The 45,410-nt window shown below is 70.6% G+C and carries 42 protein-coding genes; 20 read left to right on the top strand and 22 right to left on the bottom strand.

The features are described from left to right. Nucleotides 1-267: 267 nt before the first annotated feature. Entirely contained in the window at nt 268-870 is a 603-nt protein-coding gene (locus ACFYWY_RS36090; protein WP_389195048.1) for a TetR/AcrR family transcriptional regulator, read from the top strand. Nucleotides 871-1,005: 135 nt separating this feature from the next. On the opposite strand, the gene ACFYWY_RS36085 is transcribed toward ACFYWY_RS36090, so the two are convergent. Both ACFYWY_RS36085 and ACFYWY_RS36080 read right to left on the bottom strand, forming a co-directional pair. Further along, nucleotides 1,006-1,932, bottom strand: coding sequence for a DeoR/GlpR family DNA-binding transcription regulator (locus tag ACFYWY_RS36085; protein ID WP_389195061.1), 927 nt, complete (start codon nt 1,930-1,932; stop codon nt 1,006-1,008). 191 nt (nt 1,933-2,123) lie between these two features. Beyond that, nucleotides 2,124-3,572 (bottom strand): NAD(P)H-quinone dehydrogenase, encoded by a 1,449-nt coding sequence (locus ACFYWY_RS36080; RefSeq protein WP_389195045.1) that lies wholly within the window; start codon nt 3,570-3,572, stop codon nt 2,124-2,126. 153 nt (nt 3,573-3,725) lie between these two features. Here ACFYWY_RS36080 and ACFYWY_RS36075 point away from each other — a divergent pair, with 153 nt between their 5' ends. The 3 genes from ACFYWY_RS36075 (at nt 3,726) to ACFYWY_RS36065 (ending at nt 6,973) form a co-directional block, all read left to right on the top strand. Beyond that, nucleotides 3,726-4,163, top strand: a complete 438-nt coding sequence (locus ACFYWY_RS36075) for a gamma-glutamylcyclotransferase (protein ID WP_142214025.1) — start codon at nt 3,726-3,728, stop codon at nt 4,161-4,163. 101 nt (nt 4,164-4,264) lie between these two features. Continuing rightward, nucleotides 4,265-5,095, top strand: coding sequence for a purine-nucleoside phosphorylase (locus ACFYWY_RS36070; protein WP_389195041.1), 831 nt, complete (start codon nt 4,265-4,267; stop codon nt 5,093-5,095). Between the two features lie 183 nt (nt 5,096-5,278). Next, nucleotides 5,279-6,973, top strand: coding sequence for a phospho-sugar mutase (locus ACFYWY_RS36065; RefSeq protein WP_389195039.1), 1,695 nt, complete (start codon nt 5,279-5,281; stop codon nt 6,971-6,973). Between the two features lie 116 nt (nt 6,974-7,089). Here ACFYWY_RS36065 and ACFYWY_RS36060 read toward each other — a convergent pair whose 3' ends face one another. Further along, complete coding sequence (locus tag ACFYWY_RS36060; RefSeq protein ID WP_389195037.1) at nt 7,090-7,725, bottom strand: PH domain-containing protein; 636 nt, start codon at nt 7,723-7,725, stop codon at nt 7,090-7,092. Between the two features lie 137 nt (nt 7,726-7,862). On the opposite strand from ACFYWY_RS36060, the gene deoC reads away from it, so the two are divergent. From deoC to ACFYWY_RS36045, 3 genes are read left to right on the top strand one after another with little or no spacing between them, the layout of a single operon-like run. Next, nucleotides 7,863-8,807: a deoxyribose-phosphate aldolase gene (deoC, locus tag ACFYWY_RS36055; protein ID WP_389195059.1), complete on the top strand. Its 945-nt coding sequence runs from the start codon at nt 7,863-7,865 to the stop codon at nt 8,805-8,807. Between the two features lie 6 nt (nt 8,808-8,813). After that, complete coding sequence (locus tag ACFYWY_RS36050) at nt 8,814-10,259, top strand: aldehyde dehydrogenase family protein (protein WP_389195034.1); 1,446 nt, start codon at nt 8,814-8,816, stop codon at nt 10,257-10,259. Then, nucleotides 10,252-11,172, top strand: coding sequence for an aldehyde dehydrogenase family protein (locus tag ACFYWY_RS36045; protein WP_389195031.1), 921 nt, complete (start codon nt 10,252-10,254; stop codon nt 11,170-11,172). Before ACFYWY_RS36050 ends, ACFYWY_RS36045 begins: the two co-directional genes overlap by 8 nt. Nucleotides 11,173-11,251: 79 nt before the next feature. On the opposite strand, the gene ACFYWY_RS36040 is transcribed toward ACFYWY_RS36045, so the two are convergent. Continuing rightward, nucleotides 11,252-11,656 (bottom strand): hypothetical protein, encoded by a 405-nt coding sequence (locus tag ACFYWY_RS36040; RefSeq protein ID WP_389195028.1) that lies wholly within the window; start codon nt 11,654-11,656, stop codon nt 11,252-11,254. A 120-nt stretch (nt 11,657-11,776) separates the two neighbouring features. On the opposite strand from ACFYWY_RS36040, the gene ACFYWY_RS36035 reads away from it, so the two are divergent. Continuing rightward, nucleotides 11,777-12,418 carry a uridine kinase gene (locus ACFYWY_RS36035; protein WP_389195025.1) on the top strand — a complete coding sequence of 214 codons (642 nt, stop codon included), beginning with the start codon at nt 11,777-11,779 and terminating at the stop codon, nt 12,416-12,418. Between the two features lie 354 nt (nt 12,419-12,772). On the opposite strand, the gene ACFYWY_RS36030 is transcribed toward ACFYWY_RS36035, so the two are convergent. Next, nucleotides 12,773-13,522: a SigE family RNA polymerase sigma factor gene (locus tag ACFYWY_RS36030; protein WP_389195022.1), complete on the bottom strand. Its 750-nt coding sequence runs from the start codon at nt 13,520-13,522 to the stop codon at nt 12,773-12,775. Nucleotides 13,523-13,761: 239 nt separating this feature from the next. Between ACFYWY_RS36030 and afsQ1 the strand changes: the two genes are divergently transcribed. The 5 genes from afsQ1 to ACFYWY_RS36005 all read left to right on the top strand — a co-directional run bounded on the left by afsQ1 (nt 13,762) and on the right by ACFYWY_RS36005 (nt 17,665). Beyond that, nucleotides 13,762-14,439 (top strand): two-component system response regulator AfsQ1, encoded by a 678-nt coding sequence (gene afsQ1, locus ACFYWY_RS36025; RefSeq protein WP_175257369.1) that lies wholly within the window; start codon nt 13,762-13,764, stop codon nt 14,437-14,439. A gap of 43 nt (nt 14,440-14,482) precedes the next feature. Next, nucleotides 14,483-16,051, top strand: a complete 1,569-nt coding sequence (locus tag ACFYWY_RS36020; RefSeq protein ID WP_389195019.1) for an ATP-binding protein — start codon at nt 14,483-14,485, stop codon at nt 16,049-16,051. After that, nucleotides 16,048-16,689, top strand: coding sequence for a hypothetical protein (locus ACFYWY_RS36015; protein ID WP_389195016.1), 642 nt, complete (start codon nt 16,048-16,050; stop codon nt 16,687-16,689). Before ACFYWY_RS36020 ends, ACFYWY_RS36015 begins: the two co-directional genes overlap by 4 nt. A gap of 111 nt (nt 16,690-16,800) precedes the next feature. Further along, nucleotides 16,801-17,370, top strand: a complete 570-nt coding sequence (locus tag ACFYWY_RS36010) for a VanZ family protein (RefSeq protein WP_389195013.1) — start codon at nt 16,801-16,803, stop codon at nt 17,368-17,370. Nucleotides 17,371-17,464: 94 nt separating this feature from the next. Further along, on the top strand, nt 17,465-17,665 hold the full coding sequence (locus ACFYWY_RS36005) for a PspC domain-containing protein (protein WP_389195010.1): 201 nt from the start codon (nt 17,465-17,467) through the stop codon (nt 17,663-17,665). Nucleotides 17,666-17,931: 266 nt separating this feature from the next. On the opposite strand, the gene ACFYWY_RS36000 is transcribed toward ACFYWY_RS36005, so the two are convergent. Beyond that, the gene (locus ACFYWY_RS36000; protein WP_389195008.1) at nt 17,932-18,348 is read right to left on the bottom strand and encodes an ATP-binding protein; all 417 of its coding nucleotides are present in this window, start codon (nt 18,346-18,348) and stop codon (nt 17,932-17,934) included. Between the two features lie 125 nt (nt 18,349-18,473). Next, nucleotides 18,474-19,628, bottom strand: a complete 1,155-nt coding sequence (locus ACFYWY_RS35995) for an adenosine deaminase (protein WP_389195005.1) — start codon at nt 19,626-19,628, stop codon at nt 18,474-18,476. Between the two features lie 295 nt (nt 19,629-19,923). Between ACFYWY_RS35995 and ACFYWY_RS35990 the strand changes: the two genes are divergently transcribed. Next, nucleotides 19,924-20,604: an alpha/beta hydrolase gene (locus ACFYWY_RS35990; RefSeq protein ID WP_389195056.1), complete on the top strand. Its 681-nt coding sequence runs from the start codon at nt 19,924-19,926 to the stop codon at nt 20,602-20,604. A 35-nt stretch (nt 20,605-20,639) separates the two neighbouring features. Here ACFYWY_RS35990 and ACFYWY_RS35985 read toward each other — a convergent pair whose 3' ends face one another. Next, complete coding sequence (locus ACFYWY_RS35985) at nt 20,640-21,602, bottom strand: LysR family transcriptional regulator (RefSeq protein WP_389195002.1); 963 nt, start codon at nt 21,600-21,602, stop codon at nt 20,640-20,642. Nucleotides 21,603-21,664: 62 nt separating this feature from the next. Here ACFYWY_RS35985 and ACFYWY_RS35980 point away from each other — a divergent pair, with 62 nt between their 5' ends. The 3 genes from ACFYWY_RS35980 to ACFYWY_RS35970 all read left to right on the top strand — a co-directional run bounded on the left by ACFYWY_RS35980 (nt 21,665) and on the right by ACFYWY_RS35970 (nt 24,817). Beyond that, on the top strand, nt 21,665-22,933 hold the full coding sequence (locus ACFYWY_RS35980) for an MFS transporter (protein WP_389195000.1): 1,269 nt from the start codon (nt 21,665-21,667) through the stop codon (nt 22,931-22,933). A gap of 158 nt (nt 22,934-23,091) precedes the next feature. Further along, nucleotides 23,092-23,760, top strand: coding sequence for a L,D-transpeptidase family protein (locus ACFYWY_RS35975; RefSeq protein WP_389195053.1), 669 nt, complete (start codon nt 23,092-23,094; stop codon nt 23,758-23,760). 67 nt (nt 23,761-23,827) lie between these two features. Continuing rightward, nucleotides 23,828-24,817 (top strand): sigma-70 family RNA polymerase sigma factor, encoded by a 990-nt coding sequence (locus ACFYWY_RS35970; RefSeq protein WP_389194997.1) that lies wholly within the window; start codon nt 23,828-23,830, stop codon nt 24,815-24,817. Between the two features lie 14 nt (nt 24,818-24,831). On the opposite strand, the gene ACFYWY_RS35965 is transcribed toward ACFYWY_RS35970, so the two are convergent. The 12 genes from ACFYWY_RS35965 to ACFYWY_RS35910 all read right to left on the bottom strand — a co-directional run bounded on the left by ACFYWY_RS35965 (nt 24,832) and on the right by ACFYWY_RS35910 (nt 39,161). Next, nucleotides 24,832-25,224 carry an STAS domain-containing protein gene (locus ACFYWY_RS35965; RefSeq protein WP_389194994.1) on the bottom strand — a complete coding sequence of 131 codons (393 nt, stop codon included), beginning with the start codon at nt 25,222-25,224 and terminating at the stop codon, nt 24,832-24,834. Between the two features lie 154 nt (nt 25,225-25,378). Beyond that, the gene (locus ACFYWY_RS35960) at nt 25,379-26,656 is read right to left on the bottom strand and encodes a thymidine phosphorylase (RefSeq protein WP_389194992.1); all 1,278 of its coding nucleotides are present in this window, start codon (nt 26,654-26,656) and stop codon (nt 25,379-25,381) included. Nucleotides 26,657-26,760: 104 nt separating this feature from the next. Further along, the gene (locus tag ACFYWY_RS35955; RefSeq protein ID WP_389194989.1) at nt 26,761-27,162 is read right to left on the bottom strand and encodes a cytidine deaminase; all 402 of its coding nucleotides are present in this window, start codon (nt 27,160-27,162) and stop codon (nt 26,761-26,763) included. Further along, nucleotides 27,159-28,424, bottom strand: a complete 1,266-nt coding sequence (locus ACFYWY_RS35950) for an ABC transporter permease (RefSeq protein WP_389194986.1) — start codon at nt 28,422-28,424, stop codon at nt 27,159-27,161. The genes ACFYWY_RS35955 and ACFYWY_RS35950 overlap by 4 nt, the downstream gene beginning before the upstream one ends. Then, nucleotides 28,421-29,530, bottom strand: a complete 1,110-nt coding sequence (locus ACFYWY_RS35945; protein WP_389194983.1) for an ABC transporter permease — start codon at nt 29,528-29,530, stop codon at nt 28,421-28,423. The genes ACFYWY_RS35950 and ACFYWY_RS35945 overlap by 4 nt, the downstream gene beginning before the upstream one ends. Continuing rightward, nucleotides 29,527-31,119: an ABC transporter ATP-binding protein gene (locus ACFYWY_RS35940; RefSeq protein ID WP_389194980.1), complete on the bottom strand. Its 1,593-nt coding sequence runs from the start codon at nt 31,117-31,119 to the stop codon at nt 29,527-29,529. The genes ACFYWY_RS35945 and ACFYWY_RS35940 overlap by 4 nt, the downstream gene beginning before the upstream one ends. 178 nt (nt 31,120-31,297) lie before the next feature. After that, entirely contained in the window at nt 31,298-32,344 is a 1,047-nt protein-coding gene (locus tag ACFYWY_RS35935; protein ID WP_389194977.1) for a BMP family protein, read from the bottom strand. 548 nt (nt 32,345-32,892) lie between these two features. Next, entirely contained in the window at nt 32,893-34,116 is a 1,224-nt protein-coding gene (locus tag ACFYWY_RS35930) for an amidohydrolase (RefSeq protein WP_389195050.1), read from the bottom strand. A 180-nt stretch (nt 34,117-34,296) separates the two neighbouring features. Beyond that, nucleotides 34,297-35,379 (bottom strand): hypothetical protein, encoded by a 1,083-nt coding sequence (locus tag ACFYWY_RS35925; protein WP_389194974.1) that lies wholly within the window; start codon nt 35,377-35,379, stop codon nt 34,297-34,299. Nucleotides 35,380-35,484: 105 nt separating this feature from the next. Beyond that, entirely contained in the window at nt 35,485-36,408 is a 924-nt protein-coding gene (locus tag ACFYWY_RS35920; RefSeq protein ID WP_389194972.1) for an N-acetylneuraminate synthase family protein, read from the bottom strand. Between the two features lie 12 nt (nt 36,409-36,420). Beyond that, nucleotides 36,421-37,785: a cytidylyltransferase domain-containing protein gene (locus ACFYWY_RS35915; RefSeq protein WP_389194969.1), complete on the bottom strand. Its 1,365-nt coding sequence runs from the start codon at nt 37,783-37,785 to the stop codon at nt 36,421-36,423. A 50-nt stretch (nt 37,786-37,835) separates the two neighbouring features. After that, entirely contained in the window at nt 37,836-39,161 is a 1,326-nt protein-coding gene (locus ACFYWY_RS35910) for a DUF6716 putative glycosyltransferase (protein ID WP_389194966.1), read from the bottom strand. 187 nt (nt 39,162-39,348) lie between these two features. Here ACFYWY_RS35910 and ACFYWY_RS35905 point away from each other — a divergent pair, with 187 nt between their 5' ends. Then, nucleotides 39,349-40,338 carry a glycosyltransferase family 2 protein gene (locus tag ACFYWY_RS35905; RefSeq protein WP_389194963.1) on the top strand — a complete coding sequence of 330 codons (990 nt, stop codon included), beginning with the start codon at nt 39,349-39,351 and terminating at the stop codon, nt 40,336-40,338. Then, a complete protein-coding gene (locus ACFYWY_RS35900) occupies nt 40,338-41,705 on the top strand; it encodes an alpha-2,8-polysialyltransferase family protein (RefSeq protein ID WP_389194960.1) in 1,368 nt (455 codons plus the stop codon). The genes ACFYWY_RS35905 and ACFYWY_RS35900 overlap by 1 nt, the downstream gene beginning before the upstream one ends. Before the next feature lie 112 nt (nt 41,706-41,817). On the opposite strand, the gene leuE is transcribed toward ACFYWY_RS35900, so the two are convergent. Next, on the bottom strand, nt 41,818-42,471 hold the full coding sequence (gene leuE / locus ACFYWY_RS35895; RefSeq protein ID WP_389194958.1) for a leucine efflux protein LeuE: 654 nt from the start codon (nt 42,469-42,471) through the stop codon (nt 41,818-41,820). Between the two features lie 133 nt (nt 42,472-42,604). Beyond that, entirely contained in the window at nt 42,605-44,185 is a 1,581-nt protein-coding gene (locus ACFYWY_RS35890; protein ID WP_389194955.1) for a methylmalonyl-CoA mutase, read from the bottom strand. Between the two features lie 192 nt (nt 44,186-44,377). On the opposite strand from ACFYWY_RS35890, the gene ACFYWY_RS35885 reads away from it, so the two are divergent. Beyond that, nucleotides 44,378-45,262, top strand: a complete 885-nt coding sequence (locus ACFYWY_RS35885; RefSeq protein WP_389194952.1) for a peptidoglycan-binding protein — start codon at nt 44,378-44,380, stop codon at nt 45,260-45,262. The last annotated feature ends 148 nt before the right edge of the window (nt 45,263-45,410 follow it).

Genomic DNA, 45,410 nt, shown 5'->3' with positions numbered 1-45,410 from the left:
TCAACGCGCACCGCTCCGGCACCATCAAGGGCCTGTCGGCCGAGGTCGGCGCGTCCATCTCGTCCGGCGCGATGATCTGCGAGATCAAGGACTGACGTCCGGCCGTCCGGCTGTGTTCATACGTGTGGGGCCTGTCCGTTCGAGTGAGAACGGGCAGGCCCCACACGCGTGTCAGGGCGTGGGCCCTGAGCAGACCGGAGGCCGGACCCGCCGATTCCGGGGTGGCATGCTGGGACATCGGGGGGTGGACTCAGGGAGGACGGCGCGATGGCGGCGAGTACGGGGACTACGGCGGCGGGTTCGGCCCGGCCGATGCGCGCCGATGCGCGCCGCAACTACGAGCGACTGCTGACCGAAGCCCGTACCGTCTTCGCCGAGCACGGAACCGACGCAGCGCTCGAGGAGATCGCACGCCGCTCGGGCGTGGGCATCGGCACGCTGTACCGGCACTTCCCCAACCGCCACGCGATGATGAGCGCGGTCTTCCAGGACGCGCTGGCCTCACTGCTGCAGCGCTCCCGCGAGCTGGCCGGCGCGGAGCAGCCGTGCGTAGCCCTGGTGGAGTGGCTGCGCGCCATCATCACTCATGCGGGTGAGTACCGCGGCCTGGCGCGGGCGCTCATGTCGGCCTCGCACGACAAGAGTTCGGCACTGTCACAGTGCAGCGTGCCGATGCGCGAGGCGGGCGAACGGCTGCTGGTGCGGGCGCAGGAGAGCGGCGCCGTGCGGGCCGATGTGTCGATCGGGGACCTGATGCAGTTGACGAACGCGATCGCCCTGGCGGCGGAGCAGGACCCGGAAGACCCGGAGTTGGCGGACCGGCTGCTGATGCTGACGCTACGGGGGCTGAAGGAGGAGACGCGCGGCTGAGGGGTTCGGGGCCGGGGGGCGCCGCTGCCGGCGGGCCCTTCCCCATTTCGCCCCTTCCCACAACCGGGCCGGCCCCGGACCCCCTGGGTCGGCGACTTCGCGCCAAGGGCGGGCAGCAACCCGCGGGCGCGGGCCTCAGCGGCGGCGCAGGTCCGCCACCCTTGCCGCGCGTTCCGCGGGTGGCTGGTCCGGGGCCAGGGACCCCGCCGCAGTACGCAGAGGAGTGCCCCCACGGGTGCGGCGCTGGCCAGGGAGAGGGACGTCCCGGCGGGGCTGGCGCCCCGTCGGGACGCCGTCACCGCCCGCGGCTCCCGCGCCCGGTCCGGCCACCGTGATCTGGACCCCCTGGTCCGCCAGCGCCTGGAGCTCCGTCGCCGCGCGGTCGTCGTGCGTCGGCGGCTCGTCGGTGACCAGCCGCGTGATCACGTCCGTGGGCACCGTCTGGAACATCGTGTCGGTGCCCAGCTTGGTGTGGTCCGCCAGGACCACCACCTCCGCCGCGGCCTGGACCAGCGCCCGGTCGACGCTCGCCGAGAGCATGTTGGACGTGGACAGGCCGCGCTCCGCGGTCAGCCCGCTCCCGGAGAGGAAGGCACGGGACACCCGCAGCCCCTGCAGGGACTGCTCCGCGCCGCTGCCCACCAGCGCGTAGTTGGAGCCGCGCAACGTCCCCCCGGTCATGACGACCTCGACCCGGTTGGCGTGCGCCAGTGCCTGAGCCACCAGCAGGGAGTTGGTGACGACGGTCAGCCCGGGGACGCGCGCAAGCCGGCGGGCCAGCTCCTGCGTCGTCGTCCCCGCGCCGACCACGATGGCCTCGCCCTCTTCGACGAGGCCCGCGGCGAGATCGGCGATGGCGGTCTTCTCCGCGGTCGCGGACAAGGATTTCTGCGGAAAACCGGACTCACGGGTGAAACCGCCCGGCAGTACCGCACCGCCGTGCCGGCGGTCGAGGAGTCCTTCTGCCTCCAGCGCCCGCACGTCCCGCCGTACGGTCACTTCGGAGGTCTGGACGACGCGGGCGAGCTCACGGAGCGACACGGCCCCGTTGGCGCGCACCATTTCGAGGATCAGTTGGCGACGTTCTGCAGCGAACACGAAACTGACAGTAACCTGACCCACCGATAGTTTTCAGCAGTATGCGCCGAATAACAGAAGATGCGCCCACACCGGGCCGCCAAGTGGTATGGGCGGCACCGTAGTTGATCGCCGGACGCGCCGAGTGCCCGGGGTTCTTCGGGTTTACACCCGCATCACGCCTCGCCCGACATTTTCCGGGTGTGCAACTGCCGTGCCACCTCTGCGATCGACCCCGACAGAGACGGGTACACGGTGAAAGCGTTTGCGATCTGCTCCACCGTCAGATTGTTGTCGACCGCGATCGAGATGGGATGGATCAGTTCGCTGGCACGCGGCGAGACGACCACGCCGCCGACCACGATCCCGGTACCCGGCCGGCAGAAGATCTTGACGAAGCCGTCCCGGATGCCCTGCATCTTCGCGCGCGGATTGCGCAGCAGCGGCAGCTTGACCGAGCGCGCGTCGATGACGCCGGCGTCCACGTCCGACTGGCTGTAGCCGACCGTCGCGATCTCGGGGTCGGTGAAGACGTTCGACGAGACGGTCTTCAGGTTCAGCGGCTGCACCGCGTCGCCCAGGAAGTGGTACATCGCGATACGGCCCTGCATGGCCGCGACCGATGCGAGCGCGAAGACGCCGGTGACGTCACCGGCGGCGTACACGCCGGGGGCGCTCGTACGGGAGACCTTGTCGGTCCAGATGTGGCCCGAGTCCTTGACCTTGACCCCGGCCCCCTCCAGGCCCATGCCCGCGGAGTTCGGGATCGCGCCGACCGCCATCAGGCAGTGCGAGCCGGAGATGACCCGGCCGTCGGAGAGCGTGACCTCGACCCGGTCGCCGACGCGCTTGGCGGACTCGGCGCGGGAGCGGGCCATGACGTTCATGCCGCGGCGGCGGAAGACGTCCTCGAGGACGGCGGCGGCGTCCGGGTCCTCGCCGGGCAGCACGCGGTCACGGGACGAGACGAGGGTGACCCGGGAGCCGAGCGCCTGGTACGCGCCGGCGAACTCCGCACCCGTAACGCCGGAGCCGACCACGATGAGCTCCTCGGGGAGCTCGTCCAGGTCGTACACCTGCGTCCAGTTGAGAATCCGCTCTCCGTCGGGGAGGGCGTCCGGGATCTCGCGCGGGTGGCCGCCGGTCGCGATCAGCACGGCGTCGGCGGTCAGCGTCTCCTCGGTGCCGTCCGCGGCGCGCACGACCACCTTGCGGGAGCCGTCCATCGCCTGCTGGCCCTCCAGCCGAGCGCGGCCGCGCAGCACGCGCGCGCCGGCCCGGGTGACGGAGGCCGTGATGTCGTGGGACTGGGCGAGCGCGAGCCGCTTCACGCGTCGGTTGACCTTGCCGAGGTCGACGCCGACGATCCGGGCGGCCTGCTCCATCGGCGGGGTGTCGTCGGCGACGATGATGCCCAGTTCCTCGTGCGAGGAGTCGAAGGTCGTCATCACCTCGGCCGTGGCGATGAGGGTCTTGGAAGGTACGCAGTCGGTCAGCACCGACGCCCCGCCGAGGCCGTCGCAGTCGACGACGGTCACCTCCGCGCCGAGCTGGGCGCCCACCAGGGCCGCCTCGTATCCGCCGGGTCCGCCGCCGATGATCACGATCCGGGTCACTGGGGTCACGCCTCGCGCTCTCGTTACGTTCTGCCGGGTTCGGGGATGGCCCCGTGGGACGCAGTACGTCCTCCATTGTCCCGCACGGTACAAGTGCCATCGCCCCGGGTCCCTCGATCGGCGAACGGCATCCACCCGTGCCCCTCCCGTACCCTCGATCCCATGTCGCTCTACGCCGCGTACGCCGGCAACCTCGACGCGCGGCTGATGTCCCGCCGCGCCCCGCACTCCCCGCTGCGCGGCACCGGCTGGCTCAACGGCTGGCGGCTGACCTTCGGCGGCGAGCAGATGGGCTGGGAAGGGGCGCTGGCCACGATCGTGGAGGCGCCGCGCTCCCAGGTCTTCGTCGCGCTGTACGACATCGCCCCGATGGACGAGGACTCCATGGACCGCTGGGAGGGCGTCGGCCTGGACATCTACCGGCGGATGCGGGTCAGGGTGGACACGCTGGACGGCGAGGAGCCGGCCTGGGTGTATGTGCTGAACGGGTACGAGGGCGGGCTGCCGTCGGCGCGGTATCTGGGCGAGCTCGCGGATGCGGCGGATTCGGCGGGGGCGCCGCACGACTATGTGATGGAGCTGCGGAAGCGGCCTTGCTAGTGCGTTCGGCTGCCGTTTGTCGGAAACGACAAGACAACGATCCAAACACCGTGAGCTGCGTCATCTACGCGCGTAGGGAATGACCGGCTAGGCTCGTCCGCGTGAACGCATCTGTGAATCCGGACCTCAACGGCGTTACCGCCGACCCCCACGCCGCAGCCGATGCCGCAGCCGCGCGCCTGCGTGAGCTGACCGGCACCGAGACGCATGACGTAGCCCTGGTGATGGGCTCCGGCTGGGCCCCGGCCGTCGACGCGCTCGGTACGCCCGAGGCCGAGTTCCCGGTCACCGAGCTGCCCGGCTTCCCGCCGCCGGCGGTCGAGGGCCACGGCGGCACGATCCGCTCGTACCGCATCGGCGCGAAGCGGGCGCTGGTCTTCCTGGGCCGTACGCACTACTACGAGGGCCGCGGTGTCGCCGCGGTCGCGCACGGGGTGCGCACGGCGGTCGCCGCTGGCTGCAAGACCGTCGTCCTGACGAACGGCTGCGGCGGTCTGCGCGAGGGCATGCGCCCCGGGCAGCCGGTGCTGATCAGCGACCACATCAACCTGACAGCGACGTCGCCGATCGTCGGCGCGAACTTCGTGGACCTGACGGACCTGTACTCGCCGCGGTTGCGGGCGCTGTGCAAGGAGATCGACGCGTCGCTGGAAGAGGGCGTGTACGTGCAGTTCCCCGGCCCGCACTACGAGACGCCGGCCGAGATCAACATGGTCCGCGTGATGGGCGGCGACCTGGTGGGCATGTCCACGGTCCTCGAGGCGATCGCGGCGCGCGAGGCGGGCGCGGAGGTGCTGGGCATCTCCCTGGTCACGAACCTCGCGGCGGGCCTGTCGGGCGAGCCGCTGAACCACGAGGAAGTGCTGCAGGCGGGGCGGGACTCGGCGGCGCGGATGGGTGAGCTGCTGACGCGGGTGCTGGACCGCATCTGAGGGTGCGGGCTCGGCGGCCGGCCGGGGGGTTTCCCCCGCCCGCCCCTCCCCGCTGTACCGATTTGCGGCTCCGCCGCGTGGGGAGCTTCGCAGCCCGGTCAGGGCGAGCCCCGGGCACGCCGAGGCCCGTTATGGGTAACTCGCGGGGGCGGGAGTACCTCACCGCGAGGATGCCCGCCGAGAATGGGCGGGCGAAGAAAACACACGAGAGGCGGACCAACCGTGCAGCAGGACCTCATCGCGCGGGCCAGGACGTGGCTGGCAGAGGACCCGGACGCTGAGACCCGGGACGAGCTCGGGAAGCTCATCGAGGCACAGGATCTCGACGAGCTCGCCGCACGGTTCGCCGGGACGCTGCAGTTCGGGACGGCCGGGCTGCGCGGGGAGCTCGGGGCCGGACCCATGCGGATGAACCGGGCCGTCGTCATCCGCGCCGCCGCCGGGCTCGCCGCGTACCTGAAGGCGAAGGGGCAGGGCGACGGGCTCGTCGTCATCGGGTACGACGCCCGGTACAAGTCCGCCGACTTCGCGCGCGACACCGCCGCCGTCATGGTCGGCGCCGGCCTCCGCGCCGCAGTGCTGCCGCGCCCGCTGCCCACGCCCGTACTCGCCTTCGCCATAAGGAAGCTCGGCGCCGCCGCCGGCGTCGAGGTCACCGCCAGCCACAACCCCCCGCGCGACAACGGCTACAAGGTCTACCTCGGCGACGGCTCGCAGATCGTTCCGCCCGCCGACGCGGAGATCGCGGCCGAGATCGAGGCGATCCGCAGCCTGGGCGACGTACCGCGTGCCGAGGCCGGCTGGGACACCCTCGGCGAGGAGGTCCTGGAGGCCTATCTGGAGCGTACGGACGCCGTGCTGACCGCAGGCTCCCCCCGCACCGCCCGCGTCGTCTACACCGCCCTGCACGGCGTCGGCAAGGACGTGCTGACCGCCGCCTTCGCCCGCGCCGGTTTCCCCGCGCCCACCCTCGTACAGGAGCAGGCCGAGCCTGACCCGGCCTTCCCGACCGTCGCGTTCCCCAATCCGGAGGAGCCGGGGGCGATGGATCTCGCCTTCGAGACCGCCCGCCGGGTCCAGCCGGACATCGTCGTCGCCAATGACCCCGACGCGGACCGCTGCGCCGTCGCCGTCCCCGAAGGCGCGGACTGGAGGATGCTCCGCGGCGACGAGGTCGGCGCGCTCCTCGCCGAGCACCTCGTCCACAAGGGGGTGTCTTCGCAGGACAGGAACAGCGCCTTCGCCGAGTCCATCGTGTCCTCGTCCCTGCTCGGGCGGATCGCGGACGCGGCTGGGCTCCCGTACGAGGAGACGCTGACCGGCTTCAAATGGATCGCCCGCGTGGAGGGCCTGCGGTACGGCTACGAGGAGGCGCTCGGCTACTGCGTCGACCCCGACGGCGTACGCGACAAGGACGGCATCACCGCGGCCCTCCTCGTCACCGAGCTCGCCTCGGAGCTCAAGGAGCAGGACCGCACCCTCACCGATCTGCTCGACGACCTCGCCGTCGAGCACGGACTGCACGCCACCGACCAGCTGTCGGTGCGGGTCGAGGACCTGAGCATCATCGCGAACGCGATGCGCGCGCTGCGCGAGCAGCCGCCGGCCGTGCTCGCCGGGCTGCGGGTCGCCGTCGCCGAGGACCTGAACCGGGGCACGGACAAGCTGCCGCCCACGGACGGCCTGCGGTACTACCTCGACGGCGAGTTCAAGGCCCGGGTCATCGTCCGCCCGAGCGGCACCGAGCCGAAGCTCAAGTGCTACCTGGAGGTCGTCGTGCCGGTCGCGGACGCGAGCGAGCTGGCGTCGGCGCGGGAGCGGGCGACGGAGGTCCTGGAGGGGATCAAGCGGGACCTGGCGGCGGCAGCCGGTATCTGACCGCCGGTACGGGTGATTCTCGTACGGAGCCGAGGCAGCGACAGCCGCTCCTTCGGACCGGCCGGGAAATGGTGTTCCGTCGGCTTTCCGTCAGTTGATCGAACGTCAGAAGACCGTCAGCCGATCGCCAGCAGCACCGTGAGCAGTGCCGCCCCGGCCACCGCCGGCGCGAGGACCTCGTACGCCCAGCGGATCTGCGGCTCCCCCTGCGCACCCTGCATCGCGGCGTTGCGCTCGGCCAGTTCCCGCAGGTCCGCGACCGTCTGGTCCGCGGGAGCGAGCCGCGCCCTGGAGTCGGTGACATCCGCGCTCACCGACGTCCGCCCGTGCGGGTCGTCCTGCGCGTTCTGCATCTGGCGCCGCGCGGCCCGCTTGCGCTGCCGCAGCGAGACCGGGACCGCCCACAGCTGGTACTTCGTACCGTCCTGGGTGATCGCCTCGCTGGAGTACCCGGCCCGCACATCCGCGACCGACGCCCAGGGCAGCGTGATCGTCCGGAAGGGGTTCCTGATCCGCAGCCGGTCGTTGTTGGCGAAGACCGCCGGGCGCAGTGTGAAGGCCGCCACCAGCGGGACGGCCAGCAGCGCCGCGGCGAGTGCCAGCCACGGTGTGCGCCCCTCGCCCCGGATCAGCGCGTCCCCGCAGATCCATGCGATGAGCGCGAGCAGCAGCACTCCGCCCACCATCGCGGTGTGCGACCGGAAGGTCCGGTCGGCATAGGTGGGCTCGGCGGGCTGCTGGGGGCTCGTCATGGTTCCGATTCTGCCGTACGCCTCCGGCCGTGGTTCCCTGGCCTGGTGACACCCGGCGCCCACGTCCTCTCGGGCAACCTCCTTCCCTACCCCCCTGTACAGGTCGCTACGCGCGTAGATATGCTCCCCTTGTGACCATGCCCATCGCACCCGCATTCGCTGACGTGACCGCGTCCGACAGCACACTGCGCCGCTTTCTCCACGGTCTGCCCGGCGTCGACGCCGTCGGCCTGGAGGCCCGCGCCGCAGGGCTCGGTACGCGTTCGATCAAGACCACGGCCAAGGCGTACGCCATCGACCTGGCCATCTCGATGATCGACCTGACGACGCTCGAAGGCGCGGACACCCCGGGCAAGGTCCGGGCGCTCGCCGCCAAGGCCGTCCATCCCGACCCGACCGACCGCACCACCCCGGCGACCGCCGCTGTCTGCGTCTACCCCGACATGGCCGCCGTCGCCGCCGAGGCCCTGAAGGGGTCCGGGGTCAAGGTCGCCTCCGTCGCCACCGCCTTCCCGGCCGGCCGCGCCGCGCTCGACGTGAAGCTCGCGGACACCCGCGACGCCGTCGCCGCCGGGGCCGACGAGATCGACATGGTGATCGACCGGGGAGCCTTCCTCTCGGGTCGATACTTGAAGGTGTACGACGAGATCCGCGCCGTGAAGGAGGCCGCGGGCCCGGCCCGGCTGAAGGTCATCTTCGAGACCGGCGAGCTCTCCACGTACGACAACATCCGCCGCGCCTCCTGGCTCGGCATGCTGGCCGGCGCGGACTTCATCAAGACCTCGACCGGCAAGGTCGCGGTCAACGCCACCCCGGCCAACACGCTCCTGATGCTGGAGGCCGTACGCGACTTCCGCGCGCAGACCGGCGTCCAGATCGGCGTGAAGCCCGCGGGCGGCATCCGTACCACCAAGGACGCCATCAAGTTCCTCGTCCTGGTCAACGAGACCGTCGGCGAGGACTGGCTGGACAACCACTGGTTCCGCTTCGGCGCGTCGAGCCTGCTGAACGACCTGCTGATGCAGCGTCAGAAGCTGGCGACCGGCCGCTACTCCGGCCCCGACTACGTGACGGTGGACTGAAACCCCATGACCATGGCCAAGCAGACTTTTGAGTACGCACCCGCCCCCGAATTGCGGTCGATCGTCGACATCGCCCCGTCGTACGGCCTCTTCATCGACGGCGAGTTCACCGACGCCGCGGACGGCAGGGTCTTCAAGACGGTCTCCCCGTCCACCGAGGAAGTTCTCTCCGAGGTCGCCCAGGCCGGCGTCGAGGACGTGGACCGCGCCGTGAAGGCGGCCCGCAAGGCGTTCGAGAAGTGGTCGGCCCTGCCCGGCGCGGAGCGCGCCAAGTACCTGTTCCGCATCGCGCGGATCATCCAGGAGCGTTCGCGCGAGCTGGCCGTCCTGGAGACCCTCGACAACGGCAAGCCGATCAAGGAGACCCGCGACGCGGACCTCCCCCTCGTCGCCGCGCACTTCTTCTACTACGCGGGCTGGGCCGACAAGCTCGGCCACGCCGGGTACGGACCCGACCCGCGCCCGCTCGGCGTCGCCGGCCAGGTCATCCCGTGGAACTTCCCGCTGCTGATGCTCGCGTGGAAGATCGCCCCGGCGCTCGCCACCGGCAACACCGTGGTGCTGAAGCCGGCCGAGACGACTCCGCTCTCCGCCCTCTTCTTCGCGGACATCTGCCGCCAGGCGGGACTGCCGAAGGGCGTCGTCAACATCCTTCCGGGATACGGCGACACGGGTGCCGCGCTCGTCGAGCACCCCGACGTCAACAAGGTCGCCTTCACCGGCTCGACCGCCGTCGGCAAGGCCATCGCCCGCCAGATCGCGGGCACCGACAAGAAGGTCACCCTCGAACTCGGCGGCAAGGGCGCGAACATCGTCTTCGACGACGCCCCCATCGACCAGGCCGTCGAGGGCATCGTCACCGGCATCTTCTTCAATCAGGGCCAGGTCTGCTGCGCGGGCTCGCGCCTGCTGGTCCAGGAGTCGGTCCAGGACGAGCTGCTCGACTCGCTCAAGCGCCGTCTCTCCACGCTGCGCCTCGGCGACCCGCTGGACAAGAACACCGACATCGGCGCGATCAACTCCGCCGAGCAGCTCGCCCGTATCAAGGCGCTGACCGAGACGGGCGAGGCGGAGGGCGCAGAGCGCTGGTCGCCCGCGTGCGAGCTGCCGAGTTCGGGCTACTGGTTCGCGCCGACGCTGTTCACGAATGTCACCCAGGCGCACCGGATCGCGCGCGACGAGATCTTCGGCCCGGTGCTGTCGGTGCTGTCGTTCCGTACGCCGGACGAGGCGGTCGCCAAGGCCAACAACAGCCAGTACGGCCTGTCCGCCGGAATCTGGACGGAGAAGGGCTCCCGCATCCTCGCGGTCGCCGGCAAGCTCCGTGCGGGTGTGGTGTGGGCCAACACGTTCAACAAGTTCGACCCGACCTCGCCCTTCGGCGGCTACAAGGAGTCGGGCTTCGGCCGCGAGGGCGGCCGGCACGGTCTGGAGGCCTACCTCGATGTCTGATGTGACTCGTCTCAGCGTCTTCAAGACCTACAAGCTGTACGTAGGGGGCAAGTTCCCCCGCTCCGAGAGCGGCCGGGTGTACGAGGTGACGGCGAAAACATCAGCCACCGGCGCGGCGGGCAAGGGCAAGGGCAAGTGGCTGGCGAACGCCCCGCTGTCCTCGCGCAAGGACGCGCGTGACGCGGTCGTCGCGGCCCGCAAGGCGTTCGGCGGCTGGTCGGGTGCGACCGCGTACAACCGCGGCCAGATCCTCTACCGCATCGCGGAGATGCTGGAGGGCCGCCGCGAGCAGTTCACCGCCGAAGTCGCGGCCGCCGAGGGCCTGTCCAAGTCGAAGGCGGCCGCGGTCGTGGACGCGGCGATCGACCGCTGGGTCTGGTACGCGGGCTGGACGGACAAGATCGGCCAGGTCGTGGGCGGGGCGAACCCGGTGGCGGGCCCGTTCTTCAACCTCTCCACCCCCGAGCCGACGGGCGTGGTCACCGTCGTCGCGCCCCAGGAGTCGTCCTTCCTGGGCCTGGTCTCGGTGCTCGCCCCGGTGATCGCCACGGGCAATACGGCGATCGTCGTCGCGAGCGAGAAGTCCCCGCTCCCCGCCCTCTCCCTGGGCGAGGTGCTGGCCACTTCGGACCTGCCGGGCGGCGTGGTCAACGTCCTGTCGGGCAGGACCGCCGAGATCGCGACCCCGCTGGCCGCGCATCAGGACGTCAACGCGATCGACCTGACGGGCGCGGACGCCGATCTGGCCCGCGAACTCGAAATCGCGGCGGCGGACAACCTCAAGCGGGTTCTCCGTCCACAGCCTGTGGATTTCTCGGCCGACCCGGGCACGCACCGCCTGACGGCCTTCCTGGAGACGAAGACGGTCTGGCACCCGACCGGCTCGCTCGGCGCGTCCGGTTCGGCGTACTGACCGCCCGGGCTCTCCCGGCCCCATGACCGAGCCCCCTGCCGTCCCGTCCGGCGGCAGGGGGCTCTTCCGTGCGCGCGGCTCAGCCCGGGAGCAGCGCCGTCGCCTGCCCCACCAGCGGCAGGTCCTGCAGCGCGCCGCCCCTGGTCACCGGGTCCGTCACCATCGCGGTGCTCACCGGTTTGAAGTCGGCGATCTGCGTGCCCACGGCGTTGTCCAGCGGGTCGACGCCGCTGTTCGCCAGCGGGTCGAGCTGAAGGCTCTTGACCGGCGCCAGCGCGCCCGGCAGCGCGTGCTCGACGCCGGCCGGCACGAGGAGGTCGTCCGCCGACTGCCCGGACGCCAGGGGTGCGCCCAACGGCAGCACGGGGGCTGCCTGCGCCGCCGCACCGCCCGCGCCGATGGCCGCCGCACCCGCCGCGGCGACGGTCAGGCCGACGCGCAGCAGAGCGCGCCGCTGGTTGTTCGAAGCTGCATGACGAGCCATGGGATTCCTGCCTACGTGAGTAATCGCGTGAGTGCGCAGAGTAGTTGAGATGTCACTCCCGGCACCAACCGCTGACCCGGGGGGTCCCCTGCCCGGGTCAATGCCGCACACTTGTCTCCCGTGAGTTCCCAACCCATCCCGACCCGCGTCGTCTTGCTCGCGGGCCCCTCAGGCTCCGGAAAGTCGTCCCTCGCCGCCCGTACCGGCCTGCCGGTGCTGCGCCTCGACGACTTCTACAAAGAGGCCGGCGACCCGACGCTGCCGCTCGTCACGGGCAGTACGGACACCGACTGGGACTCCCCGGGGTCCTGGGACGCGGATGCGGCGGTGGCGGCGATCGCGGAGCTGTGCCGTGCGGGACGTACGACCGTCCCCGTGTACGACATCGCCACGAGCGCACGCGTCGGCACGGAGGCGTTCGCCATCGACCGCACGCCGCTGTTCGTGGCGGAGGGCATCTTCGCGGCGGACATCGTCGAGCGCTGCCAGGAACTGGACGTGCTGGCGGACGCACTGTGCCTGCGCGGCCGCCCGTCGACGACGTTCCGCCGCCGGCTGGCCCGGGACCTGCGCGAGGGCCGCAAGTCGGTCGGCTTTTTGCTCCGCCGCGGCTGGCGCCTGATGCGCGCGGAGCGCGGCATCGTGGCCCGCCAGACCAGCCTGGGAGCTCACCCCTGCGGCAAGGAGGAGGCCCTGGGCCGACTGGCGGCTGCGGCCGCCGGCCGCTGCCGCAGGTCGCCCGCGGCGCGGACGTTGGCGTAACGGAGTCGTTCCTACCCACCCGCCCTTGATGGTGGGGCACGAGGTACCCCCCACGCCCGCCGTGGCGGGCACCTGCGCGCCGTGCAACAGCGCGGCAGGCGGAGGTGAACGCCTGCAGGCACCGCAGGCAGCCATTGAGCAACCCCCACGCCGAGCGGCCGCCTCCGCGAAAGCGGCGCCGGTTCAGGCGCAAAACGCAGCGGGGCCGGACAAGACCCCCCGGCCTGTCCGGTCCCGCTTCTTTCTCCCCCGTGGGCCCCCGTGACCCCCGTGACCCCGTGATCCCCCGTGACCCCGTGGTCCCCCCGATCCCGCCGTCTCCCCCGAAACGGCGGCCCCGTTCCCCCGTTGCCCTCAGGCCACCAGCTCGCCGAAGGACTCTTCCTCGTCACGGCCGAAGCTGAGGACCTCGTCCTCACGCAGCCGGCGGAGCGACCGCCAGATGCTCGACTTCACCGTGCCGACACTGATGTCCAGGATCTCCGCGATCTCCGGGTCGGTGCGGCCCTCGTAGTAGCGAAGGACCAGCATCGTGCGCTGGAGCTCGGGAAGCCTGGCCAGCGCCTGCCAGAGCACCGCGCGCAGCTCCGTACCCCGCATCGCGTCGGTGTCGCTCGCCGTCTCCGGCAGCTCCTCCGTGGGGTACTCGTTGAGCTTGCGCCGGCGCCAGGCGCTGATGTGCAGGTTGGTCATCGTGCGGCGCAGATAGCCCCCGACCGCCGCCTTGTCGCTGATCCTGTCCCAGGCCCGGTACGTCGAGAACAGCGCGCTCTGGAGCAGATCCTCCGCCTCGAACCGGTCACCGGTCAGGTGGTACGCGGTCGCGTACAGGGAGGCGCGGCGTTCCTGCACGTAGGCGGTGAACGCCGCTTCGGCATTCACAGTCTCCGAAAGGCTCGTCCGCTCCCCCGTGGCCTCCCCGTACGCGGCCCCGCTTCCCCCCACGGTCGCGTCAACCACCGTCATGTACGACGGCTTGTGCTGACGCCCGGCGCCGCGAACGCACCCCCGCCCGTTCACCGCGCCGGACTTCTCCGTGCTCCTCACGACGTCGTGGAGACGCGTGACAACTGCGCTTGAGTTGGTGCTGTGCAGTGCGTTCATCTCGCGCCCCCCGTCGAGTGGAGTCAGCTTCCGTCCGTGTGCCAAGAAGCTTGCCCGGGCAGTTTCATGGCGTTGTCCTTCGACTGTCACAGACCTGTCACAGGGGCCCTCGGGGACCCTTCCGGGACCCCTTCCCCACTCGTCCCGAAGCGCTCGAAGCGCCTCCCACAAGGGGAGGAGTCGTGTGAGAGGGCCCCAACGGTCGAACTCCGGCGCCCCCATGGGCCAGAATGACCTCCGTGCCTTTCCTGTTGCTGATCGAGGACGACGACGCCATCCGCACGGCCCTCGAACTCTCGCTGTCACGCCAGGGCCACCGAGTGGCCACCGCGGCGACGGGCGAGGACGGCCTGAAACTGCTGCGCGAGCAGCGGCCTGACCTGATCGTGCTGGATGTGATGCTGCCCGGGATCGACGGTTTCGAGGTGTGCCGCCGGATCAGGCGCACCGACCAGCTGCCGATCATTCTGCTGACCGCGCGCAGCGACGACATCGATGTGGTCGTGGGGCTGGAGTCGGGCGCTGACGACTACGTCGTCAAGCCCGTGCAGGGCCGTGTGCTGGATGCCCGGATCCGCGCGGTGCTGCGGCGCGGCGAGCGGGAGTCCACCGACTCTGCGACCTTCGGCTCGCTGGTCATCGACCGCTCCGCCATGACGGTCACCAAGAACGGCGAGGACCTGCAGCTCACGCCGACCGAGCTGCGGCTGCTGCTGGAGCTGAGCCGCAGGCCCGGGCAGGCCCTGTCGCGGCAGCAGCTGCTGCGGCTGGTGTGGGAGCACGACTACCTCGGCGACTCGCGGCTGGTCGACGCGTGTGTGCAGCGGCTGCGGGCGAAGGTGGAGGACGTGCCGTCCTCACCGACCCTGATCCGTACGGTACGTGGCGTGGGCTACCGGTTGGACGTCCCGCAGTGAGACATGTGCACACGCTGACTGCCCACAGGAACGGAACCCCTCGGTGAGCGGTGCCGCAAAGCGCGCGATTCTCGCCGGACTTCGCTGGACGAGCCTGCGGCTGCGTCTCGTCGTCGTCTTCGCCCTGGTCGCGCTGACCGCCGCCGTGTCCGCGTCGGGCATCGCGTACTGGCTCAACCGCGAAGCCGTGCTGACCCGTACGCAGGACTCGGCGCTCGACGACTTCCGCCAGGAGATGCAGAACCGGGCCGCCGCGCTGCCGCTGCGGCCCTCGCAGAACGAGCTGCAGAAGACCGCCGAGCGGATGGCCGGCGGCAACTCCGGCTACAGCGTGCTGCTCATCGGCGAGCGGGCGCAGGGCAAGCCGGTCGTCGGCGCCTCGGACCCGGACAGTTTCACGCTCGGCGACGTGCCGGACAAGCTGCAGGAGGCGGTGAACGAGCGGCAGGGCGTCGGCGCGGGCAACTCCGTCCCGTACCACCTCTACTGGCAGCGCACCGAGCGCGGCGGCAAGCCCTACCTCGTCGGCGGCACGCGGATCGTCGGCGGCGGTCCGACCGGCTATCTGTTCAAGTCGCTGGACCAGGAGCGCCAGGACCTCAACTCGCTCGCCTGGTCGCTGGGGATCGCCACCACGCTCGCACTCGTCGGCTCCGCGCTGCTCGCGCAGGCCGCGGCAACCACCGTGCTCAAGCCCGTGCACCGCCTCGGCGAGGCGGCCCGCAGACTCGGCGAGGGCAAGCTCGACACCCGGCTGCGGGTCTCCGGCACGGACGAACTCGCCGAGCTGGCAAGGACGTTCAACAAGACGGCGGAGTCGCTGGAGAAGAAGGTCGCGGACATGAGCGCGCGGGAGGAGTCCAGCCGCCGCTTCGTCGCCGACATGTCGCACGAGCTGCGCACCCCGCTGACCGCGCTCACCGCCGTCACCGAGGTGCTGGAGGACGAGGCCGACAGCCTCGACCCGATGATCGCGCCCGCCGTGAACCTGGTGGTGAGCGAGACCCGGCGGCTCGGCGACCTCGTCGAGAACCTGATGGAGGTCACCCGCTTCGACGCGGGCACCGCCAGGCTCGTGGTGGACACGGTCGACGTCGCCGACCAGGTCACCGCCTGCATCGACGCACGCGCCTGGCTGGACGCGGTGGAGCTGGACGCCGAGCGCGGGATCATGGCTCGGCTCGATCCGCGCCGGCTCGACGTGATTCTGGCGAACCTGATCGGCAACGCGCTCAAGCACGGCGGTTCGCCGGTACGGGTGTCGGTACGACCGATCGACCACGAGCTGCTGATCGAGGTACGGGACCACGGCCCCGGCATCCCCGAGGACGTACTGCCACATGTCTTCGACCGGTTCTACAAGGCGAGCGCCTCTCGGCCGCGATCCGAGGGCAGCGGTCTGGGGCTGTCGATCGCGATGGAGAACGCGCACATCCACGGCGGCGACATCACCGCGGCCAACTCCGCGGACGGCGACGGCGCGGTGTTCGTACTGCGGCTTCCGCGCGACGCCTCGTCGCTGAAGGACAGCGACGAGGATACGGACCCGGATGCGGACTCGGACGGCGGCGACGAGCGCGGCCGTGGTCGGGGAGAGGGAGACGCGCAGTGACGCCTCATGGCCGTACCCGCACCGGCGCCCGTACCCGGTGGACGGCAGCCACTCTGGCCGCACTCACGACCGCCGTGGTGCTCGGCGGCTGCGGGATCAGGCCCACCCAGGTGCCGGTCGACGCGGGCCCCGCGCCCTCGCGGGTGCCCTGTGAGGTGACCGACGAGAACATCACCCCGCAGGCGCAGCCGCAGGGTGTCCCGGTCCGGGTCTACCTGGTCTGCGCATCGCAGCTGGAGTCAGTGGACCGTACGGCCCAGATCGCCGAGGGGAAGGCCGCCGACAGCCGCGTGCAGGTCGCGCAGGCGCTCCTCGACGAGCTCCAGGAGGAGCCGTCGTCGCCGGAGCACGAGGCGGGCTTCGCCACATACGTACGCGGGCCTCTGACGCTGAGCGGGCCCCGCAAGGGCGATCCCGCGGGCACGCTGCGGCTGAACCGTCAGCCGGAGGACCTTGCGACGGCGGCGCTCGCCCAGATCGTCTGCACCTTCGCGGAGAACAGGACGGCCGCCACGGGCGGCTCGGTGCTGCTGGGCGGGCCCGGGGAGTACGCGCCGCGGGCGTACCAGTGTTCCGCCGGGACCAAGGAGCGGCCCGACGAGACCGTGCCGACCCTCGGCCCGCTCCCCTCGTCGTAGGGCGCCCACGTACGCCTCGTCGTAGTCGTCGTACGCCTCCCGCTGGGCCGGTCGGGTTCCTCTTTGGAACCTCGCGGAACCGATTCGCGCGCAGCATGCGTCTTGGGGGGCGTGCAGCGTCAAGGTCCGGCCGGCAGTGCCGCCATCCGCTTCCGCGCGGCGGGGGTCATCCTCCTCCTCGCGCATCTGCTGCTCGTCGCATGGCTGACGCTGCGCCCGCTGGACGTGGTGTGGGTGACGGCCACGAATCTCGAGCCGTTCGCCGGGATAAGGGCGGATGTGGCGCTGGGTCCCGTTCAGGCCGCGCGCCGGATCGGCGAAGGACTGCTGCTGCTGGCCCCCCTCGGCATACTGCTGCCGATGGCGGGCGGCCGCCTCGCGGTCTCTCCCGTGGCCTCGCTGGCCCGCACTGTCGCGACCGGAGCCCTGCTGTCGCTCAGCATCGAGCTGCTGCAGACGGGGGTGCCCGGCCGGGTGCTCGACGTGGACTCGCTGCTGCTGAACACGGCCGGGGTGACCCTGGCCCATCTGGTGGTGGTGCCCGCGGGACGGGCCCGCCTCCGTCGCAGGCGGGAGCGCGCGGCCACGGGCTCCTCCCGGCAGAGCCGCGGGGCCCTGCTGCGGGATGAGGCGTCTCAGGGGGCGACCCCGACGATTCCCAGGGTCGGGATCGCACCGTAGAGCGACGCTTTGACCCCCTTCGCTCGGCCACCATGGAGTCATCGGGAGCACGACGAAGCTGCTCCCACGAACGGTTCTCGCGAAGGAGCCCACCATGGCCGCAATTGCCCGCCCCCGAGACGGACGCATGATCGGTGGAGTGTGCACGGCGCTGGCGCGGCGCTTCGGCACCTCCGCGACCACGATGCGTGTGATCTTCGTCGTCTCGTGTCTGCTGCCCGGGCCGCAGTTCCTGCTCTACCTGGCGCTGTGGATACTGCTGCCGTCGGAGAAGACCGCCGGCACCGCCTGGTAGTTCATCCCCGGCGGTCCCTCCCGTCACGAGCAGAGTGGGGGGGGGGGGGGGGGGGGGGGGGGGGGGGGGGGGGGGGGGGGGGGGGGGGGGGGGGGGCGCGGGGGGGGGCGGGGGGGGGGGCGGGGGGGGCGCGCCCCCCCCCCCCGGCCCCCCCCCCCCCCCCCCCCCCCGCCGGCCCCCCCCCCCCCCGCCGCGGGGGGCCCCCCCCCCCGGGGGGGGGGCCCCCCCCCACTTGTTCGGCGTACGTCAGGCGACGCCGGACGACGTCAGCCGAGGCCGGGCAGACCACCGGGCAGACCGCCCGCCAGTCCGCCAGGCAGGCCGCCCGCCAGTCCGCCGGGCAGACCACCGGTCGCGCCGCCGACCGGGAGGCCGCCGAGCAGGCTGGTGACCGGATCGGCCTGGTCGGTCGTCGGCAGCGCCTTGGCGGCGGCCCCCTGGACGGCGGCCGGCAGCGTGGTCGCGTTCCCGATGAGCGCCTGCTGACCGCCCGCCAGCGACTCGGGGGCGGCCGGGAGCGTCGTGACGGCGTCCTGGACCGGCAGGATGCTGGTGACCGTGTCCAGCGAGGCGGCGGAGTCGGGGAGCGCGGCCGGCGCGGCGGAGGCAGTGCCCGCGGCGGCAGCGGCGAAGGCGGCGCCGAGAGCGGCGACACCGAGAGTCTTGGCAGCAGACTGCTTCATCAGTGATGAGTCCTTGGGACGGGAGTATTGAGCGGCTCTGCAAGCTAGCCAGCCCCGCACAGCGGCCGCAAACACCACGAAGCGGCCGAGTGTTGACGATCCCGGCCGCTTCGGCACATCAAGAATCAGCTCTCACCGTGGGAAGAGTCGCTGGTCGTGGCGGTCTGCCGGAACAGCCATTCGGACTTCAATTCGGCGTATCCCGGCTTGATCACGTCGTTGATCATCGCCAGTCGTTCATCGAAAGGAATGAACGCCGACTTCATCGCATTGACGGTGAACCACTGCATGTCGTCGAGCGTGTATCCGAAAGTCTCGGTCAGCAGCTCGAATTCGCGGCTCATGCTGGTGCCGCTCATCAGCCGGTTGTCGGTGTTGACCGTGGCCCTGAAGTGCAGTCTGCGCAGCAGCCCGATGGGGTGTTCGGCGTACGAGGCGGCCGCACCGGTCTGCAGATTGGAGGTCGGGCAGAGCTCCAGCGGGATGCGCTTGTCCCGTACGTAGGCGGCGAGCCGCCCGAGCCTCACGGTGCCGTCGTCGGCGACCTCGATGTCGTCGATGATCCGCACCCCGTGCCCGAGGCGGTCCGCGCCGCACCACTGGAGCGCCTGCCAGATCGACGGCAGCCCGAAGGCCTCGCCCGCGTGAATCGTGAAGTGGTTGTTCTCCCTCTTCATGTACTCGAAGGCGTCGAGGTGGCGGGTGGGCGGGAAGCCCGCCTCGGCGCCGGCGATGTCGAAGCCGGCGACGCCGGAGTCGCGGTAGCGGTTGGCGAGTTCGGCGATCTCCAGGGCGCGGGCGGCGTGCCGCATCGCGGTCAGCAGGGCGCCGACGCGGATGCGGTGGCCGCTCGCGCGCGCCCGCCGCTCGCCCTCGCGGAAGCCCTCGTTGACGGCTTCGACGACCTCTTCGAGGGTGAGTCCCGCCTCCAGGTGCTGCTCGGGGGCGTACCGCACCTCGGCGTAGACGACGCCGTCCTCTGCGAGGTCCTCCGCGCACTCGGCGGCGACCCGGAAGAGCGCGTCACGCGTCTGCATGACGGCGCAGGTGTGCGCGAAGGTCTCCAGGTAGCGCTCCAGCGAGCCGGAGTCGGCCGCCTCGTGGAACCAGATGCCTAGCTTGTCGGGCTCGTGCTCGGGAAGGGAGTCATAGCCCGTTTCGCGGGCGATTTCGATGATCGTGCCCGGACGCAGCCCGCCGTCGAGGTGGTCGTGGAGGAGCACCTTCGGAGCGCGGCGGATCTGGTCCGCGGTGGGCGTGGTGAGGGTCTGGCTCGTCATCTGCGCACTCTAGCCCCTACGCGCGTAGAGAGCGCCCCCTCGCACCCCCTGTCGATACGTAACAGTGACCGTGCGGACGGGTGGAGTACACCTGCACTTCTGAGACTGTTCTGCCATGGCACACCACGCACTGTCGCTGAGGTGGGGGCGTCCGGCCGAGGCGGCCGGAGGAGCGGACACGCGCCGCGAGGCGACCGTGGCAAGGGGAGCGCGCGCGAGCCGGACACCGCCGCGCGCTCGTCTCGGCCGTGCGGTCGGCGGTCGCGCGCTGGGAGCGGACTCCGCCGTGGGCGGGGTGGTGCTACTGCTGCCGGACGGCGAACCGGAGTCGGCACGCAGGCCCTCACCGCTGTCGTACGCCGCGGCGCTGCCGCTCGGCCGCTCGCTGGCCAGGGCGGGCCGCGCCGACGGCCTGTTCGTGCACGCGGTCCACTACCGCTGCCGCGGCTGGAACGGCCCGGACGCTCATCTCGCGGCGGACGCGACCTGGGCGGTGGAGGAGGTCGTACGCCGCTACGGCGACGTCCCCGTCTGCCTGGCGGGCCATGGCATGGGGGGCCGCGCGGCACTCCACGCGGCGGGCCATCCGGCGGTCAACTCCATACTGGCGCTGGCGCCTTGGCTGCCGGAGGACGATGTGGCCGCCGCCCCGGAGCCGGTGAAGCAGCTGGCGGGACGCCACGTCCTGATCGTGCACGGCACGAACGACGCGCGTACGGACCCGGAACTGTCCTACCGGCTGGCGGAGCGGGCGAAGAGGACGAACCGCGACACCTGCCGCTTCGAGGTCCACTCGGACGGCCACGCACTGCGCGAGCACCAGGGCGAAGTCCAGGCCCTGGCTTCGGACTTCGTCCTCGGCGCACTGTTCGCGCGCGCCTACGCCCGCCCGGTGGCGGACGCGCTCGCCGCCCCGCCGCCGCTGGGCCTGCGGATGCCGCTGGCGGGAGGTTTCGGGCGGTCGCTGCGGCCGTAGCGGGGTGAGCCCGGCCGGGGTCGGTCCGGCCGGGGTCAGTCCGGCAGCAGGTGGCCCCGGCGTGACAGCAGGAAGCGTTTGAACTCCGCCACCGGGGCCGTGTCCGGATGGCCGCCCAGCCACGCGACACCGATTTCGCGGACCGCGCGCGGGGCCGTCACCGTCAGTTCGACCACGCCCGGACGCGCCACCGCCGGCGGTGGAAGCAGGGCCACGCCCAGGCCCGCTGCGACCAGGCCGCGCAGGGTTTCCGCCTCCTCGCCCTCGAAAGCCACGCGTGGCGTGAAGCCCGCCTGCGCACACAGGTCGTCGGTGATCCGCCGGAGTCCGTAGCCGGGTTCGAGGGTGACGAAGGTTTCGTCCGCCGCCTCCGCGAGGCGGATCCGCTTGCGGGAAGCGAGACGGTGGTCGTCCGGCACGACGAGGCGCAGCCGCTGCTCGTCCAGGCGGCGGGCGACCAGGTCGGGCGCGTCCGGGACCGGCGAGGTCAGACAGAGGTCGAGGTCGCCGGCGCGCAGGCGCTCGATCATCGCCTCGCCGTAGTTCTGGACGAGGGTGAAGCGAATACGCGGGTGGTCCGCCCGGAACGCGCGGATCAGCCCCGGCACGGTCTCCGAGCCCATGGTGTGCAGAAAGCCGAAGGCCACCTTCCCCGCCCCCGGATCCGCGTCCGCCCGTACCGACTCCGCCGCCCGCTCCACCTCCGCGAGCGCCCGCTCCACGGAGGTGAGGAAGGTCCGGCCGGCCGGGGTCAGCGACACCGTACGGCCCTTGCGGGCGAACAGCACCACCCCGAGATCCTCCTCGAGCCGCACGATCGCCCGCGACAGCGTCGACTGCGGGACGCCCATCTCCTGCGCCGCACGCGTCACATGCTCCTGGCGGGCCACCCCGGCGAAGTACGCCAGGCGCGGAGCGAGCATCAGCGCTGTGTCCTTTACGTATTCTTCGTAACTACTCGGTGACAGCCGCGGCTGTGAGCTGTATTGATGCGCCATGGGAACGATTATCGCCATTCCATGCATTGGACGCATGAAATACCAGGCCTTACGTTCGATGCATGCCTCCTGCAAGTACCAAGGCGCCCGCCACAGCCGCGGGCGCCGACTCCGACGACCGCCTCGCCCCCTCCTCCCCCGGCTACCGCCGCATGAGCTTCGCGCTCTTCGCCGCCGGCGTCGCCACCTTCGCCCTCCTCTACTCCACCCAGGCGCTGCTGCCCGCCGTCTCCGCCGACTTCGGCGTGAGCGCGAGCGCCGCCAGCTGGACGGTCTCCGCTGCGACGGGCGCGCTGGCCCTGTTCGTACTGCCGCTGAGCGCCCTCTCCGAGCGGTACGGGAGACGCACCGTGATGACCGCCTCGCTCGTGGTCGCCGTCGTGATCGGGCTGCTGGTGCCGTTCGCGCCGAGCCTTGAGTGGCTGGTGGCGCTGCGCGCCGTGCAGGGCGCGGCGCTCGCCGGGCTCCCGGCGTCGGCGATGGCGTTTCTCGCGGAGGAGGTGCGGCCCAAGGCCCTGGTCGCCGCGATCGGTCTGTTCGTGGCGGGTAACAGCATCGGCGGCATGAGCGGCCGGATCGTCACCGGCTGGGTGGCCCAGCTCTGGGGCTGGCGCGCGGCGCTCGCCGCGGTCGGCATCATGGCGGTGGTGTGCGCGCTGGTCTTCCGCGCGATGCTCCCCAAGGCCCGCCATTTCACGCCCGGTTCGCTGAACCCGCGCGCCCTGGCGAAGACCGTCCGCGGCCATCTCGCCGACCCGCTGCTGCTGCGGCTGTACGCGATCGGCGCACTGTTCATGACCGTCTTCGGCGCGGTCTACACGGTGATCGGCTACCGGCTGGTCGAGGCCCCCTTCAGCCTCCCCCAGGGCATCGTCGGCTCGATCTTCCTGGTCTACCTGGTCGGCACGGTCTCCTCCGCCGCGGCCGGCGGGCTCGTCGCCCGCCTCGGCCGCCGCGGCGCGCTGTACCTCGCGGTCACCACCACCGCGGCCGGTCTGCTGCTGTCGCTGGCCCAGTCGCTGCCCGCCGTCCTGCTCGGCCTGGTCCTGATCACCGCGGGCTTCTTCGCCGGCCATGCGGTCGCCTCGTCCTCGGTGAGCCATACGGCCAAGACGGGCCGCGCCCAGGCCTCCGCGCTCTATCAGTCGGCGTACTACCTCGGCAGCAGCGCGGGCGGCACGCTCGGCGCGGTCGCCTTCCACTCCGGCGGCTGGGCAGGCACGGTCGTGCTGGGCCTGCTCGCGGTCCTCGGCGTCGTATCGATCACGCTGTACGGGACGCGGGTCGCCAGGGCCGAGCACCGCCTGGTCCTGGCGTCGGCCCGCCACTGAGATTCCGTACCGAATCCGTGCAACTCCTGCTCCCCGGCGAGCGTCAAACACTGAGCGATCGCAATCGCGTAGTGCACAAAGGGGAGTTGGTGGCTGTGGCAGACACAGGCGGGACAAGAGGGACAAGAGGGACGCGCGGCATACGTGGGCGGGCGGGCATCGTGCTCGGACTGACCGGCCTGGTGGTCCCGCTGACCGTGGCACTGGGCAGCGGGACCGCGCACGCCGCGTCGTGCACGACGTCCACGGGGCCGTACCAGAAGCAGGTCGAGAAGTTCCTGGGACGCCCGGTGGACGGGAAGCAGTCGGCTGCCGACTGCAAGGCCATCCGCGCCTTCCAGGCCAAGCACGGGATAACCCCGACCATCGGCTACGCGGGGCCGGTGACGTGGCGCACCATGAGCACGATGCTCGCGCAGCGGGCGGCAGGAAAGACCCCGAACAAGGCGGGCAAGTGCCCGACCAACAAGGGCCGGATCGCGTGCGTCGACCTGACCCGCCAGCTGACCTGGATCCAGGACGGCAGGCATCTCAAATACGGCCCGGTGCCGGTGCGTACGGGCAAGAACGGCACCGAGACCCGGACCGGCGCGAAGAAGATCTACTGGCGCAGCATCAACCACTGGTCGACGCTCTACAACGTGCGGATGCCGTATTCGCAGTTCTTCGACCGCGGCCAGGCCTTCCACTCCACCACGAAGTCGATGTACAACCCGCCCGGCTCCGGCGGTTGCGTCAATATGCGCCCCACGGACGCGAAGGCATACTGGAATCTGCTGAAGAACGGCGACGACGTCTACGTCTACGGGCGCAAGCCCGGAACCTGATCCGCATTGTCAGTCCCCTCCTGTAGGTTCCGAACGGCTGGTGCCAAGGGCGACAGGGGTGGACCCGATGAGTGATCTGGCAGCGACGCAGGACCTGGAATCCAGACTGGAGCAGTACCGACGGGAGCTGACCGGCTACTGCTACCGCATGCTGGGCTCGGCCTTCGAGGCGGAGGACGCCGTCCAGGACACCATGGTGCGGGCCTGGCGGAACTTCGAGAAGTTCGAGGGGCGGTCGTCGCTGCGGTCATGGCTCTACCGCATCGCGACGAACGTCTGTCTGGACATGCTCCATGCCAGCAACCGCCGGGCCCGCCCGATGGACCTCACGGCCGCCACGCCGGTGGCCCAGGCACAGCTCACCTCCCGCCCGGAGATCACCTGGCTGGAGCCGGTGCCGGACGGGCGGGTGCTGCCGTCGTCCGCCGACCCGGCGGAGACGGCGGTGGAGCGGGAGACCATCCGGTTGGCGTTCGTCGCCGCGCTGCAGCATCTGCCGCCCAAGCAGCGTGCGGTCCTGATCCTGCGCGAGGTGCTGGCCTGGAAAGCGAGCGAGGTGGCCGAGCTGCTCGGCACCACGGTCGCCTCGGTCAACAGCGCGTTGCAGAGGGCGCGGGCGACGCTCGCCGAATCGGACCCGGCCTCGACCGATTCGGCCGACCCACTCGACGACGAGCAGCAAAAGCTCCTGGAGCGCTATGTCTCGGCCTTCGAGGGCTACGACATGAAGGCGCTGACCGCGTTGCTGCACGAGGACGCGACGATGTCGATGCCGCCGTACGACCTGTGGCTGCGCGGCCATGACGACATAGTGGGCTGGATGCTCGGCGTCGGCGAGGTCTGCCGCGGCTCGAAGCTGCTTCCGACCGTGGCGAACGGCTCGCCGGCCTTCGCCCACTACCACCCGGCCGAGGACGGCGACGGCTTCACGCCGTGGGCGCTCATCGTCCTGGAGATCAGGGACGGCATGATCGGCGGGATGGACTTCTTCCTGGACACCAAGCGCTGGTTCCCGCTGTTCGACCTGCCGACGCGGCTCGACAAGGACGGCGCGTAGGAGGAGGAGCGGGCCTACGGAGGAGGTTCGGGGCCTAAGCCGGCGCCGACGAGACCGACGAGCCCGACCAGGTCCAGCAGCGACAGCAGCTCATGCCCGGCGTTCCGCAGCCGGATCCGGCACCCCAGCCGCCGTGCGGTGAGCTGCAGCCGGGCGAGCGCGTCGACGGCGGCCAGATTGGGGTGGGTCAGCTCGCCGACGTCGCAGATCGCCTCGGTCGCGCGGGTCGCCGGGACAGCGCCGGTCGCGCGGGTCGCCGCGATATCGCCGGTCGCCGGGGCGGCGCCGGTCGCGTCCGCCGCGTCGGCGCCCCTGAGCTGCGCGCTCAACTCCTCGCACAGCCGCGGCACATCGGCCGGGGTCACCCTCCCGGCGATGCGCACGACGATCGGTTGTGCAGCGTCCACACGGAGCAGACTGCCCCTGCGGGCGGAACTCATCGCCGTACCCAGTCTGCGGCTCATGGCTCACGTCCCGTCCGGTCGCGGTGGCAGACATGTCCCTGCTCTGTGGACCGCGCGGCAGGCCGATTCTCATCGGCCCGCCCGTCGGGGAGCCGCGTCAGGCGATGCGCTCCAGCACGATCGGGTTCGGGGTGAACTCGGTGGCCGACGGGGCGATGTCGTACGCGCCCTCCAGGGACTCCAGGGCGTATTCGAACTTCTCCGGGGTGTCCGTGTGCAGGGTCAGCAGTCGCTGGCCCGCGGTCACCGGCTCGCCGGGCTTGGCATGGATCTCAATGCCGGCGCCCGCCTGGACCGGGTCCTCCTTGCGGGCACGGCCCGCGCCGAGCCGCCAGGCGGCGACGCCGACGCCATAGGCGTCGAGGCTGGTGAGGACACCCGACGAGGGTGCGGTAATCACGTGCTGCTCGCGGGCGACGGGGAGCTCGGCGTCCGGGTCTCCGCCCTGTGCCGCGATCATGCGACGCCAGACGTCCATGGCGGAGCCGTCGGCGAGTGCCTTCGCCGGGTCGGCGTCCTTGATACCGGCCGCGGCGAGCATCTCCTGGGCGAGAGCCACGGTGAGGTCGATGACGTCCTGGGGGCCGCCGCCGGCCAGCACCTCGACGGACTCGCGGACCTCGAGCGCGTTGCCGGCGGTGAGGCCGAGCGGGGTGGACATGTCGGTGAGCAGCGCGACGGTCTTCACACCGCTGTCGGTGCCCAACGCGACCATGGTGGAGGCCAGTTCGCGGGCGTCCTCGATGGTCTTCATGAACGCGCCGGTGCCGACCTTGACGTCCAGGACCAGCGAGCCGGTGCCCTCGGCGATCTTCTTGGACATGATCGACGAGGCGATGAGCGGGATCGCCTCGACGGTGCCGGTGACATCGCGCAGCGCGTACAGCTTCTTGTCCGCCGGGGCGAGTCCGTCGCCCGCCGCGCAGATCACGGCGCCGGTGGATTCCAGGACGTTCAGCATCTCCTCGTTGGACAGCAGCGCGCGCCAGCCGGGGATGGACTCCAGCTTGTCGAGGGTGCCGCCGGTGTGGCCGAGGCCGCGTCCGGACAGCTGCGGTACGGCGGCGCCGCACGCGGCCACCACGGGCGCGAGCGGCAGCGTGATCTTGTCGCCGACCCCGCCGGTGGAGTGCTTGTCGGCGGTGGGGCGGGACAGCGCGTCGAAATTCATGCGCTCACCGGAGGCGATCATCGCGGCAGTCCAGCGGGCGATCTCCGTACGGTTCATGCCGTTCAGCAGGATCGCCATCGCCAGCGACGACATCTGCTCGTCGGCGACCTCGCCGCGGGTGTACGCGTCGATGACCCAGTCGATCTGCTCGGGGCTCAGCTCGCCGCGGTCCCGCTTGGTGCGGATGACGGAGATGGCGTCCATGGGAGTCCTCCAGTGTGCGCTGTACGCGCGGTGTGCGCTCTACACGCCTCTACACGCATAGAGAGTAGGGAATGCGGCCTCCCGCCGGAGCGGGAGGCCGAGGGCTAGCGCAGATGCCCGGGCCCGAAGGCCTGCGGCAGCATCTCGGAGAGCGGGAGCACCCCTTCCGGGGTCTCCAGCAGCAGCTCGGGGCCGCCGAATTCGAACAGCAGCTGCCGGCACCTGCCGCACGGCACCAGGATCTCGCCCCGGCCGTCCACGCAGGTGAAGTGGGTCAGCCTGCCGCCGCCGGTGGCCTGCAGCGCGGAGACCAGACCGCACTCCGCGCACAGGCTCAGGCCGTAAGAGGCGTTCTCGACGTTGCAGCCTATGACCGTACGGCCGTCGTCCACGAGCGCGGCCACGCCGACCGGGTAGCCGGAGTAGGGGGCGTACGCATGCGACATGGCCTCGCGCGCCTGCTCGCGCAGAGCGTCCCAGTCGACTTCCGGGCCGGCGGTGCTCACTTGCCCTCGCCCTTGCGGTACGGCATCCCGTCGGCCTTGGGCATCCGCAGGCGTTGCGCGGACAGCGCCAGGACCAGCAGCGTGGTGACGTACGGCGCGGCGTCCACGAACTGGCTCGGCAGCGCGTCGGTCAGCGAGTACCAGGTGAACAGCAGGGCGGACACCGCCGCGGCGATCACGGCCTGCAGGTACTTCTTCCTGTACAGCTGCCAGACCACGACCACCACCAGCAGGATCGCCAGCAGAAGCAGCATCGCGTGGACGTTCTGGGAGCCGCCGCGCAGCTTGAGGCTGTCGGTGAAGCCGAAGAGTCCGGCGCCCAGCGCCATGCCGCCCGGCATCCAGTTACCGAAGATCATCGCGGCGAGACCGATGTAGCCGCGGCCGCCGGTCTGGCCCTCCTGGTAGATGCCGGTGGACACGATGGCGAGGAAGGCGCCGCCGAGACCGGCCAGACCGCCGGAGACGATGACGGCGATGTACTTGTACTTGTAGACGTTGACGCCGAGGGTCTCGGCGGCCACCGGGTTCTCACCACAGGAGCGCAGCCGCAGACCGAAGGACGTACGCCACAGCACCCACCAGGTGCCCGGGATCAGCAGGACCGCCAGGACGGTCAGCAGCGACAGGTTGGTCACCAGACCACCGAGGACACCGGCCAGGTCGGAGATGAAGAACCAGTGCCTGGCCTGGAGGTCCGCCAGCCAGTCCGAGAGTCCGGGGACGGTGATGTCGGTGATCTGCTCGATGCGCGGGGACTGCTTGGAGGAGCCGCCCTCGGCCTCGGCGAAGGTGAAGTTCGACAGATAGCGGGTGACGCCCACGGCCAGGATGTTGATGGCCACACCGGAGACGATGTGGTTGACGTTGAACGTCACCGTGATGATCGCGTGCAGCAGGCCGCCGAGCGCGCCGCCGACGATGCCCATCAAGACACCGGTCCACGGACCCCACTGGTAGCCCGCCCAGGCGCCGAACCAGGTACCGAGGATCATCATGCCCTCGAGGCCGATGTTGACCACGCCGGCCCGCTCCGCCCACAGACCGCCGAGTCCCGCGAGACCGATCGGCACAGCCAGCTGGAGCGCCCCGGCGACCTGGCCGACGGAGGTGAGGTCGTTCGCGCCGCTGATCACGCGGACCAGCGAGAACAGCGCGAGGCCGGCCGCGATGATCAGCAGGATGACCGGCAGGGACAGCTTGCGGCGTCCGCCGCCCTTCTTGGGCGCGGTGCTCGCCATCGAGACGGTGCTCGTACTCATGCTGCCGCGACCTCCTTGTTCTTGCGGGCCTGGGCGGCAAGCTCCTCGCCGACCTTCTGCTGCTGACGGCGGAGCCCGTACTGGCGGACGAGTTCGTAGGACACGACGACCGAGATCACGATCAGGCCCTGCATGATCGTGGCGATCTCCTTCTCGTAGCCGTGCTGGTCCAGCGAGGCCGACGTCTTCTCCAGGAAGGAGATGAGCAGTGCGGCGAAGAAGATGCCGACCGGGTTGTTGCGGCCGAGCAGGGCGATGGTGATGCCGGTGAAGCCGACACCGACCGGGAAGCTCAGGCTGTACGTGTGGGTCTGGCCCAGCAGCAGCGGCAGACCGGACAGACCCGCGACCGCGCCGGAGATCAGCATGGCGGTCAGGACCATCTTCTTGGCGTCGACGCCGCTCGCCTGGGCGGCGGACTCACTGGCGCCGGTGGCGCGCAGGTCGAAGCCGAAGCGGGTGCGGTTGAGCACGAACCAGTAGACGATGCCGAGCGCGAAGGCGACGAAGGTGAAGCCGTAGATGACTCCGCCCTCGACGTCCACGCCCGGGAACCAGCCGGACTCGGAGATCTCACCCGTCGTCAGGTCGTTGGAACCCTCCGGCTGCACACCGAGGTTGGCCGGCAGGATCATCCATGCGATCAGGCTGGTGGCGATCGCATTGAGCATGATCGTGGAGACGACCTCGCTGACCCCGCGGGTGGTCTTCAGGATGCCCGCGATTCCGGCCCAGAAGGCGCCGACGAACATGGCGACGAGCACGATCAGCAGGATGTGGAGCGGTCCAGGCAGCTCCACGGATGCGCCGACGACCGCCGCGAGCATCGCCGCGAGGCGGTACTGGCCGTCCACGCCGATGTTGAACAGGTTCATCCGGAAGCCGATGGCGACGGCCAGTGCGGCGAGGTAGTACGTACCCGCCTGGTTGAGGATGAGTACCTGAACGTCGGTGTACTCGGCGTTCTCCCACATCAGCTGGTACGGCTCGACCGGATTGCGGTCCGAGACGAGCAGCACCACCGAGGTGAGCGCGAAGGCCACGACCAGGGCGAGCGCCGGGCCGGCGAGACCCAGGATCAGCCGGTCCTTGTCGAACTTCTTCATCGGCTCTCACCGTTCTCGTCGTGCTCGAGGTGCCCGGTGGCTGCGCCGGTCATGGCCGAACCCAGCTCCTCCGGGGTGATCGCGGCGGGGTCGGCGTCCGCGACCAGCCGGCCCCGGTACATCACCCGCAGGGTGTCGGAGAGCCCGATGAGCTCGTCCAGGTCGGCGGAGATCAGCAGCACGGCGAGACCCTCGCGGCGCGCCTCACGGATCTGGTCCCAGATCGCCGCCTGCGCGCCGACGTCCACACCACGGGTGGGGTGGGCGGCGATCAGCAGCTTCGGCGTGTGGCTCATCTCGCGGCCGACGATCAGCTTCTGCTGGTTGCCGCCGGACAGGGATGCCGCGGTGACCTCGATACCGGGGGTGCGGACGTCGTACTCACGGACGATCCGCTCGGTGTCGGCGCGGGCCCCCTTGAGGTCGAGCAGGCCCCTCTTGCTGTTGGGGCGCTCGGTCACATGGCCGAGGATGCGGTTCTCCCAGAGCGGGGACTCCAGCAGCAGACCGTGCCGGTGGCGGTCCTCGGGGATGTAGCCGATGCCGTCCTCGCGGCGCTTGCGGGTCGGCGCGTGCGAGATGTCGGCGTCGTCGAGGGTGATCACACCGCCGTCGGGGTCGCGCATGCCCATCAGGGCCTCGATGAGCTCGGTCTGGCCGTTGCCCTCGACACCGGCGATGCCCATGACCTCACCCTTGTGAATGGTGAAGTTGATCCCGGCGAGCACTTCGCGGATGACGCCGTCGGGGTCGGTCACGGTCAGCCGGAGGTCCGAGACCCGCAGCATCGGCACATCCGTCACCGTCGACTCACGGGTCTCCGGCGAGGGCAGTTCGCTGCCGACCATCAGCTCGGCGAGCTGCTTCGTGGTGGTGGTGCGGGGGTCGGCGGTGCCGACCGTCGTGCCGCGGCGGATCACCGTGATCTCGTCGGCGACCGACAGCACCTCGCCCAGCTTGTGCGAGATGAAGATGACGGTCAGGCCCTCGGCCTTGAGCTCGCGCAGATTGTCGAAGAGCGCGTCAACCTCCTGCGGGACGAGCACGGCGGTCGGCTCGTCGAGGATGAGGATGCGAGCGCCGCGGTAGAGGACCTTGAGGATCTCCACACGCTGGCGGTCGGCGACGCCGAGCTGCTCCACGAGGACGTCCGGGCGGATGTTCAGCCCGTACGCGTCCGAGATCTCCTGGATCTTCTTACGGGCCCGGGCCCCGATGCCGTACAGCTTCTCGCCGCCGAGAACCACGTTCTCCAGCACGGTGAGGTTGTCGGCCAGCATGAAGTGCTGGTGGACCATGCCGATGCCGCGCGCGATGGCGTCGGCCGGGCTGGCGAAGGTGACCTGGTCGCCCTCGATGGTGATGGTGCCCTCGTCCGGCTTCTGCATGCCGTAGAGGATCTTCATGAGGGTCGACTTGCCGGCACCGTTCTCACCGACGAGGGCGTGCACGGTGCCCTTGCCGACGGTGATGTCGATGTCGTGGTTGGCGACGACGCCGGGGAAGCGCTTGGTGATGCCGCGCAGTTCTACGGCGGCAGGAGGGCTGGACGCGGTGATGACGCACTCTCCTTGGCGGGAAAGGAGCATGGAGGCATGCGGAGGGGCTGGAGGCAGGGGGCTGGGCGAAGTTATCGCGTCAATGAGCGATCTACGCGCGTAGCGCTATCGAATATAGAAAACCCGTGACCGGAAACCGGCCCGGGGCCCGAAGGGCGGCTGTTCGCCACCCTCCGGACCCGCGGACCTCAAGGTTCCTGGCCCGCGGTTACGGAGCGGTCTTGACCTTGATCGTACCGGCGATGATGTCGGCCTTGGCCTTCTCGACCGCGGCGGTCACGTCGGTCAGCTTGGTGTAGGCCGGGTTGGAGGCGGCCAGGCCCACACCGTCCTTGGCGAGGCCGTAACGGACCTCACCGGACTGCGGCTTGCCGTCCTTGACCGACTTGATCAGGTTGTAGACGGAGTCCGCGACATCCTTGGTCACCGAGGTGAGGATGTACTCCTTGTAGGGAGCCAGACCCTTCTGGTTGTACTGGTCCGAGTCGACGCCGATGGCCCACTTCTTGGCCTTGGCCGCGGCCTCGATCGAGCCCGAGCCGGCGAGACCGGCGGCGGCGTAGATCACGTCTGCGCCCGCGTCGAGCTGGCCCTGTGCGGCGGCCTTGCCAAGGTCGGGCTTGGAGAAGCCACCGAAGTCCGGCGGCTGCGTCAGGTACTGGACCTTGACGTTGACGCTCTTGTTGGTGTCCTTGACGCCCTGGACGAAGCCCGCCTCGAACTTCTTGATCAGCGGGGTCTCGACACCACCGATGAAGCCGACCGTGCTGGTCTTGGTCACCTTGGCGGCGGCGACACCGGCCAGGTAGGAGCCCTGCTCCTCGTTGAAGACCAGGTTGGCGATGTTCTTGCCGGTCTTCGAGGTGTCGTCGATGAGACCGAAGGTGGTCTTCGGGAACTTGGGCGCGACCTCCGCGATGGCCGGAGCGTAGGCGAAGCCGACGCCGATCACGGGGTTGTTGCCGGCTCGGGCCAGCTCGGTGAGGCGCTGGACCTTGTCGGGGTCGCCCTCACCCTCGCTGGGCTCGGCCTCGGTGCCCTTGATGCCGAGGTCCTTCTCAGCCTTCTCGAGACCGGCGTAGGCGGCGTCGTTGAAGGACTGGTCGCCGCGGCCGCCGATGTCGTAGGCGATGGCGGCGGTGGCTTCCTTGTCCGAGCCAGCCTCGGAAGACGATTTCCCGCCACACGCGGTGGCGGACATTGCGAGAGCCGCGGAGGCGACGCCCACGGTGGCGATCCTGGTGATCCGGCGCACGGAAAGGCTCCTTAGACCTGGCCGAAAGCGCCACTTCCGGCGCTGCTTTCGCGGCGATCGTAACGCGCGTAGATGTCAGTTAAAGACCCGTTCATCAGTCGTTATCGGATCGACGCGTGAAGGACTTGGAGGATACACATGGCCGACATTCTTCCATAGGCCTCACATACACCGCATGATCCATATACCGGACACCTTCCGCTACGTAGAGCGCCGATGCAGTCACCAGTAGCGACTGGCCCCCGATCCGGGGTCGGCTTGTCCTTGCACATGCGTGGCCGAATTCGCTATTTCGCAGAGGGGGTTCGCCAAAGGGTGTCGGCAAGTGGGAACAGGAACTCCCGAATGCAAGCGGGATTTCTCGGGAAAGCTCCCGCGCTCGGCTTTCACCCGGCTGGAATCGTGGACCACTCGCTGTGTCGTGCTGCGCCGCCCGCCGACAGTCCCCGCCTGGCCTTCGTCCTGCTCCTCGCCGCTCGGGGCGAGGACGCCCGGCCCTGCGCAGGCCGGCGCCCGCGGAGTCACGGGCGCTTTTCGTCCTTCTCGGCTCAGGCGGGGAGCCCGTCGATGAGAGCCGCGGCCGTGAACAGCTCGACGCCGACCTTGATCGCACGCTCGTCGGCGTCGAAGTCGCCGCGGTGCAGATCGCGCCGGGTCGTATCACCAGGCGTACGCACGCCCAGTCGCGCCATCGCGCCGGGCACATGCTCCAGGTACCAGGAGAAGTCCTCGCCGCCCAGGCTCTGTTCGGTGTCCTCGATTGCGTACGATCCCCGGCGCGCGGTCTGCGCGTCGCGCAGCAGCTCGGTCACCACTGGGTCGTTGACCACCGGCGGGACCCCGCGGATGTAGTTGACCTGCGACTTGGCCCGGTGCAGCGTGGCGATCTCGTCGATGGCCGCGTGCACCAGGTCGGGGGCCGCGCGCCAGCCCGGCAGGTCGAGGCAGCGAACAGTTCCGGACAGTTCGGCGTGCTGCGGGATGACATTGCAGGCGTGGCCCGCCTCGATACGGCCCCAGGTGATGGCGAGGCCGGAGCGTGCGTCGACGCGGCGGGCGAGCAGGGCCGGGACCTCGGTGGCGATGTTCGCGGCCGCGGTGACCAGATCGGTGGTCAGATGCGGGCGGGCGGTGTGGCCGCCGGGGCCGTCGAGCGTGACCTCCAGCCGGTCGCAGGCGGAGGTGATGGGCCCGGCCCGCAGCCCGATGACGCCCGCGTCGACCCTGGGGTCGCAGTGCACCCCGATGATCTTGCCGACGCCGTCCAGCACCCCGGACTCGATGGCGTCGGGCGCGCCGCCCGGCAGCACTTCCTCTGCGGGCTGGAAGATCAGCCGGACCGGCTGCGGAAGCAGGCCCTGCCGGTCGAGCTCGGCGAGGACGAGCCCGGCGCCGAGGACAGTGGTGGTGTGCACATCGTGCCCGCACGCGTGGGCGCGGTCGGGGACGGTCGAGCGGTAGGGCACCCCGGTCTTGGTGTCGGGGATGGGCAGCGCGTCGATGTCGGCGCGGATTGCGAACAGCGGGCGTGTCCCGTCCCAGGTCCCGATGTCACAGACGAGTCCCGTACCGATGTCGAGCACCCGCGGCGAGAGGCCGGCCCGCTCCAGGCGGGCCTTGAGCGCGGCGGTGGTACGGAACTCCTGGTTGCCGAGCTCCGGGTGCATGTGCAGGTCGCGGCGGAAGGCGATCAGCTCGGCGCGCAGCGATTCGGACAGCGTGCCGGGCAGTGCGGCTTCCCCGCGCAGGTCAGCTTCTGACTCGGGGGACATGAGTTGGTTCACCTGTTGAAGAATACGTCCAGGTGGGGTCCAACTGGCCACTGATCAACAAAAGTTCAGCCCGATAGGGTAAGGAAAGACGGCTCCGAGGTGCATGGTTGTCCATGCATGTGGGTAAACTCACTTCTTCTCTCCGCCCGGCAGATCATGCAGATCCGGCAGATCACGCCTTCAGGCCGGTGCGGGCAGCCGCTGCACATCCTGAGCCGTCCCCGTGACCCCCGCCAGGAACCCCTGGGCCCGTGGGGAGGCGCTGTCCCTGAGCCATTCCGGGGCTATGTCGCAGACCGCGACCCTGATTCCGGTGCCCACCAGGGCGAGCGGCAGGGTGTGCACCACGGTCGAGGGGAAGCTGAGGACCGTGGCGCCTATCGGGCCGCGGCGGGCGATCAGCTCCAGCGGCAGATCCGGCCGGACTATCTCCAGGCCCGTCTCGACGGCGAGGCGGTGGAGCTTTTCCGAGCTCTCGCGGCGGTGCGCGAAGTAGCGGGTGGCGCCGTGCGTACGGGCCAGGGCGGTGACCGCCTCCACATACTGGTCCGGGTCGACCACCCCCGTCTCCACCAGCGACGTGCCGACCAGGTCCGCGCCCCGGGTGATCTTGGGCGGGCCGAACCGGGAACGGGTCCAGCCGAACAGGTTCGGCGTGACGGTGATCCCCTGCGGCGGCTCGACCGGCATCGAGGTGAAGACCTCGACATCGCGGCTGCGCGACGGGGTGAGCCGGCGGCGGGCCAGGAAGGTGACCGGCGCGAGTACCAGCTCGCGAGGCCCCCGCCTGCCGCGCCGGTGCCAGCGCACCAGCTTCTCGCCGCGCGCGAGCTGTGCCACGAACTCCATCGTGGCGGTGCCGTCGTCGACCACGGTCAGATCCCTGCTGCCGACCAGGGTCAGCAGCAGCTGTACGTAGCGGGAGAACGGGTCCCCGATGACGATGCGCTCGGCGCGATGCAGCAGCGGAGCCAGCTCACGCACCGTCTTCAGCGGCGCGCCCGCCCGGCCGCGCGCCTCCTGCCAGCGCACCGTGTACCCCTCGTCGCGGGCCAGCTCCGCCATCCGGCGCAGCTGGCCCCGCGACATGGGGTCGGTGGGCGACAGAACGACCACCGTGAGATCGACGCCGCCCGACCGTGCCGATCCCGCCGGGCCCGCCGACTGGGACGGGACACCGGCCAGCGGCGCACCGTGCTGTGCGTGGGCCCACTCCAGGACGTTCAGGAGCTGGACCGGACTCTCGACAAAGGCGAGGTTCACCGTATTTCACCTCGTGGTGCCGGGTCGGCCAGCCCGCTGGCCTGCTTGTGGGACCGGGAGTCCGGGGGCGAGCCCCCGGGGAGGCACCGCACGGCGCCAGGCCTGTCAGACCTGGGCCGGCTCGCGGTCGTCGGCCTCGGCGACGACGCCCGCGACACGGCGCAGCTTCTTCATCGGGGCAAGCTCGGACTCGTAGACCTTCTTGACGCCGTCGCCGAGCGCGGTCTCGATGGTGCGGATGTCGCGGACCAGGCGCTGCAGGCCGCCCGGCTCGACGGAGGCGGCCTGGTCGGAGCCCCACATGGCACGGTCCAGCGTGATGTGGCGCTCGACGAAGGCGGCGCCGAGCGCGACCGCGGCGAGCGTGGTCTGCAGGCCGGTCTCGTGGCCGCTGTAGCCGATCGGGACGTTCGGGTACTCGCCCTGGAGGCTGTTGATCACGCGGAGGTTGAGCTCCTCCGCCTTCGCCGGGTACGTCGACGTGGCGTGGCAGAGCAGGATGTTGTCGCTGCCGAGCACCTCGACCGCGTGCCGGATCTGCTTCGGCGTGGACATGCCGGTGGAGAGGATGACGGTCTTGCCGGTGGCGCGCAGGGCGCGCAGCAGCTCGTCGTCGGTGAGCGAAGCGGAGGCCACCTTGTGGGCGGGGACGTCGAACTTCTCAAGGAAGGCGACGGCCTCGGTGTCCCACGGGGACGCGAACCAGTCGATGCCGCGCTTCTTGCAGTGGGCGTCGATCTGGCGGTACTCGTCCTCACCGAACTCCACACGGTGGCGGTAGTCGATGTAGGTCATCCGGCCCCAGGGGGTGTCGCGCTCGATGTCCCACTGGTCGCGCGGGGTGCAGATCTCCGGGGTGCGCTTCTGGAACTTGACCGCGTCACAGCCGGCGTCGGCGGCGGCATCGATGAGCGCAAAGGCGTTGTTCAGGTCGCCGTTGTGGTTGATGCCGATCTCACCCGTGACATAGACGGGGTGGCCGGGGCCGGCTGTCCGGGTGCCGAGGGTGCGCAGACGGGACGTGCTCATGGGGGTCGTTCCTTACTTCTCGGGGGAGTTGTGGGACGTGGCAGGGGTGTGGGTGGTGCCGGGAGGGGTGTGGGCAGTGCTGGCAGGGGTGTTGAGAGTCGGGCCGAGGAGCCAGGAGGCGATCTCGCGGATCGCCCCCTCGCCGCCGCGCGTGGCAGTGACGGCACGCGCTGCGGCACGTACGGAGCCGTGCGCACTCGCGACGGCCACGGGCCAGCCGACGAGGTTGAAGCACGGAAGGTCGTTGACGTCGTTGCCGACGTAGAGCACCCGGTCCGGCGCGATCCCGCGCTCCTCGCACCACTGCTTCAGCGCGAGGTCCTTGCGGTCGATGCCGTGCAGGACGGGGATCTGGAGCTTGCGGCCGCGGGCGGCGACGACGGGGTTCTGCTCGGTGGACAGGATGAGCAGTTCCAGGCCGGCCTTGCGCAGATGCGCGATGCCGAGGCCGTCGCCGCGGTGCACGGCGACGGTCTCGTGCCCGTCCGCGTCGATGTACACGCGGTCGTCGGTCTGGGTGCCGTCGAAGTCCAGGACGACGGCGTCGACGTCGTCGCGCGTGGGCAGCGCGGAGACATCGAGCAGCGGGGCGAGCGCGCAGGCCCTGGCGAGGTCGTGCGGGTCGTCGACCTCGAGGACCCGCGCGGGGTCGGTACGCACCAGCGCGGTGCGGCCGAAGAAGCGGTGCCCGGCCTCGCGGAAACCGGTGGCGGACATCGCGTACGCCGCCCCCGTCTCCAGGAAGTCCTGCGGCCGGTCCTGACGGCGCGGCCGGAAGGACGCGTCGTGATTTACGCCGTGGCCGGAGGCCGGGGCGGTGTCGTGGAGCATGGCCGTGGAGCCGCCGGCGCGCTGGGCGCCGATGACCGCCGTGGCGGGTCGCTCGCCGTCGGATCCGGCGTCGGATCCGGCGTCGGCGTCAGCGGCAGCGTCAGCGGATCGCTCGCGCCAGACGAAGCCGTGGAAGGGGGCCACGGTGACCGCGCTGTCCGCGCCGCCCTCGATGACCGCGGCGGCGACGCCCTCGACGTCGTCGCGCGTCAGGAAGGGGCTGGTGCACTGGACGAGCAGGACCACGTCCACGGGCGTGCCGTGCATCGCCTCGTGCGCGTCCATCGCGTGCAGCACCGCTGCCTCGCTGGTGGCGGTGTCCCCGGCGATCGCGGCCGGCCGCAGCACCACTTCGGCGCCCGCGCCGCGCGCCGCCGACGCGATGTCCGGGTCGTCCGTGGAGACCACGACATCGGTGACCAGGCGGGCGGCGAGGCTCTCGCGGACGGCGCGCACGACGAGCGGCACACCGCCGACGGGGGCCAGGTTCTTTGCCGGTACGCCCTTGGAGCCGCCACGGGCGGGAATCACGGCGAGAACGGTCATCGGTGCTCCTGAGTACGGGAGTTGAGGGGAGGCGCCCGGGGTGGCGGGGGTCACAGCTGGCCCATCCGGCGGATGACGGGGGCGACGCGCTGCACGCCGTGGCGGTACGCGCCGCGCGCCGCGTTCCGTACGGCGTCGCGCACCACGCGCCGTATACCGGTGGCCTCTGCCTTCGGGGCCGCGCCCGGCAGCGGGGCGCCGTCGGGGGCCAGGTGGTGGCGGGCGAGGATGCCGGGCAGATAGCCCGGCGCGGTGGCGGGCGAGTAGTACGGCGCGATCGGCGGGAGCTCGGACTGCTCGAGCAGTTCGGCGACGCGCTTGCGAGCCGCGTCGAAGGCCGTTTCGTACGTGCCGTCCGCGCCGACGCCCTGCCTCGCCAGCCAGTCCGGGCAGGGGACGGGCCGGTGGCCGCCGTCCAGGCTGTCCCAGGAGGTCAGCAGCCCGGAGCCGAGGAAGTGGTGGTTGCCGAGCGCCTCGCGCACACCCAGGTCGCTGAGGACCGCGGTGGGGATGCGCCGGTGCAGGGACTCCAGGGCGGCCGTCGAGGAGACCGTCACCAGCAGGTCGGTGCGGTCGAGGACCTCGCCCATGTGCCCGTAGACCAGCTTGAAGTTCGGCGGCAGTCCGCCGGGCAGCTTGTCGGCGAGCTTCTGGTACGGCAGCTCTTCGAGGTGCGTGGTGTGCTCGCCGGGCCTGGAGCGCAGCTTCAGCAGCACCTCGCGGTGCGGATGGAGCCTGGCGTGCTCGACCAGGCGCCTCAGCAGATAGGTGCGGTGGGCGCGGGACTCGGGCACGGAGGGCTGAGCGGCGAAGACGACGGTGTCGCGGTCGTCCGCGGCCTCGTAGGGCGCGCCGCCGAGGAACGGCAGCGCGGCCTCGGTGACGGACGAGGCGTCGGCGCCCACGCCCTCGTACACCGTGCGGAACCGGTCCGCGTCGTGCCGTGAGTTGGCGAGGACCACGTCCGCGCCGTGCCGCAGCAGCAGGCCGTCGGCGAGCTTCTCGTATACGACGCCGACATAGCCGGTGACGACGACGGGCCTGCGGGGCAGCGCCAGCGCGGCGAGCCCGTGCAGCATGGCCTGGACCGCGCCGCCGACGAGGGCGAGCACGATCACGTCGTACGGCTCGTCCTTCATCACCCGCAGGAACTCGTTGCCGGTCAGCTCGCGCACGTCGTCGGCACGCGCTCCGACTTCGGCGAGCTGGCGGGCCGTGGGAGTGGCCCGGCCGCGCAGCAGAAAGCCGCTCAGCTCGATGGAGTCCGGGGCGTCTGCGGGGGCTATACGGCGCGCGGTGAGCGCGCCCCATTTCCACCGGGTGTCGGAGTCGGCGAGTACGGCGACCCGTACGGCCTCGCTGGTACTTGATGGCACGCCGAGGACGTTAGAAAGGCATTCCGTTTGACGGCCCAACTCGACCACAACAGCTGGTTAACAGCGTGTCTACGATTGGCGAAAATGCCCATGAATCAAGCGGGTTAACGGACTCGCCGCCCTGCGTTCACCCGCCATCCCTCCCAGCGACAGAACGAATGCCGGGTTTCGGCCTAGCCTCACCCGGGTGGTTAAGCTCTCCGTCATCGTGCCGTTCTTCAACGTGCAGACATACGCCCCCGACACCCTGAGAAGTCTCCAGGCGAACGCCCGCGAGGACTTCGAATTCCTGCTTGTCGACGATTGCTCGACAGATGGGACGCCGGAGATCCTGGAGCGGGCGGAGCGTGAGGTTCCGGGGGCTCGGCTGATCAGACATGAACAGAACGGCGGCCTCGCCACGGCGCGGAACACCGGTCTCGACGCCGCGAGCGGGGAGTACATCACCTTCCTCGACGGAGACGACTGGCTGGCCCCCGGCCACTACGAGCTGCTGCTCACCGCCATGGAGGAGCTCGGCTGCGACTTCGTCCGCACCGACCATGTCCAGTGCACGGCCAGGGCCCGTACGGTCCACCGCGTCCCGGTCGGCCGGCGCGGCGAGGTGCTGCGTCCGCGGGACGTGATCCTGCCCGCCGACCGGTCGACCGGCGTCGACTATCCGTTCGCCTGGGCCGGGATGTACCACCGGCGGCTCGCGGATCGCGGACTGCTGCATTTCACGGACGGGCTGCGCACCGCCGAGGACCGGCCGTGGATCTGGCGGCTGCACCGCGAGGCCGAGTCTTTCGCCGCAATCAGCCACTTGGGGATCTTCTACCGACGCGGCGTTGCATCATCCCTGACACAAATTGGTGACATTCGCCAGCTCGATTTCATCCGGGCATTCGACCAGGTGCTCGAAGAAACGGCGAAGGATCCGGATTCCGCTCGCTTGTTGCCGAAAGCCGTGCGAACGTACTGTGCCGTCATTTCCCACCACTTGGGATCAATAGAGAGGTTCGAACCCGCTGTGGCGCGGAAATTGCGTGCAATGAGCGCGGCGGCCCTGAAGCGGATGCCGCAGGACATTTTGAAGGAAGCGCTCGACTCGATGGACGTCGAGCGCGCATCGAGACTGCGCAGGCTGCGCCGCCGCCCCTCCCCTCTCTCCGTCTCCGGGGAGGCGGCGGCCTGATGCGTACGACCCAGATCTTCTACGCGTCCTCGCTGTACGGGGCGGCCACGCTCGCCGCGGCGATCGACAGCGGCTGCTTCGCGACCGCCGACCGGCGCCTCCTGCTGGTCGCCAACAACGCGTCGACGCCGGAGACTTCGCCCTCACTGGACACGATGCCCGGGTTCGAGCGGCTGCGCGGCCGCTTCGACGGGGTGCTCTCCTGGAACGAGGCGATCTCCCCTTTTCACCCGGGAGGCTGGGCCCCGCGCTCGGACGACGGCCCGCTGTGGGAGCGGTATCTGCGGATGCTGTGGGACCTCGGTGACGACCGGATCGAGCTGGCCGTCGAGTCCATCCAGGTCAACCCGGCGCTGGCGATCGCGCAGCTCTTCCCGGACGCGACGCTGGACGTGTACGCGGACGGGCTGATGAGCTATGGGCCGACCCGCAGCAAGATCGACCCGCTGGTCGGCGAGCGGGTGCGCAGGCTGTTCCACCTGGATCTCGTGCCGGGCCTGAAGCCTTTGCTGCTCGCGGAGTTCGGGGCGGAGGCGCAGGTCGTACCGACGGAAGCCTTCGTCAAGGTCGTCGCCGAACTCTCCGACGCCGTCCCGGACGCGGCACCCGGCGAGGCGACCGCGGCGGGTGAGGGACCCGCGGGGGGTGAGGAGACCGCGGCGGGAGACGGCCCGGCCCTGCTGCTCGGCCAGTACCTCGCGGCGCTCGGCATCATCACGCCCGAGGAGGAAGAGGCCCTCCACGTCCGGATGGTGCGGGGCGCGGTCGCGCTCGGCCACCGCCGGATTGTATTCAAACCGCACCCCACGGCCCCGGCGTCCTGGACGCGCACCCTGGAGCGCGAGGCGGAGACGCTGGAGGCGGAACTGATCGTCCTGGACCGGCCGTTGATCGCCGAGGTGCTCTACCGGCAGCTGCGGCCCGCACTGGTGGCGGGCTGCTTCTCGACCGCGCTGTTCACGGCGAGCACGTTCTACGGCATCCCGGTGGCCCGGATCGGCACCGAGCCGCTCCTCGACCGGCTCACGCCGTACCAGAACAGCAACCGGATTCCCCTGACGATCGTCGACGCGCTGCTGCCCGACCTGGCGAAGGGCGAATCGGGCGCGCCGCGGGAGGTGGACGAGACGGTGACCGGCCTGCTCAACACGGTCGGCTTCGCGATGCAGGCGCAGCTCAGGCCGGATCTGCGAGCGGCGGCGGAGAGCTATCTCCGGGGCCACCTGGACTCGCACACCCGGCGCTACTTCAAGCGCCGCCGGCTGACGGTGCTCGGTCTGCCGGGCGGGATCCCGGTCCCGCGGAACGCGGCGGTACGCAGGGTGGTTCGCCGGGCCCGCCGCCTGAAGCGGGTGGCACTGGGCTGACCCGACGCCTTGCCCCGGGGCCCCGTTCGGCCTTGCCCCGCGGCCCCGCCCCGGGGCAGGGCCGAACGGGCGGGCGAGGACGCGACCGGGCTGACCGAGTGGCTGGAGCGGGTCAGGAGCTGCTGATCGAGAGCTTCACCGCGAAGCCGAGGAACAGCGCGCCGGCCGCCGATGTCGCCCCCGCCGACAGACGCTTGCGGCGGCGGAACGCGGCAGCGAGGTGGGTGCCGGTGAAGATCAGCAGCGTCAGATACAGGAAGCTCGCCAGCTGCGCGAGCACGCCGAGCACCACGAAGGACAGCGCCGGATAGGCGTAGCCCGGGTCGACGAACTGCACGAAGAAGGCGATGAAGAAGAGGATCGCCTTCGGGTTGAACAGACTGATCACAAAGGCCCTGCGGAACGGCCGCTCGGCGGCGGTCGCGCCGTCCGCGGCCGGCTCCTCGACCGTCCGCTCGCGCCGGGTGCGCCACATCGACCAGGCCGCGCGCAGCATCCCGATCGCCAGCCAGGTCAGATAGCCGGCGCCGGCGAACTTCACGATCCCGAAGAGCACGGCGTTGGCCTGGAGCAGCGAGGCGACGCCCGCCGCGGACAGCACCATCAACACGGTGTCGCCGCACCACACGCCGGCGGCGGCCGTATAGCCCGTACGCACACCTCGGCGCGCGGCGACCGAGAGCACGTACAGGGAGTTCGGCCCCGGCAGCAGAACGATCAGGACAAGGCCGGCCAGATAGGTCGGCAGATCAGTAACACCCAGCATGAGGCGGAGTGTCGCACATGGGTACGTCACTCCGCCTTCGTGTTTCGTATCACGGAATGAGGCATGCCGGGTCCGCTCAGGCGTGCCCGATCCGCTCAGGCATGCCGGGTCCGCTCAGGCGCGCCCGATCTGCTCAGAAGGCATCCGTGGGGACATAGGTGCCCCACACCGCGCGCAGCGCGTCGCACACCTCGCCCACCGTCGCCCGCGCCTTCAGCGCGTCCTTCATCGGGTAAAGGACGTTGTCCGTCCCTTCCGCGGCCTTCCGCAGCGCCGCCAGCGCCGTATCCACCGCCGCCTGGTCGCGCTCCGCCCGCAGCTTCGCAAGGCGTTCCGCCTGCTGTGCCTCGATCGCCGGGTCCACACGCAGCGGCTCGTACGGCTCCTCCTCGTCCAGCGCGTAGCGGTTGACGCCGACGACGACCCGCTCGCCGCTGTCGGTCTCCTGCGCGATGCGGTAGGCGCTGTGCTCGATCTCGTTCTTCTGGAAGCCGTGCTCGATCGCGCTGACCGCGCCGCCCAGGTCCTCGACCCGCCGCATCAGCGCCAGCGCCGCCGCCTCCACGTCGTCCGTCATCTTCTCCACGACGTACGAACCCGCGAACGGGTCGACGGTCGCCGTCACATCCGTCTCGTACGCGAGGACCTGCTGCGTACGCAGCGCGAGCCGGGCCGACTTGTCCGTCGGGAGGGCGATCGCCTCGTCGAAGGAGTTGGTGTGCAGCGACTGCGTACCGCCGAGCACGGCCGCGAGCCCCTGGACAGCGACACGCACCAGGTTCACCTCGGGCTGCTGCGCGGTCAGCTGCACACCGGCGGTCTGCGTGTGGAACCGCAGCATCAGCGACTTGGGGTTCTTCGCGCCGAACTCCTCGCGCATCACCTTCGCCCAGATCCTGCGCGCGGCACGGAACTTGGCGACCTCCTCCAGGAGCGTCGTACGGGAGACGAAGAAGAACGACAGGCGCGGCGCGAAGTCGTCCACGTCCATGCCCGCGGCGACGGCCGTACGGACGTACTCGATGCCGTCCGCGAGCGTGAACGCGATCTCCTGCGCGGGCGAGGCCCCGGCCTCCGCCATGTGATAGCCGGAGATCGAGATGGTGTTCCACTTCGGGATCTCGGCCTTGCAGTACTTGAAGATGTCGGCGATCAGCCGCAGCGAGGGCTTGGGCGGGAAGATGTACGTGCCGCGTGCGATGTACTCCTTGAGTACATCGTTCTGGATGGTGCCGGTGAGCTTGTCCGCGGGGACGCCCTGCTCCTCGCCGACGAGTTGGTACAGCAGCAGAAGCAGCGCGGCCGGCGCGTTGATCGTCATCGACGTGGAGACCTTGTCCAGCGGGATCCCGCCGAACAGCAGCTTCATGTCGTCGATCGAGTCGATCGCGACGCCGACCTTGCCGACCTCGCCGTGCGCGATCGGCGCGTCCGAGTCGTGCCCCATCTGGGTCGGCAGGTCGAAGGCGACGGACAGGCCCATGGTGCCGTGGGCGATGAGGTCCTTGTAGCGGGCGTTGGACTCGACGGCGGTGCCGAAGCCCGCGTACTGGCGCATCGTCCAGGGCCGGCCGGTGTACATCGTCGGGTAGACGCCGCGGGTGAAGGGGTACGAGCCGGGCTCGCCCAGCTTCTCTGCCGGGTCCCACCCCTCCAGTGCGTCCGGCCCGTAGACCGGTTCGATGGGTACTCCCGACTCGGACTCGCGCGCCATGATGTGTGCCTCCACTGGAGCTACTCGCTGGTAACCGGCCTTCGCGACGGACTGTAGCGGCGGGTCCGGTACGGGTGGAGGGCCACGCGCTGGGACCTTCCTCACAGCTTCTTCCCCATAATGCGCGGGATTGCGCAACCGGGCAGAGCGGGAATCTGTCTCATGGGGCACAGGAGATACAGGGGGGCGTACATGCTTCGGAAAACCGTCATACCCAGAGCCGCCATACGCGGATCCGTCATACGCAGAACACTCGCCGCGGCCGCCGTGCTGGCCGTGGCCACCGGTTGTACGGCGCAGGCCGCCGCCGGCCCGTCGCCGGCCGACGCGAAGCCTGGCAGCACCGCGCCCGCGCCGGGCGCCACATCGACGCCGACGTCTTCCGCGCCGGCCCCGGGCACGCCGTCGGCGAAGCCGAGCCAGTCCGCCACGACCGCGAAGCCCGAGGTCCTGATGGCGAGCGGCTCGAAGAGCGAGCGGGTGCGCGAACTACAGGCCAGGCTGGCCCAGATCGGTTGGTTCGACGACACCCCGACCGGCACGTACGGTCCGGTGACGGTCGCGTCCGTCAAGGGCTTCCAGGGCAAGCGCGGCCTGCCGACGACGGGCGACACGGACACCGTGACCTGGCAGAAGCTGCTCGCCATGACGAAGGAGCCGACGCGCGACGAGCTGAAGGGCAGGACCGTCAACAAGCCGTCGGCGAAGCTGGACCCGCGCTGCAAGACGGGCCGGGTGATGTGCATCAGCAAGACCACCCGCACGCTCTCGTGGGTGATCGACGGCAAGGTGCAGTCGACGATGGACGTGCGCTTCGGCTCGCAGTACACGCCGACGCGTGAGGGCGCCTTCAGCGTCTTCCAGAAGTCACGGCACCACGTCTCGTCGATCTACCACACGCCCATGCCGTACGCGATGTTCTTCAGCGGCGGCCAGGCGGTGCACTACTCGGCGGACTTCGCGGCCCGGGGCTACAACGGCGCTTCGCACGGCTGCGTCAATGTCCGGAACGAGGGGAAGATCGCTTCGCTCTTCGCGCAGGTCCGAAACGGTGACCGCGTAGTCATTTATTGGTGAGTGCGAGGCGAGTATGTGGCGGGGGGGGGGCCCGGGGGGGGGGGGCCCCCCCCCCCGGGGGGCGCCCCCCCGGGGGGGGGGGGGGCCCCCCGCGCGGGGGGCCCCCAATTACACGCGGGTCACACGCCAAATCGCCCGGGGCGGAAAA

It is taken from the genome of Streptomyces sp. NPDC002870 (genome assembly GCF_042888505.1).
Taxonomy (GTDB): Bacteria; Actinomycetota; Actinomycetes; order Streptomycetales; family Streptomycetaceae; genus Streptomyces.
This window is presented reverse-complemented; position numbering and strand designations above follow the sequence as displayed.

Coding starts and splice junctions, on each gene's coding strand:
- ACFYWY_RS36090 (WP_389195048.1), top strand. CDS start 268: ATGGCGGCGAGTACGGGGACTACGGCGGCGGGTTCGGCCCGGCCGATG.
- ACFYWY_RS36085 (WP_389195061.1), bottom strand. CDS start 1,932: ATGGTGCGCGCCAACGGGGCCGTGTCGCTCCGTGAGCTCGCCCGCGTC.
- ACFYWY_RS36075 (WP_142214025.1), top strand. CDS start 3,726: ATGTCGCTCTACGCCGCGTACGCCGGCAACCTCGACGCGCGGCTGATG.
- ACFYWY_RS36065 (WP_389195039.1), top strand. CDS start 5,279: ATGGGCGGGCGAAGAAAACACACGAGAGGCGGACCAACCGTGCAGCAG.
- ACFYWY_RS36060 (WP_389195037.1), bottom strand. CDS start 7,725: ATGACGAGCCCCCAGCAGCCCGCCGAGCCCACCTATGCCGACCGGACC.
- deoC (WP_389195059.1), top strand. CDS start 7,863: ATGCCCATCGCACCCGCATTCGCTGACGTGACCGCGTCCGACAGCACA.
- ACFYWY_RS36050 (WP_389195034.1), top strand. CDS start 8,814: ATGACCATGGCCAAGCAGACTTTTGAGTACGCACCCGCCCCCGAATTG.
- ACFYWY_RS36045 (WP_389195031.1), top strand. CDS start 10,252: ATGTCTGATGTGACTCGTCTCAGCGTCTTCAAGACCTACAAGCTGTAC.
- ACFYWY_RS36040 (WP_389195028.1), bottom strand. CDS start 11,656: ATGGCTCGTCATGCAGCTTCGAACAACCAGCGGCGCGCTCTGCTGCGC.
- ACFYWY_RS36030 (WP_389195022.1), bottom strand. CDS start 13,522: ATGAACGCACTGCACAGCACCAACTCAAGCGCAGTTGTCACGCGTCTC.
- ACFYWY_RS36005 (WP_389195010.1), top strand. CDS start 17,465: ATGGCCGCAATTGCCCGCCCCCGAGACGGACGCATGATCGGTGGAGTG.
- ACFYWY_RS36000 (WP_389195008.1), bottom strand. CDS start 18,348: ATGAAGCAGTCTGCTGCCAAGACTCTCGGTGTCGCCGCTCTCGGCGCC.
- ACFYWY_RS35995 (WP_389195005.1), bottom strand. CDS start 19,628: ATGACGAGCCAGACCCTCACCACGCCCACCGCGGACCAGATCCGCCGC.
- ACFYWY_RS35985 (WP_389195002.1), bottom strand. CDS start 21,602: ATGGCGCATCAATACAGCTCACAGCCGCGGCTGTCACCGAGTAGTTAC.
- ACFYWY_RS35980 (WP_389195000.1), top strand. CDS start 21,665: ATGCCTCCTGCAAGTACCAAGGCGCCCGCCACAGCCGCGGGCGCCGAC.
- ACFYWY_RS35970 (WP_389194997.1), top strand. CDS start 23,828: ATGAGTGATCTGGCAGCGACGCAGGACCTGGAATCCAGACTGGAGCAG.
- ACFYWY_RS35960 (WP_389194992.1), bottom strand. CDS start 26,656: ATGGACGCCATCTCCGTCATCCGCACCAAGCGGGACCGCGGCGAGCTG.
- ACFYWY_RS35950 (WP_389194986.1), bottom strand. CDS start 28,424: ATGAGTACGAGCACCGTCTCGATGGCGAGCACCGCGCCCAAGAAGGGC.
- ACFYWY_RS35945 (WP_389194983.1), bottom strand. CDS start 29,530: ATGAAGAAGTTCGACAAGGACCGGCTGATCCTGGGTCTCGCCGGCCCG.
- ACFYWY_RS35940 (WP_389194980.1), bottom strand. CDS start 31,119: ATGCTCCTTTCCCGCCAAGGAGAGTGCGTCATCACCGCGTCCAGCCCT.
- ACFYWY_RS35930 (WP_389195050.1), bottom strand. CDS start 34,116: ATGTCCCCCGAGTCAGAAGCTGACCTGCGCGGGGAAGCCGCACTGCCC.
- ACFYWY_RS35920 (WP_389194972.1), bottom strand. CDS start 36,408: ATGAGCACGTCCCGTCTGCGCACCCTCGGCACCCGGACAGCCGGCCCC.
- ACFYWY_RS35915 (WP_389194969.1), bottom strand. CDS start 37,785: ATGACCGTTCTCGCCGTGATTCCCGCCCGTGGCGGCTCCAAGGGCGTA.
- ACFYWY_RS35900 (WP_389194960.1), top strand. CDS start 40,338: ATGCGTACGACCCAGATCTTCTACGCGTCCTCGCTGTACGGGGCGGCC.
- leuE (WP_389194958.1), bottom strand. CDS start 42,471: ATGCTGGGTGTTACTGATCTGCCGACCTATCTGGCCGGCCTTGTCCTG.
- ACFYWY_RS35890 (WP_389194955.1), bottom strand. CDS start 44,185: ATGGCGCGCGAGTCCGAGTCGGGAGTACCCATCGAACCGGTCTACGGG.
- ACFYWY_RS35885 (WP_389194952.1), top strand. CDS start 44,378: ATGCTTCGGAAAACCGTCATACCCAGAGCCGCCATACGCGGATCCGTC.